Source organism: Nitrospina sp. P1_D6, from assembly GCF_052156615.1.
Classification (GTDB): Bacteria; Nitrospinota; Nitrospinia; order Nitrospinales; family Nitrospinaceae; genus Nitrospina.
Genome location: NZ_JBQKUN010000004.1, coordinates 227,064 through 283,091, shown reverse-complemented (window position 1 = coordinate 283,091; position 56,028 = coordinate 227,064). Strand labels below are relative to the sequence as shown.

Here is a 56,028-nt window from a genome sequence, read left to right as displayed (position 1 = left end):
AGAACCTTAAAGAATGCCGAAACATGAAGGGCTGGTCGGTGGACGAATGCGCCGCGCGCATCGGCATTCCGGGCCACGTGCTCGACCACTACGAAAGGGGAAAGGTAACCTTGTCATTCGACTTCCTGCAGGAGGCCGCGCGCAGGCTGAAGGTCGATTTGCATGCGCTTTTGTCGGAGGACCGGGGTTGGACGGTGCAGGTGCCGGACCTCAAAGTGTTCCAGACGACAAACACGTCTGTTGCGCCGAAAATGGCAAGCGAGGATTACGTTTCCATTCCGCTCACCGGCTCCGCCATTGCCGCAGGGCACCCGATCATTCAGGAAAACAATATCGAGGATTACGTCCTGCTTCACGTTCGTGCGGCGGGCAAACGCACCAACCTGGTGGCCAGCCGGGTCGACGGCGATTCCATGGAACCGATGCTGTCTTCGGGGGACATCGTGGTGATCGACCGCAACGACAGGAAAATCGTGAAAAACAAGATTTACGCCATCTTTTACGATGACGGGTTGACCGCGAAGTACCTCGAACGCAAAACAAACCTGCTCATCCTGCGGCCGATCAATCCCACCGCCGACGTGCAGATCGTCGATCTGCACGAGAACCCCGACCCCATCGTCGGCCGCGTCATCGGCGCGTGGAAGGAGCTTTAGTAGCAGTAATTAAGCTACTCATTCCCTGAAGGAAGACTCGATCGGTCCCTCACCTGAATAAAGCCGTATCCATTTTCAGTTTAAAATTTACAGTTCCGTCGGCCAGGTCACATCCCTTGCCGCATCGAAACCAATCTTTTCGTTGATGGTCAGACGGGGCAGGGTGGCGATTGCAGACTCCGCCGCCCGGCGCACGCTTTCCACCCAGGCGTTGGCCGCCAGCAGGGCATCCAGCTCCGCCTGTTCCCCGGCGGTGAACGACCCGTTGGTGATGCGGTTGAGCAACAACTCATTCGACCGCGCCAGCATGCGGTCTTTCATCGTGCTGTCGTACACCGCACCGACTCTCCGGTCGGCTTCCTGCCGGATCGCGGTTTCCAACTCCGCCACCGAAGGCACATAGGGCACGATGCTGTTCCCCGCGCTCACCCACGCATCCAATGCCTGCCAGTGCCGGTTGGCCGGATCGGAGGAGACGATCATCTCTTTGCCATCCTCCACAACCTCCACACTGCCGTCTTCCAGGAAGCGCGCCGATTCGATCTCCGCCCACGCTTTAACCGGAATCAAAACCAAAAACAGAATCAATCCCAGGGTGCGCATGAAGTATTCCTTTCTTTTAATCATTACAGTTCCGCGTCGCAGGTGAACAGGCCGTCTTCTTTTGCCACCGCCGGGTTGCCCGCCGTGGCGCCGCTGAAGCCGTTGAGTTTCACCCACACGCCTTTGCTGGAAATACTGGACGCGGCGATGGCGGAACCCGATCCGGTTTTGTCGCCCACCGACACCTCGTTCACCACCGGGGTCGTGTCGTTCAACGCCAACGTGCACGCCGCGCGCATCGGCGGCACCAGTTTCAATCCCAGCGTCACCTCGCCCGCCCCGTGCCAGCCGCCGGTCATGCCGAATCCGAACAGGCGGTAATACCGTTCCGCCAGTTGCCGTTCCACGTCCGGCGCGCGTTTTTCAAACGCCGTGCCGATGCTTCCCGCTTCCAACTGTACACGGGCGATGTCGATGACGCCGTCGGCATTCGACGGCCAGCCAAATGCGATCTGCAAATGATCGTCACCGTTGGTGCCGAGGGTCTTTCCCGACAACCCGCCGAGCGTCCACGTGGCGGTGCACTTCTGCCAGGCGGTGGTCAAATTGCAGGTGAGGGTAGCCCCGAACCTGGGCCCGGAAGGCGTGCCCCCGTTTCCGAAGATCTGGTCGAGCCGCGCGTTGAAGCCGCGGGCGGAATCGGCCTTGGCGTAATAGGTCAGGGTGACGGTTTGCCCGGCGAAAGTACGCACACTTTCGATTAGGTGACGCAACTCAGGCGGCGCTCCATTCCCTCCAGCCTTTTCCATTGAGAGAAAATACTGCGGCTCGCCGGGAACATCGGTTTGACCCAACGTAAATATTTGTCGAGAATACACCGTGGTGTTGCCGACGCCGCCAAACAGTTTCCATCGGTCGGGACCGTACCCGCCGTTGGGGTTGGCAAAGCTGGTCCCCCGTTGCCACAGGCGAAAATCCCCATTGATAACCACATTTTTCCACTCTCCCGAAATAACAGGGTTTTGGATTCCGAAAGAATCCAGAGCCATCAGGTTACCATCGGTTTGAAAATACAGCTTGCGTTTGCCGGAGGGCGGATTGGAAGGGGGAGTGGCCTGTTCTGAAAACATCACACTTTCATCCGCTTCCAGGTCACCCTTGTAAGTGATGGCAGCGGCCAGCCCGGCCCACGCCAGCACCATCGCGATGCTGCCAACAATCAAAAAACGTTTCATGATGAGATCACTCCTTTAAGGAAGGGGTTGAGGGGAGTAGTGAATGGTGAGGGAGATTTCTGAACCCGCCACCGTAGATCCCACACCTTTCACTTTAAGACCGAAGTCTTCCAGCGTGGAAAAGTTGAGCCCGGTGACTGCCGCAGCGCCCCTTTGGTTTCCGGCCGAAAGGGAGGCAACCTTGTTCTGCTCGACACCGTTTTTAAGCACATCGATGGAAAACGCCGCGCCTTGTGGAGCCTGACGGGCAAACAGGGATATCTTGTTGATGGTTACGGCGACTTCGAAACGGAGCCCGTCATACACGACTTCCTGGTCGATGGCCGCGCCGCCCAGATGCACGCTCAGGGTCTGCGCCGCCGTTTCGTCCAGTTTGTCAGCCCAACTGGCCACGTCCGAAGACCACGAAATACTCCCGGTATCGGGTTGGGTGAGATTCAATCGGGGGGTTTGTGTCGGCATGATTACTGTCTCGCGAAAGTGTGTTCGATGGTGATCTCCAGCGAATCGCCCGCGCCCTTGTTCTTTACTGGAAAGGTGATGCGGGAAAGCAGACTGCCGCCCGAGACGGCGTTCAGCAGGCCGACCTCCTTCAGCGCACCCGTACCAACGCCGGGACCGAAGTCGGCGACGTACACGACCTTTTTGGCCGAACGCGTTTTGGAAGTGAAGGGGACGCGCGCTAGTTCGGTTTCAAGCGAGGTATCTCCCGGCGACTCAGCGGTCTCACCCGTCCCCACCGCCATGTGGCTCATCGTCGCCTCGGCCTGTTCCGCAAGCTGGTCGGCGATGTGTTGCAGTCCGGAATCTACAATCATGGGTGTGTCTCCTTTCTATAATGGTTAGCCGTTCCTTCACCGAGCCGTCGGGCGCGGTGAGGGTGAAGGTCACACGTTCTTCTTCAATCAACCCGCCGTTCACAGCGCCACCTTGCCACCCCAGCCGGTATCACCCCAGCTCTGCACACCCCAGCCGTCGGCATCGTTGGTGAATGCGCCATCGGCAACTGCCAGGGTCTCTGTAAAAGAGGGAGCATACTGCGCGAGGGAGGACCACGTTTCGCCAGCAAAGGCGGTATCGTTAAAGTCTGAGCGGGTGGATTCAGCCGGGAACAACCGCAGAGTGATCAGCAGGGTGTGCAGGCGCCCTTCCCTGCCGGAGGCCAGCCGTTGCGAGCCTGGCAGGACCTGTCCCAGCATCCACGCACTTCCCAGGTCCGATTGAAACTCGACGATATCGCCCGGTTCCAGCTCCAGGTGATTCGGGAAGACTTCGATTTCAACCAGGGTGTTGGGCCCTGTGGACTCGCCCAGGTAAAACCGGGCGAGGTCATCCGCCTGCTCCGCTGCCTGGGTCCAGTCAAAATCGAATTCACCGGGATGCTCCTGCTGTCCGTAAAGCGAAATGGAGGCGGCATTGGATACGGAGGTCCAGCCCCGCCGCACACCCTCCACCCAGTCGCGGTGGTAACGCAGTTCGATGTGGTTGGCGATATCGTCGAACGGTGTACGCTGAAACCGCATGCGCGGCAGGCCCGTTTTAGGATCGCGGACCACATCGTTGTCAGATAGCGTTTTCACATGCAGACCGACCACGGCGTCGAATTCGTTGAGCGGACGAAATTTCAACCGTACTCTGCCTTCCGCATCCCAGGAAAGGACGCACCGGCTCTCTCTCATCCATTGCCGCCACAAATCACGAAGCGGCTTCTTCTTGTCAACAATGCCGGCCAGTTGGTATCCACCGGACACCGCAGCAGCCAGGGCAGTCCCCCCGCTGTTGAAGGACGCGTCGTCTAAATCCAATGCATCCAGTGAAGCCGGGTTCAGCAAGGACCAGCGGAACAGGTGATCGGGACGTTCGAGGACGGCGTTGGGGGTCCCGGTGATGGTGCCCGTCGCGTCGTCCTTCACGCCATCGACCTCGGCGCTCACCGCATCGGTGGTCACCAAGCGGCGGCGTGCGAATTCGATTTCAAACGCGGCGTGGATGATGAACGCGGTGCGTCCGTCCTGCGTGCCGGTGTACTCGATCTCCACCACCCGGTTGGTGAACCAGCTCCAGTCGCGATCGACCAGGCCGGTGATATCGAAGAAATTGATGACCGTCTGCGTGGTCTTGTCGGTGACCGCCGCCACCACCGGACTCGATCCATGTTGAGTGACGGTCCCACCCTTTACTGTATCGAGGCTGTTGCCCTGCGTCGCCGGATTGGGCGGGTAGAACAGCGTGCGTTCGACCGACAGGATTTCGAACCACATGGAGCCGTTGTTCAGTTTGAAATTCCAGGTGTCGCCGCCGGCTCCGCCGCTGACCGTGAAGGTTTGCGTGTAATCGAAATCGCCACGGCTGGGATTGAACGTGCCGACGGTGCGCACGTCCGCGCCATCGACGAAGGTCGCCACCGGATTGGTGCCGGTAAAGGTGATGGTTTTGAAGCGCCAGTTGACGCGGAACTCGGCGCTCAACACGCCCCCCGCAGGCGGCGCGGGAAAGGTGATCGGGATGGAAAACGGGCCGACGTCAGCCGGACCCGTCACCTTATGATCGCCGCCGGGTCCACTGCTCGCCCCCTGCACGATGATGTGGTCGGCTTCCGACGTCGCGCCGTGCAGGTGGTCGGGGTTGTTGACCGGAAAGCCCAACGTATCAAGATGCGTGTGGGTGATGTCCGTCGAGCCCGAAGTCAACGCCCCTTCGTCCGCAGACGGAGGCGACAACACTCCCACCTGGCCCAGGCCTTCAAAGCGGGCGACCACGCTATCGTTCGGCAGTTTTTCCTCGACGAAATGCTCAACCCGCAGGAAAACCTTATTGATCTCGCCGATCGAAGGCATGGCGTCGGTCTGTTGCAATTTCAATAAAGGTTGAAACTGATTGATCCGCGCGTACTGCGTTTTCCCGCCGGGATCCATGGCCTTGATGGCGTCCACCGCCGTGTTGCCTCCCGCCACCGTATCGAATTGCGCCTGCAGAAACCGTGTGTCGATGGATTGCGTCCGGCACGGCTTTTCAGTGAACACCACCTCTCCCTTACTGACATCGATGCTGTAGCTGGCCGGATCAGCGGGCACACCCGCGACCTGCACGTTGCGGATATCCTTAATGGGGTAAGCCGGGTCGGAGAACAGGTAGCGGTGATCGGTCACCCACTCCAGCACTTCATCGCCGGCGTAATGATAATCGTTGACGCCGCTGCACCCGGTGAACGCGGTGGGGGTGGTGCCGGTGTAGCCGATGAGGTCGTCGTTGACCACCAGGGTACCGGATTCGGTAAAGCCGGTGGTATCGGCGACGTCCAGCGTGGTGGCTCCCGGTGTGGCGACCGAGGTCATGCGTGTGGTTCGGGTTTTCCTCACCAGCACACCGGGAGCCCGGTCCACCCGGCCGAACACGATGGGACACATCCGCCCCAGGTTCTTCTCCGGTGCCTGAGGGTAATCGGTTAAATTGATGGCACGCCCGAAATGAATGCGTCCGAAATACTCATGCAAATTTACCAGGCGAAGGCGGCAAAATGCGGGGTCGTACTCGATGGGATCCACCAGCCGCCCGGTGAGAAGCGGCACCAGGTCGTTCTCATCCAGACCCGCCTCCTCGAACCAGTGATAGAGGGTCACCGTCGCTGCTTCCGGCGGATAGATTTCAAACAGGTCGGAGAAACGCTCCGCTTTTTCCGCGAACACCGCCGGTGCGTTGATCAGCGTGAGGTGCACGTCCGGATGCGATTCCGGAGTCGGTCCGCCGGTCCTGCGGTTGTCGAGTTCGCCCCAGTCGGCCACCAGCGCCAGCCAGGTTTCCTGACCGGTGGACATTGACCGGTCGGCCAGCCGCACCGTCAGCGGTGGGTAGCCGTTGACGGCGGACCAGTCGATTTTAAGCAAATGCACCGACTGTTGTGCGGTCTGGTTTTTGGCCGTATCGAATGTGGGAGGGAAGGTACGCATGAAGAAAGATGAATCGGGTTATTCAAGGGAATGGTTGCCGCTGTTCATCAAACGAAGGCGGTCGTGAATGGAAACGCTGTCCTGTTTCTTGCGGCGGTGGCATTCTTCACGAACACGCGCCTGTATGATCTGCATCAAAGCGGCCTCCCAGTCAGGCGTCTTCTTGAGTTCGCGGTAGAAGTCGGTGCGCAACGAAACCGGTTGGGTGAACGCGGGAGTCCCGTCTTTCAACTTCACCATCACCGGAAACACAAACGTGTGCCCTACTTCCTGAATGCCTTCCACCTGCACGTCGAACGTCAGGTCTTCCAATCGGGTGTTCTGCCAGTCGATCATGAGATCATTCCTTTCTAAGAACGATGCTTCCGGAAAAGCGTTCCGGCACGGTTTCTTCAAACTCGAATTCATTCATCCAGCGTACGAGGTGCACCGGCCCCTGGGGGTCGACGTACTCGAACGTGTGAAAGGACTTCCGCACGGCCTGGAAAAAGGTTTTGAGCGCTTCATGATCAGCGGGGGTGATGCGTTCGAACACCAACTCCCACTGCTCGCGCAGGCTTCCGGTGTCCTGTACGTGCAGAACGCCGCCTGCCGTTTCGCCCGTTACCTGCGAGGGATATTTCGCAGTCTTCTTCAATGGAAAGCGCGGTGCCTTGCCGGGAATCCATTGCGCCATGGGCTCGGCCTGGGTCGGGTAATAAAACGCGAGGCTCATCGTATTCCTTTCAATCCGAACAGGCGAAACGGTTGCCACAACGCTTCCACCTGCGCGGGCATATGGTCGCGGTTCATGGCAGAGAGGCCCGTCACCTCCTCACCGGATTCAAACAGCCACTTCTGGTTGGCATAAAGCAGTTGCGCCCAGACAAGGATGCCCTGCTTGATCGATTCCGGCACCGCTGCGGCTGCGCCGTACCCGGCGACAAATTCGATTTCCACCGCGTTGGCCGGGCGCAGACCGGATGGCCAGGACGCACCCTGGTTGAGCACGAGCCGTCCCGGTTGGGAGGCCGTGTCCACGAAATACTTCGTGCTGTCGAACGTCGCCGGTTGGTTGTCCGCATCGTAGGTTTTGAGGAAGCTCACCGACTGCAGGGGCGGCAGGGGCAGGTTAATGACGGGGGAGGCGGCATCGAAAGAATCAACAGGCAGGTCGAAGTGTCCGGAAGAAGGCGTGTTTTTCCAGTTGGTGCGGGGGAATCCGTCGAGCCACAGCGTCCAAGTCTGGGTGACGAGCGCCCGGCCGGTCCACGCTTCGCAGGCGCGGCGCACGCCGGCGAGGATCCGCGTGATAAGCACGTCGTCATCGGATGACGTCACCTTCAGGTACGCCTTGACCTCGGAAAGGGAAAGCGGTTCTTCTGCGGGTGCGGTTTTGAGGGTTCGGGCCATGGAAAAGGATTCCTATATATAAGGAAAGGTTGTTATCGGGAAACCGCCCCTTTCCCTTCCTTTATAAGGAAGGGAAAGGGAGTCAGGAGGGGATTGCCCAATCACGCTATCGGGGCCTGGGCGGGGTGGCCGCGCAGGACGGTTCCTGCGGCCTGTATCGAAGGCGTGGTGCCGGTGATGGTGAATACCGCACGGATGTAGCGCTTGCTTCCTTTATAGCCGACGCCCTGGATGCTGTTGGCCGACAGGTCGGCGAGCGCGCCTTCCAGGTCGCCCGCCGCGACGGCGGTGTAGGTGACATCGTCATCCGACTCTTCCACTTTCGGCGTGTAAACCTCGTCGGTGTCGGTGGTGTCGGCGGCACCGGCACTGAACACGACCATGGCGGCGTCGTAACCTTGCAGGTCCACGCCGGAGCCGTTGCTGCTGGCGGTGTAGGCGGCGGGAGCAAGAGAGTTCACCGCGTCCACATTGCTTTTCATGTCTCGCATGTTGTCCTCCTGGGTTGGGAGATTTAAGAGTGAAAAGAAGAGATAATCATCGTTCACCCTCACCCCAGCCCGTCACTCAAAGAGTGCTCCCATCAAGGGAGAAGGGGTTTTAAAAGTTCCTTCTCCCCTTGCGGGAGAAGGCCAGGATGAGGGGTATAAATAATCCCTTCCCTGCCTACGCGGCGATTTTCTGGATGACCAGGGCTTCGAAGTTGGTGACGTCGCCGCCGGTGCGCTTGGTCGTGTAGAACAGCACAAAGGGTTTGGCGCTGAACGGATCGCGCAGCACACGCACGCCGGAACGGTCGACAATCGTGTACGCCTGCTTCCAGTCGCCGAACGCAATCGGCAAAGCGTTGGCGGAAACCGACGGCATGTCCTCCATGCGCTCGATCGGGTGACCCAGCAGCATCTGCGGTTCGCCTTCCTTCAAACCCGGTTCCCAAAGGTAACTGCCGCCGCCGTCTTTCAGCTTGGAGATGACCTCGATGGTGGAACGCGACATGATCCAGCGTGCGTTGCGGATGTAAGGCGTCTTGAGAGCATAGAACGCGGCGCGCAGCCCATCGGCGGTGATCTGGCTGGCGTGGCCGGAGTTCACCTGCCGCATCTGGCCGGGATTCGTCGTGCCCGCGGGGTAGGTCAACAGGCCGCGCGGTTTGTCGATGCCGTCGCCGTTGATGAACGCGGCATTCTCGACGTACGACATCTTCGCCGCGATCTTGTGGCTGAGCCACTCCTCGACGTTGACGCGCGCGTCGTCGAGCAGTTTCTGCGTCGCCTTGGGCATGGCGTAGAGCTCGTGCACCGGAATGCGGCGCACGCCGATGGTGGGCGTGTCGGTTTCACTGCGCACGCCGGTCTCGGAAGTCCAGCCGACTTCGCTGTCGCTCAGGTCTTCCGGAATCTCCAGCGCGTCGCTGGAGATGGTCTCGACCGCCGCCAGGTGACGCAGCGGCGAGCTTTCGGTGATCTGCGTGATGACACGTTGCGAAATTTCCGACGTCACCCAGTAACCGCCCTGCGGATCGCTGTCCACCGAGAGCAGTTTGACCTCGTGCGGAGAAAGCGCGCCTTCGCCTTTGCGCAGGTAGGTGTGGATGGCCTGCTTGCGTTCGGGATCGACGCCATGCTGTTTGGGGAAGCCGTCGTCAAAGATCGGGCGGTTGAGTTGCGTTTCGATGCGCTCCATGCGGCTTTTGATTTCGCTCAGGTCCTGCACCTCGTACGCGAGGCGGTCGACCTGGTTTCCGAGAAGCGGATCCTGCCGGCCCTTTTCCAGTTCGCTGAGACGCTGGTCGTTGCGCGTCTTGAATTCCTGGAAGGAACGATTGATGTCGTGTACCAGTTGTTTGATGTCCTGCATGGGTGGGTCTCCTTGTGGATGGGAAATATGAAACTTCATTTAGTGAAAGAGGAAGGAATGCGTTTCAGGCCCGCAACGTGCTGAGCAACGATTGAAGCGAGTCGGCAAGCGCCAGGGGGCCGTGTGTCTTGACCCGCGTCACGCCCGCTTCCGGGTTCATGGGAAATGTGACGAGGCTGTACTCGAGCAGGCGGATTTCTTTCAGATGGCGCACGCGGAAGTCGTTGGCGTCGGTTTCCTCGCGCACCGTCTGGAATCCGATAGAGAGTCCGGTGTGACCGCCGATCTGCGCCGCCATCTTCATGAGGGAGTGACGCTCCCGCGCCGCCTGCACGTTGAGGTCGAGCTGGCCGCGCACGAACAGGCCGTGGTCGTCTTCGCGCGCTTCCAGGTTCCAGCCCACCTGGCGGGCGGGGTCGTGGTGGTCGAGGATCGGCACGCGGCCATGCGTCTCCAACAGCGAGTGAAGGAACGCGCCTTTGTGCACGACGTCGAGGCCGAGATCGACGTTGCCGAAGGTGGCGGCGTAACCTTGAAAGCGGCCCGTGTCCGACACGTCGTCGAGTTTGAATGCGAAGGATTTGTACTCCATATAAGAACACTCCAAAAGTGGCACGCCAGGCGTGAGCGGTTACAGGGGTGCAGAAGCAGAAACTATCTAATGAAGAGTGGGAGAGTCCGAATTGGGATAGGACACTGGTTTTTGGCCAAGCGGGGTGAGGTTTTGCGGCAGGAAGAGGCGGTTGCCATCGGGCACGGCGGCGTAGCCCACCATCTCGCGCTTCTCGTTGAGGGTGAGGAAATGCGACTGCACGGCGCGCCGCCATAACGAGTCGCGGTCTTCAGACAGGGCGTCGATGCGGTCGGCGTCGTAATCGAGAAACAGTGCGTCGCCGAACCGCGGCAAAAGCCAGTTGTTGAGCGCGTCGCGCAGTCGCGTGAGCAGGGGCAGGACCACTTCCGTGTACAACGCCTTGCGCGCTTCTTTGCGGTTCTGGTAGGTGGCGGGTTGCAGCCCGATGAGCTCCGGCGGCACATTGTAGATCTGCGCGATCTGCAAGGCGCTGAAACGCAGGCCGTCGATCCAGTCCATGTCGCGCGGCGAAAGGCCGATCTCTTTCCACTCGATGTCCTCTTCCAGCAACAAAGGCGCGCGTGCGTTGGCAATGCCCTGCACCTGGTCACGCATCTCGTCCTTGAGGCGAGAATACTGCTCGTCGGTGAGACGCTTCTTCGACACCAGCGCGCCGGAAGGCACGGCGGAGTTTTGCAACAAGGCCGCGTTCCATTTGTCGGACGCATTCATCTTGTCCACCGAGAGCGCCGCCACCTGCACCGGCGACAGGCCGTACCAGTCGTCGAGCGGATGAAACAGTTTGAGATGCAGCACCTGCTCCGGCGCAAAGCGCACCGTCTGCCCGCCGACCGTGTACTCGTAGCCGCGGATGAAGCGGGTGGGATCGGGCAGGATGGTGATGCGGTCCGGGCGCAGGGCGTAGAGTTCCGTCGGCGGGGTTTTGGCGTGCGCGGCGCGGTCGGGTCCGACCGCTTCCACATAGGCGTTGCCGGAGAGGTAGAGGTGCGCGACACAACGCTCGATCAACTCGAATTTGCCCTGGAAGGGGTTGGGCCGGTCGAGCAGTTGCAGGAGCGGGTGGTTGGAGACCTCTTCCAGGTTGCCGTCGGGTTTGCGGTGGTAGAGCGACCACGGCACGCCGGCGGCGGCTTCGGCGATTTCTTTCACGCAGGCGTGGACGACGCTGTTCTGCATGTAGCCCTCGCGCGCCAGCGATTCGTAGCTGCCGCGGAGACCCGAGCCGGGACGCAGCGGCATGAGCAGGGTGAGCGCGCGCGTGGTGGCGCTGACTTTGCGTTGAAACCAGTCGGTGATGTTCATAAGAGAGGCGTTTCCGTCGAAGGAAGGTTGGAAAGTGAAACGGCAGGGAAGGGAGCAGAAAACCCTCAACCCGTCCTGCATACAGCAGACAGGACAAGGGGAATTTTGGCTAAACGGTTATGTAAAAGAGGGTTTGCGGATTTAAAAAGGAGGGTTCGGATAATGACTGGTTTCAAACTTTTGAAACCATTCCTTTTTAAAAAACCTGTTCCAATCACAAAAACCTCACCCTTGGGCCGGAGTGGTGCGCCTGGGTGATGAGGGAGAAGGTCATTTCGAGGGCGTCGGGGCCGTCGTCGTGGTCGGCTTTGGGGAAGTAACGGAGCTGGTCCAGGAGCTGGGTCTGGTGGCGGCGGAAGCGGATGACGCCGTTCTTGATCTGCGGCTGAATCTTGGTGATCCTCAGCACTTTGTCGGTATTCGGCCTGAGACCCTCGACGGGCAGATACAACCTCCGTTTCGCGCTCTCCTTAATAACGAGGTCTTTGAACAGCTCCTGGAACTGAATCTCCTCGATGCCCAGCACGGCGAGTCCGTACCGTTGATGGCAGGCGAACAGGTCTTCCATGATGGCATCCGGGTGCCGCTTCTGAATGTCCGCTTCCAGCACGTCGATGCAGCCCTCCGCGTCCACGCCGGCGATGACGATGGCCGAGGGATCCGCTTTCTGCGACTGCTTGCCGAGTGACGGATCGACGGCGCCGTAAATTTCCATATAAGCCCCCTCCGCCAGTTTGCGCGCCACATCGTCTTCTTCCACGTAACGAAACCAGCCCTCCTGGAACAGGCAGTCATCGGGATTGATCGGCTGGTTCTGCTTTTCCGAATCGAAGTACGCCGGGCCGTCGCTCACCCGCATCTTCATCAAATAGTAATAGTCCTCGACCTTCGGCCACAGCACCTCGGTGCCGGCCAACATCTTCTTTTTATGCTGGGAAAAAAACCGGTCCGCCTCCTTTTCCTTGCGCGCGGCGAACAGGTGTTCCCATTCCACCCACAACGGCGACGCCGACCACGCCATCACGGCGCGCCAGGTGTCGGCCTGCCAGCCGGGCCGCTTCAAGAGGTGCGCCAGGAGCGAATCGTAATGCAACAGCGTGCCGACGACGAGGTACACGGAGTAGCGTCCGCCGATCTTCATCAGCGCTTTGAAAAACCATTCGCGGTCTTTGGCGCGTTGCTCGGGCGAATCGATGTTCTCGTCGCTTTCCAGATCGTCACATATAATGAGGTCTGGCCTTCGATGACCATGCCGGGCGCCGCGCATGGCCTTACGTTTGCCCCAGCATTTGAGTTTGACGCCGTTGGCGGTGATGACCTGTCCCGATTTCCACGTCCTGCCTTCGCCGCAGGCCTGCGGAAAATCTTCGCGTAGCCTCTCGTTGACTTCCAGCTCCGCCTTGATGAATTCGAGGAAGTCCGCCGCCTGTTCGGTGGTGTCCGACACCAGGCCGATGAACTTGCGTTTCTCTGTCGCGATGCACCACAACGGCAGGATCAGGGAGGTGATCGTCGATTTGGCGTGACCGCGCGGCGCCGCCTGGGCGATGCGGGAGGGGAACGATCCCTTGCCGCGTTGTTTCGGCGACTGGGCGCGGTCGATCGCCTGCTGGAACCGCCGGTAGAAGTGGCGGTGCATCTTCGACGGTTTTTCCGTCAGGTAATGGGGAAAGTAGGTTTCCGCGAAAAACTTCAGGTCCCGGCACGCCCGTTGCCGCCGTTCCTCTTTATGCCCGGCGCTGGTGCGTCCGAAAGGGGTGATGGCGCGGGCGAGGGTGCGGCGGATGTCCGCGTAGCCGTTTGCCAGCCTGGAAATGTTTTTGAATCCTGCCACGTCTCTTTCACCTTTTCACCGATGGCTTCCAGATGGTCGCCGACGAACTGCGCCATCCCCTCTTCCCCGCGTTCCAGCAGAAACCGCACCACGGCGCGGAGCGCGTCGATCAGCAACGCCTCCTTGTCCGCCGCCTGTTCCTGCAGAAGCGTTTTGCGGATGTCGAGGATGTGGCCGACGTACATGCCGTGGATGCGGTGCAGCTGCACCTCTTCCGGCGCGTGGTGCAAAATCTCCTGGATCGATTGCCGAAGCGCGGTCACCTCTTCCAGCAGAACTACGAGAGTGGGATCAGGCGGGGTGTCAGTCATGGTTGTTTTCCGCGGCGCCGATGTTGCGGTTCACCACACGGTTGAGTTCGTTGAGCTGTTTGAAGATCCTGCCGATGGCGCTTTCGGTGCGGCCGACGGTACGGTGAAAGCCGTCCTTGTGCACGAACTGCTCGTACAGGTATTTGTGATCAGCCAGACGCGAACGTTCCAGCAGTTCCAGGTCGCGCTCCAGTTTGTCGATGCGTTTTTCCAGCACGCCGCCCCGTTCGTCGATCTTCGCCTTCAGTTCGGTTTTGACTTCGAGGAAGTGGCGGTCGTTCTCCGCGATGAGTTTTTTCATCAGCCAACCCACCACCCAGATGCCCGCGGTGAGCAGGAGCGTGATGTAGGGCGTGAGGATTTGCAGGAACGAAAGGGTCATGGCTTCGGATTTGGGGGGTGGAATGATGGAAGAATGCTCGCGATCCTGCGGCGTGGCCGACACAGGAAGGAAGAAAAGAACAAACCCGGCCGGGAAAATTCGTATTCAATTTTTTTTTATCGAAACAGGTTTTTGGAAACGCCGGCACGCAAAGTGCCGAGACCGATGCCTTCCAGCAGGGTGTTGAAGTGCGGACTCGAGACCAGTTCGGTCAGCGACGCGTCACCCGTCATGAGATTGATAATCGAAATGGCGACCATCATCGCCGCGACCAGGTAGGTTTTTTTTCCTCGCAACCAGTTCATGATGTCTCCCTTAAATGATAAAAACCAAAAACAAATTGAAAGAGGCGGGAGGAACGGACCGGACGTTCCGGTCCGTTCCATATACAGGCAGGGGTCGTCTTGTGCGCGGCAAGACGGGTGAGGTGAAGAACCGGCAAACGGCCCGGGCTGTCGACGGGATCCCCGTGATCGCGCGTCCGCCTGCGTTCAGCCGTTGGCGACCGGTTTCTACCAACAGCGCACGGCCCAGGGTATAAAGCCTGTAACCTTATATTTTTGAATGTGTTCTGATACCAAAAAAGGAGGGGCGGGTTTTCCACAAATTGAACACCTGTGGAAAATATGTGAGTAACAAATTTTTAATCAGGCAATTAACCTGTTATTGCACGACTTATTTTTGAAAGAACTTTCTGCCCGTTTTTTGTGGTTGAATTGGTTCAGACCGTTTTATATATTCAACGCGTTCTCTCCTCACATTTATATTTCGTCCACACGATTTTTCTCAAGTAGAAGGGGCTGGGTTTATGGACGCTCTATGGAAGAATTGTCTCGATCACATCGAACAGAAAATTCTTCCTGAAAACTTCAACACATGGTTCACCCCGCTTTATCCCTGCGCCAAAAACGAAAACACACTCACCCTGGTGGTTCCCAACCGTTTCTTTGAACGGTGTCTTAGGGAAAACTATTTGGAGTTGATTCAAGAGACGCTGGAAAATATCGCGAACAAGAAACTGGAAGTGTGTTTTCAGGTAAACGGTGTTTCAACCCCGTCCAACAGCAATGGAAATGGAAATGGCAACGGGCATCACCCCGTTTCGGCCCCGTCTGAAGCGGGAATGGAGACCCCTCCCCCTTCTTCACCACACGTGGAAGTGGGTGAATCTCCGCGCGCGGAAAGTTTCCTGAACCCGAAGTACACGTTCGACCGTTTTGTCATCGGGCCCAACAACCAGTTCGCCCACGCGGCGTGCCAGGCCGTGGCGCAGAAACCGGCGTACACCTACAATCCGTTGTTCCTGTACGGTGCGGTGGGTCTGGGAAAAACGCATCTGCTGCACGCCATCGGCAACCAGATTTCAAATCAGAACCCCAACCTGCGCGTCCGTTACATTTCCGCGGAACGCTTCACCGTCGACCTGATTGAATCGATCAAACGGGACAAGATGGCCGCGTTCCGGGAAAGGTACCGTCCTCTGGACGTGCTTCTCGTTGACGACATTCAGTTCATTGCAGGAAAAGAACGCACGCAGGAAGAGTTTTTCTACACGTTCAATTCGCTGTACGAGTACCACAAGCAGATCGTCGTTTCGAGCGACCGGTACCCCAAGGACATGAAGAACATCGAGGAGCGTCTGCGTTCGCGGTTCGAAAGCGGACTTATCGCCGACATCATGCCGCCGGACCTCGAAACCAAAATGGCGATTCTTTACAAAAAGTCGGATATCCATGAAAAGGAAATTTCGCAGGACGTCGCCATGTTCCTCGCCAACAACATCAAGTCGAACATCCGCGAGCTGGAGGGCATTCTCCTGCGCGTGATCGCCTACTCTTCTTTCACGCGGCGCGACATCGACCTGGAGCTCGCCAAGGAAGTGTTGAAGGATTTCACGGTGGACAAGAACAAGAACTTCTCCATCGCCAACATCCAGAAAACCGTGGCGCAGTACTTCAGCATCCGGGTGTCCGACCTCAAGTCCAAGAAGCGGTCCCGGGACATCTCCATCCCCCGCCAGATCGCCATGTACATCTGCCGGGAATACACCCAGGCGTCGCTTCCGGAGATCGGCAGGCAATTCGGTGGAAAAGACCACACCACGGTCATTTTCTCCCACCGCAAGATTTCCTCGCTGGTCAAGGAAAACAACGAGATGACCGGGTCCATCCAGCAGATTCTGAACATCCTCGAAAGCTGAGCCATTCCTTAAAAATTTGTGGAAAACCTGGGCAAAATTTGTGTCCTAAAGGGGCCCTATTCGGGTATAATTATATAAGGTACGAATCTGTCCCCACCCGCAATGCGTTCGAGGCGTTCGGCCACATGAGTTGTTAAATCAATTATTCCTTTAAATTCATTAATTTAGACTGATTTTCCACATTCCCACAGCGCCTTCTACAACAACTATCTTGTTATTTATTATTTCTCTCTGATCTGGAACTGATGGAAACACCGCAAAAGGCTGTTTACGACTCGTCCAATATCAAGGTCCTGGAAGGTCTGGAAGCTGTCCGCAAGCGACCCGCTATGTACATTGGGGGTACAGGCCAGGACGGGCTCCACCACCTGATTTACGAGCTGGTGGACAACAGCGTGGATGAGGCCATCGCCGGATACTGCACCGAGGTTGAAGTCCAGTTGCACGTCGACAGCAGTGTGACCGTATCGGACAACGGCCGCGGCATCCCCGTGGACCACCACAAGGGCAAGAACATGTCTGCCGCGGAAGTGGTGATGACCACCCTGCATGCCGGCGGCAAGTTCGACAAGGACACGTACAAGGTGTCGGCGGGCCTGCACGGCGTCGGTGTTTCGGTCGTCAACGCGCTGGCGGAGACGCTGGAACTGGAGATCAAGCGCGATAACCGGATCTACCAGCAGAAATACGAGCGCGGCAAACCGGTCACGTCCCTGGAAGAAGTGGGGCAAACCACCACCACCGGCACCAAGATCGACTTCCGGCCGGATCCCGAAATCTTTCCCGACACCAATTTCAGTTTCGACATCCTGTCGAACCGCCTGCGGGAGTTGTCGTATTTGAACAAGGGCCTGCGCATCAAGATTCACGATGAGCGGGACGGGCGCAGCCACGATTTCTTTTTCGAGGGCGGTATCCAGTCGTTCATCGACCACCTGAATAAAAACAAAAAGACCCTGCATCCCAAGCCGATCTACATCGAGCGCGAACGCGACAACATGTTCCTGGAGTTGTCGATGCAGTACAACGACAGTTATGCCGAAGAAATCTTCACCTTCGTCAACAACGTCAATACCAGGGACGGCGGCACGCACCTGAGCGGGTTCCGCTCCGCCCTCACCCGCACCATCAACAGTTACGCCACACAGAACAACCTGCTCAAAACCGCCGGCGTCAGCCTGACGGGCGAGGATGTGCGCGAAGGGCTGGTGGCGGTGATCAGCGTCAAGATCCCGGATCCGCAGTTCGAGGGCCAGACCAAGGGCCGCCTGGGCAACAGTGACGTCAAGGGCCAGGTGGAGCAGATCGTCAACGAAAAGCTGGGCCAGGTCTTCGAGGAAGAGCCCGCGGTGGCCCGGTCCATCGTCGGAAAGGCCATCAGCGCCGCTCAGGCACGCGAGGCGGCCAAGAAAGCCAAAGACCTGGTTCGGCGTAAGAGTGCGCTGGAAATCAGTTCCCTGCCCGGAAAACTCGCCGATTGCGCGGAAAAAGATCCGGCCGAGTCCGAACTGTATATCGTTGAGGGTGATTCCGCCGGCGGTTCCGCCAAACAGGGCCGCAACCGCAAGTTCCAGGCCATCCTGCCTCTCAAGGGAAAGATTCTGAACGTTGAAAAAGCGCGCTACGACAAAATGATCAGCAGCGACGAAATCCGCGCCCTCATCACGGCGCTCGGCACGGGCATCGGCAAGGACGATTTCAACGTCGACAAGATCCGTTACCACAAGATCATCATCATGACCGACGCCGACGTGGATGGTTCGCACATCCGCACGCTCCTGCTCACCTTTTTCTTCCGGCAGATGCAGGAGGTGATCGAACGCGGATACCTGTATATCGCCCAGCCGCCCCTGTTCAAGATCAAACGCGGCAAGTCGGAAACGTACATCAAGGACGAAAAAATCCTGTCGCAGTACCTGGTCGAGCAGGGCAGCGAGAACCAGGAACTCCACATCGCCGACAACGGCAACGCCTACGCCGGACCCGAACTGGTCAAAATCGTCAACCAGTTGATCCAGTACCGCGATTGCACGGACATGATTTCCAAAAACAACATTCCGGCAGAGGTTCTGGACGCTCTGGTGAGCCAGACCATGGATGAGAACACCTTCCGCACGCTGGGCACCATGCTGAAAACCATCGAGGACATCATGGACCAGTTGATCGATGCCGATTGCCGGGAACGGTTCGAACTCGGAGAGGGTCTCAAAAACGTGCCCATTGTCCTCAAAAACGGCGAGACGCTGGGCGAGGATGAAGTGGCGGAGTTCGGCAAATTCGGCATCGAGTTCGACGATCCGGAGGGCAACACCTACCGCTCGAAAACCGAGCACGGCCAGAAATGGATCCAGGTGACGACGTCGATCAAGGATTTTTACATCACCATCGACTACGATCCGGAAAAGAATTTTTACCAGTTCCTGTTTTCCGGCCGTCGCTGGGGCCGCGAGTTCGGTGTCCAGTTCAACGCGGAGTTCGTGAAATCCCCGCTCATCAAGAAACTGTATTCGTATTACGAGCCGATCCGGGGGCTCGACCGGCCTCCGTTCACCCTGAATTACAAGAACGAGTCGCGCCAGCTTCCCAACAAGAACGAACTTCTGGACGCCATCATGGAATCCGGCAAGGGCGGCATGTACATCCAGCGTTATAAAGGCCTGGGCGAGATGAACCCGGACCAGTTGTGGGAAACCACCATGAACCCGGAGTCGCGGGTGCTGCTGCAGGTCCGCGCCGACGACATCGTCGAGCTGGAGGAACTGTTCTCGACGTTGATGGGCGACGCCGTGGAGCCGCGCCGCGAATTCATACACAAACACGCCATGGATGCCAAGAACCTGGATATCTGAGCCGGCCACCGCGCAAAACACACAACGACCTTAACCAAAGACACGACCCATGGGCCAGACCGTAGAGCTGATCAATATCGAAGACGAGATGCGGAGCGCGTATCTCGATTACGCGATGAGCGTCATCATCGGGCGCGCGCTTCCGGACATCCGCGACGGACTGAAACCGGTGCACCGGCGTTCCCTGTACGCCATGCACGACCAGGGCAACGTGTTCAACCGGCCCTACCGCAAGTCGGCGCGCATCGTCGGCGATGTCATCGGTAAATACCATCCCCACGGCGAGATGGCGGTGTACGACACCATCGTGCGCATGGCGCAGCCGTTCGCCCTGCGTTACCCGCTGGTGGACGGACAGGGCAACTTCGGGTCGGTGGACGGAGACTCCGCGGCCGCGATGCGCTACACGGAAATCCGCATGCGCGAGATCACGCAGGAGCTGCTCAACGATCTCGAAAAAGACACCGTTCAGTTCATTGCCAACTACGACGAATCGACGACGGAACCCACGGTGCTTCCGGCGGCGTTTCCGCATCTTCTGGTCAACGGCTCGTCGGGCATTGCCGTCGGCATGGCGACCAACATTCCGCCGCACAACCTGACGGAAATCGTCAATGCGGCCATCCACCTCATCGAAAACCCGGGGTGCAGTATCGACGACCTCATCAAAATCGTGCCCGGGCCGGATTTCCCGACGGCGGGGCTGATTTACGGCACCGCCGGCATCCGCGCGGCTTACCATACCGGACGCGGGCAGATCAAGGTGCGCGGCCGGGTGGAGATCGAGGAAAGCCCGAAAGGCGACCGCGAATGGATCATCATCCGCGAGTTGCCGTTCCAGGTGAACAAGGCGCGCCTCGTGGAAAAGATCGCGCAACTGGTGCGCGACAAGAAACTCGAAGGCATCAGCGACCTGCGCGACGAATCCGACCGCGAGGGCATCCGTGTGGTGATTGAACTCAAAAAGGGCGCCAACAGCCAGGTCATCCTGAACACCCTGTACAAGAACACGCAGCTGCAGGAAACCTTCGGCATCAACCTGCTGGCGCTGGTGGGACGCGAACCGCGTCTCCTGGACCTCAAGGACGCGCTCGAGCAGTTCGTGCTGTTCCGCCGCGAGGTCATCACCCGCCGGACGGAATACGATCTCAAAAAAGCACGCGAGCGCGAACACATCCTGGAAGGCCTCAAGATCGCCCTCGACCACCTCGATGAAGTGGTGCAGTTGATCCGCCAGGCCGCCGATCCCGCCAGCGCGCGTGACGGGTTGATGACGCAGTTCGGTCTGTCGGAAGCGCAGGCCAAGGCCATCCTCGAGATGCGCCTGCAACGCCTCACCGGGCTCGAGCGGCAGAAGATCGTGGACGACCTGGAAGCAGTGCGCAAGGAAATCGCCGAATACGAAAACATCCTCGCCCACGAGGACGTGAAGCTCGAAATCATCAAGAAAGAACTGGTCCGCATCCGAGACAAGTACGGCGACGAGCGCCGCACCGAGATCGTGGTGACGGACGAGGCGGAGATCGACATCGAGGACCTCATCGCCGACGAGGACGTCGTGGTCACCTACTCCCGCGGCGGCTACATCAAGCGCCAGTTGATCGACAACTACCGCGCACAGAAACGCGGCGGCAAGGGCATCAAGGGCATGGCGGTCAACGAGGAAGACGTGGTGCACCAGGTGTTCGTGGCGTCGAACCTCGACTACCTGCTGGTGTTCACCAACCTTGGCCGCGTGCACTGGCTCAAGGTGTATCACATTCCGGAAGCGAGCCGCATCGCCAAGGGGAAGTCCATCGCCAACCTCATACAGTTGCAACCGGACGAGAAAATTGCCAGCATCCTCACCGTGGACACGTTCGAAGCCGACAAGTTCATCACCTGCGTCACCGAGAGCGGCATCGTGAAGAAGACGTCGATGCAAGCCTACAGCCGGCCCCGCCAGGGCGGCATCATCGGCCTCACGCTGGACGAGGGCGACCGCGTCATCACCGCGCTCATCAGCGACGGCAAACAGCACATCCTGATGGCCACCCGCTCCGGCATGGCCATCCGCTTTGACGAGCAGGACGTGCGCCCCATCGGCCGCACCGGACGCGGCGTGACGGGCATCCGTTTCAAGGACGGCGACCGGGTGGTGGGCGCGGAAATCGTGGAACCGGGCAAACACCTGCTGGCGGTGGCGGAAAACGGGCTGGGCAAGCGCACGCCCATCGACGACTACCCCGTGCAGGGCCGCGGCGGCCGCGGCGTCATCACCCTCCGCTGCAACGAAAAAACCGGCCACCTCGTCGGCGTCGAGCAGGTGCAGGACGACGACGAACTGCTGGTGGTCACCTCGCGCGGCAACATCGTCCGCATGGAAGTCAGTGAAATTTCCGTCATGGGCCGCAACACGCAGGGCGTGCGCCTGGTCCGCATGGAAGAAGGCACGCAGATCGTCGGATTTGAAAAACTCGAAGACTGATCCCTGCCCGGTCACCAAACCCCATTAAGGCGGATCGTGTTGGATTCTCGAATCGCATTCCAGTTCCAGTTTCTGATTTGGATTGTGGCGCTCGTGTTCATCGGCGCCTGCCAGCCGGACTCCGAACCGCGCCGGTTACTGGAAAAGGCGCACGACCGGTGGATCGACGGCCACAGCCACAGCGCCGTCGAACTGTTCCGCGCCGTCATCGAAATCTCGCCGAAAGGCCCCATCGCGCAGGAAGCCCTGTTCCGCCTGGGTGAAATCCATTACTTCGACCTCGACGACTACGAAAAGGCCCTCGGTTTTTTTCAGGACGTGGCAAAACGCAACCCCAAGGGACCCTTCGCCTACGATTCGCGCAAGTACATCGCCGAAATCGTGGAGCTCAACATCAAGGACCTCGACCAGGCGATCATCGAGTACCAGAACCTGATCAACCTCAACGAGCGTCCGGATGAAAACGCCGAGCACCAGTTCCGTATTGCGTCGATCTTTTTTAAAAAACACAACTACGACCAGGCGTTGATGGAACTCGAGATCCTGCTCGAGAATTACCCGAAATCCGACTGGGCGGAACGTGCGTATTTCCGTATGATGGAAATCCTGTTCTCTCTCAAGAAATGTGAAGAAGCGCGCGCCCGTTACACCGCGTTTCAAAATGCGTATCCACGCAGCGATTTCGAAGGCGACATGGAATTCATCATGGCCTCTTGCCTGGAGGAAGAGGGTCAACTGGACCAGGCGTACGAACGGTTTCAGGGACTGGATGGCAATTACCGTTACCCGGCGCTCATCAAAATGAAACTGGAAGGGCTGGAACAGCGCATCAAAAAGGGTGGCCGCTCGAAGCGGAAAATCCACCGAAGCCGCAGAAAAGATTAGGAACACTCATGCTCGATATCAAACTCATCCGCGAAGACACCGCAGGCCTGCGCGCCCGGCTGGCCCAGCGCGGAAACGCGTATGCCGACGGACTCGACCGCCTCGCCGGGCTCGATGCCGAACGGCGCGACGCGCAACGCGAGGCCGATTCGCTCAAGAACAAAAAGAAAACCCTGTCGAACGAGGTGGGCCAGCTCAAGAAAAAAGGCGAGGACGCCACCGTGCTCATGGACGAGGTGAAACAGATCAACGTGCGCATCAAGGAACTCGACGATGCGGCGGAAGACCTGGAACGGCAGGTGAGGGACACGCTGCTGGCCATCCCCAACGCGCCCAGCGACACCACCCCGGAGGGCAGGGACGAGACACAGAATGAATTCGTGCGCGAGTGGGGCACGAAGCCGCAGTTCGATTTCAAACCGAAAACCCACCTGGAGGTGGGCGAGGCGCTGGGCCTGCTCGATGTCAAACGCGCCGCCAAAATTTCCGGCGCGCGTTTCGCCGTGTTCCGCGGTCAGGGCGCGCAGCTCCTGCGTGCGCTCATCAACTTCATGCTCGACGTGCAGACCCGCGAGAACGGCTACACGGAGTTATACCCGCCGGTGCTGGTCAACGAGGAAAGCCTGGAAGGCACCGGGCAGCTGCCCAAGTTCAAGGAAGACCTGTTCCGGCTGGAAGACGATTATTACCTGATCCCGACCGCCGAGGTGCCGGTCACCAACTACCACCGCGACGAGATCCTGAAAGAGGACGACCTGCCGGTCAAGTACACCGCCTACACCCTGTGTTTCCGGCGTGAGGCGGGATCGTACGGCAAGGACACGCACGGTATCATCCGCCAGCACCAGTTCGACAAGGTGGAGCTGGTGCAGTTCGCGCACCCGGACCGCTCTTGGGACGAGCTGGAAAAACTGCTCTCGCACGCGGAATCGATCCTGCAAAAACTCGGCCTGCACTACCGCGTGATGAACCTGTGCACCGGCGACCTCGGCTTCTCCGCGGCGAAGACGTACGATCTGGAAGTGTGGTTGCCAACCCAGGACACGTTCCGCGAAATTTCGTCGTGCAGTAATTTCACCGACTACCAGGCCCGGCGGGCGAAGATCCGTTTCAAAAGCAGGGATGACGGCAACCAGCTGGTGCACACGCTGAACGGCTCCGGCGTGGCGGCGGGACGCCTGTTCGTCGCCGTCCTCGAAAACTACCAGCAGGCCGACGGCACCGTGGTCGTGCCGGAGGCGCTCCGTCCCTACATGCACGGTCTGGAAGTGATTGGCAAACCCGGCTGAATCTGGTACGGTTTCGCAGTTTGCGGAGCCGGGCGCGGGCCGGACGGGCCCCAAAGCCATGACTTCTTGCAGTTTGGGCCGGACTTGGGTACATTGAGGTCACCGAGGGCGATACCGAATGAATGGAGGGATGGCCGAGTGGTTTAAGGCGGCGGTCTTGAAAACCGTTGACCGAAAGGTCCGTGGGTTCGAATCCTACTCCCTCCGCCAGATACAGCGGGCGGGCGGCCCGTTTTAAAAAAGAAAGAAGGGGAACCCCGGCTGGAGCGGTGCCGGGACGTCTCGAAAAAGAAAACGAATACAAGGAGAGGTGGCCGAGCTGGCTGAAGGCGCACGCCTGCTAAGTGTGTGTAGGGCTTAAACCTTACCGAGGGTTCGAATCCCTCCCTCTCCGCCAGTCATTCCAAAAAAGAGGGTTGAGCCCATCGACAGGCTTCAACCCTCTTCTGGTTTTTAGAACAGGAGTTGTGACTCATGAAAGCCTACCTGGTGCATGAATACGGCGAGTCCGCGAAGTTTGTCGAGGGCGAAGCCGCCAAACCCGCCGTCCAGCCCGGCCATGTGCTGATCGAAACCCGGGCCACCAGCCTCAACCCGGTCGACCACAAAATCCTGACCGCCGACCTGGGTATCAATCCGGACCTGCCCGCCATCCTGCACATGGATGTCGCGGGCGTCGTCGCCGAAGTCGGTGCCGGGGTCAGCGATTTTCAAGTGGGCGACGAAGTGTACGGGTGCGCCGGAGGGCTGAAGGGTCAGGCCGGAAACCTGAACGGGGCACTCGCCGATTTCATGCTGGCGGACGCCAACCTGATCGCCAAAAAACCCACCACCCTGGGCTTTGCGGAATCCGCCGCCCTGCCCCTGGTCAGCATCACCGCGTGGGAAGGCCTGTTCGACCGGGCCAAAATCGCGCAGGACGACACCCTGCTGGTGCACGCGGGAGTGGGCGGGGTCGGGCACATCGCCATTCAACTGGCCAAAACACGCGGACTGCGCGTGGCCACCACCGTCTCCACCCAGGACAAGGCCGACCTCGCCAAAAGCCTCGGCGCGGACGATATCATTTTCTACCGCGATGAAAGCGTGGCGGATTACGTGAAGCGCCTGACCGGCGGCAAGGGGTTCGATGTGATCTACGACACGGTCGGGGGAGCCACCCTCGACAAATCTTTGGAGGCCGCCGCGCCGTGGGGCCGCGTGGTGTCGATCATCGGCCAGAACACGCACGACCTGACGAACATGCATATCAAGGGATTGTCCCTGCACCTGGTCTTCATGCTGTTGCCGATGATCACGGGCGAGAAGCGCGCCGATCACGGTCATATCCTGAGCGTCGTGGCCCGGCTGGCCGATTCGGGAAAACTGAAACCGCTCATCCACGAGAAACGGTTTCGCTATGCCGAGGCGAACGAAGCGCACGCCCTGTTCGCCAGCAACAAGCACACCGGGAAAATCGTGCTGGAGAATTCATGAGTAGCGCCTCTAGTCAGAACTAGACACCAAATCCATAAAGTAGTTTTAAGCAATTTTTTATAGGAATATAAATGGATAAATAGTATTTGGGATTTAATGGGAGGGGCCAATGTTTTGGGAATCGGTGTTTGGAGGACTAAAAATTTTAACTTATTGGGAAACTTACGTAGCTGGTTTGGAATACTTATTAATTATTTTTCTCCCATTGTTGTTAGTTACGCTAATCATGGAAAAAAATGAAGGCGTTGGAGGTGCAATTGGCTGCCTCACGATGATTTTTTTACCGATTTTGCAGGTCTTTGCAGTTGCTGTGTTTATTTTAACTTTGGCGCCAATTATTTTTGGATTTAGCGATGATGTTATTTGGAGCTTCCCCTGGAAAGTAATTAATCTTGCCACTTGGCCTTTTATTAAATTCATTGGGATTTTAATTATTGTGTCAATTGTTTTTGCAATGATCCCGTTGATTGGCAGAATACAATCCCTTCATACGCTCGTTATAGGAGGCGTTGCATTAATATATGTTTTGGGTTTGTACCAAAATATTTATCCTAGCTTAGTCAATGGCCCACTTGTTTTCTTCCCAGGAATTTGGTTTCTCATTGGCCTTCTTGTGCTAGGTGTTATTTTAGGGTGGGTTGGGATAATGGTTGTGGCCGCTCTGGTAATGGTTGTTATGAAGGGTGAAGAAAACGGAATGGAAATCGTCATGTTCCCAATAGGTGCAATTTTTGGTTTCATTCCTGTTTTTATTTATGGGGCATGGTTGGGAGCCCAAGTAAAAGGCCTTTTAAATTAAGATGCGAAGAAAGCTTCTTTTTATTCAACCACTTGAGATTTGTGGACGGGGGCTTGCCGTTTCTGGTAAAGTGGCTCTACCAAATCGTTTTATTGAATAAGAAATTCCGTTGCCACCGGGTTCCAGCCGGGGCGGGAAGGTTATTTGTGAAAACTTCAATGAAATCATTGTTTCGGACCGCGGTCCTTGCTATGGTAATCGCTTTTCTCGGCGCGGCCTGCTCCATGGGCGACTCCGACGGCAAGGACACCGCAGGCGCGGTGGACGTCGCGGCGCTCAACGAAAAACCGCAGGACGTGGAAGGCTCGTTCTCGCGTGAGGCCCCGCCTCTGACCGACCAGCAGATGGCCGAGGGCTCCGCCACCGAAGTGGAGGGACACCCGGACCTCGAGCAGGCGGAAAAGGTGAACCGCAAGCTGGTGGTGCCGAAAACAGTTGAAGGAAAATGGAAAGCGGTTAAAATACTGGTCCGCGACAAGACCGACGACGAGAAAAGTGAAACGAAAACGGTGACCCTCGGGGACAGTTTCCCCTTGGGCACGAGCGGCATCACGGTCACGACGGGCGCGTTTCTGCCCAACTTCGTGCTGACCGGATCCGAGATCACGTCGAAGGGCAACGAGTTGCAGAACCCGGCGGTCCGGCTGGTCATCACCGACAGCGGCAACCTGATTTTCGACGGATGGGCGTTTGCCATGTACCCGGCGATGTACGCGTTCGAGCATCCGCGCTACAGTTTGCAGTTGATGGATTTCATTCCGGAATCCGTAGGTTGACCGCGCCAGGCATGGCGGCGGAAGCCAATTAACACGACATTCGAATTTTAAAAGATCATGCGCCCATAGCTCAGCTGGATAGAGCGACGGTTTGCGGAACCGTAGGTCGGAGGTTCGAGTCCTCTTGGGCGTACTTATTTTTTCCTTGGGAGAGGTGGCCGAGTGGTCGAAGGCGGTTGACTCGAAATCAGCTGTACCCTCCGGGTACCGTGGGTTCGAATCCCACCCTCTCCGTTCCTATACAGGGAACGGGTAACGGGGTAATGCCCGGTGGGCGCATCGATGGTCCCCCAGCCCAATCTTAATGACAACCCGTTTCCTCTAAATTCCGAAACAAGGAGAGGTGGCCGAGCGGTTGAAGGCGCACGCTTGGAAAGCGTGTGTAGGTGACCCCTACCGAGGGTTCGAATCCCTCCCTCTCCGCTCTCCTCTACGAGAAGGGGAAGTTGGCGACTTCTCCGCAATCCCTGCGATGGCCGGTGGACGCAAGTCGATGGGTACCCCCCTTTACCATGGGGACTGAAAGCCCGGTGAGAGGTGAGAAACGACGGGATTTAAAAGCCTTTTTGAATTCAGGCCGTTGCTCCCGGGTTCTGCCGGATTAAGGTTGGAATCGGGTGCCGTTTTGGCATAAGATGGTCGAAAGAATTTGGCAGTTTTGTTGGGCCTCACGCAACGAGGTCTTGTAAACCCCGCCAGGTCCGGAAGGAAGCAACGGTAGCAAGTTTCCTTGGGTGCTGTGAGTTCCCCAACAATTCTGCCTTGAATTTTCCCCAGCGTCCGCTGGTCCCCTCCGCAGGTCGTCACGCATGGATTACCAGGTCTCGGCGCGCAAATGGCGTCCGCAGAAATTTTCGGAGCTGATCGGGCAGGAGCATATTGTCCGCACCCTGAAAAACGCCATCGAGCTGGACCGCATCGCGCACGCCTACCTGTTTTCCGGCACGCGCGGCGTCGGCAAAACCACCACCGCACGCCTGCTGGCGAAAGCGCTCAACTGCGAACAGGGTCCGACGCCCGAACCCTGCGACACCTGCACCCACTGCATCGAAATCCGCGAAGGCAACAGCCTCGACGTGCTGGAGATCGACGGCGCGTCGAACAACGGCGTCGCCGAAGTGCGCGACCTCATCGAGAACGTGCAGTACAGCACGTCGTCGTGCCGCTTCAAGGTGTACATCATCGACGAAGTGCACATGCTGAGCCGCAGCGCTTTCAACGCGCTTTTGAAAACGCTGGAGGAACCGCCGCCGCAGGTGGTGTTCCTGTTCGCGACGACGGAACTCATCAAGATTCCGGAAACCATCCTGTCCCGGTGCCAGTGTTTCGAGTTCAAGCCGCTCAACCATGCGCAGATCTGCGCCCAGCTCGAACTCATCTGCAAAAAAGACAACATCGCCATCGACCAGAAAAGCCTGGAAGAAATCGCCACCAACGGCGCCGGGAGCATGCGCGACGCACAGAGCCTGCTCGACCAGGTGATCGCCTTCGCCGGGCGCGAGGTGGACCACGCGTCGGTGGAGTCGGTGTTGGGCATCGTCGGCCAGGGCATCCTCGAACAGTTCATGGACCGCGTCATCGCAGGCGATGCCGCGGCGCTGCTGGGTCTGGTGCAGGAAGTCGCCGACCGCGGCAAGGACCTGAGCCTGTTCTGCCGCGACCTCATCGAATACGTGCGCAACCTGATGTTCGTCAAGGTTTCGGCCAAACCCGAAACGCTGGTCAGCACCCGCACCTGCGACATCGAAACGCTGAAGAAACAGGCGGGCCCCCTGGAGACGGACCAACTGCAGCAAATGTTCACCGTGCTGTCGCGTGCGGAGATGGACATGAAACGCGGTTCCCTGCCGCGCCTGATTTTCGAGATGGCGGTGTTGCGTCTCACCGACGTCCGTCCGTACCAGGAGATCGACCAGTTGATCCAGAAGATCAACGCCGCAGGTGGCGCCGCACCCGTTCCGTCCTCGGCCGGAGCCGCGGTGGTGACGCCGCAGGCTGCGCCTGTTTCGACCCAACCGGCCTCCGTTTCCGTGCCGGTGCCGGCCAGTGAACCTGCGCCCTCCGCCCCGCCCGTGGCCATGGCACCCAGCGCCCCGGCAGGATCGCAGTGGGAGCAGATTCGCGCATTGGCCAGCGAGAAGAAACGGTCGCTCGGCACCTTCCTCGACAACTGCACGGTGGTGGCACTGGGCGAAGACGGTTTGCACCTCAGTTTCCCCGATCCGTACACCCGCGACCTGGTGGGCAAAGAGGAAAACCTGGAAGTGATCCGCGACGCGGCGCAGGCGGTGTGCGGGCGCGCGGGCATCCCGATCCAGCTCGACATCGCCAACGGCAACGACGGCAACGGTGCGGACGAAAGCGACGCACCTGCAGCATCGGTCGCGGCAGCGGCACCCAGCGCGGCACCCAGCGCGGCACCCGAGGGCACGGCTCAAAAAAAAACGGCAAAACGTTACGATAAAAAAGGCAGTCCGTCGGAAGAGGAAATCCTGAAAGACGCCCTCGACATTTTCGGCGGCATCGTCATTCGTTAAACGCAAAAGGAACTCATCATGTTCGGTAAATTCGGCGACCTCATGAAAAACGCGCAGGCCATCCAGGAAAAGATGGCCGAGATGCAGAGCGAGCTCGCAGGCAAGACCGTCGAGGCCTCCGCCGGCGGCGGCATGGTGAAGATCACCGCCAACGGCCTCAACGAAATCCTGTCGGTGCACATCGACGAAGAATTGATCAACATGCAGGACCGCGCCATCCTGGAAGACCTCGTCACCGGCGCCATCAACGAAGTCCACCGCAAGGTGCAGGCCCTGTCACAGGAAGAGATGGGCAAGATCACCGGCGGCCTGAACATCCCCGGCCTGTTTCCGCCCCCGCAAGCATGAAGCGTCCCGCACCCGTCACGGAACTCATCGAAGAGCTCAAGCGCCTGCCCGGCATCGGGCAGAAGACCGCCGAACGCCTGTCGTTCTACCTCATGCGCGGGCCGAAAGAGCAGGCGGAGAAACTGTCGCGCGCCGTCGTCAACATAAAAGAGAAGATCGTGCTGTGCAAAAACTGCCACGGCATCAGCGACAAGGAACTGTGCGACATCTGCTCCGACACCCGCCGCGACCACGGCGTCATCTGCGTCGTCGAGGAACCGTACGACGTGTACGTGATGGAGAACGTCGGCGACTTCAAAGGCGAGTACCACGTGCTGATGGGCGTAATCTCGCCGCTCGACGGCATCGGCCCGGCGGACCTCACCATCGGCGAGTTGAAGGCCAAGACCGAGACGCGCGAGATCAAGGAAATCATCCTCGCCACCAACCCGGACATGGAAGGTGAGAGCACCGCCGTGTTCATCGCGCGCATGATGAAGGGATACAACGTGCGCGTCACCCGCATCGCGCGCGGCCTGCCGGTGGGCGGCGACATCGAATACGCCGACCCCGTGACCCTGTCGAAATCGCTGGAAGGGCGCACCGAGATGAAGTTTTCCGACTAGCGGGCGTGGTCCACAGCGAATGGGCGAATGCGGGGTGCCGCGAACGAGAGTCCGCGAGCGCAATGCTAGATCGATCCCGCCGCCTCCGGGTGCAACCCGGTTCCCCCTTGTGAGGGGGGCCAGGGGGGTTTTCCCTGTCAGTTGTCATTCTGGGCGTCAGCGAAGAATCCATGGGTTGAATTGCACCCACCGATCATCGTTCGACCTGCACGCAAAGCGGTCCAAACCTTTGTCAAAGGGCCTCCGTGGCCTTTTCCCCGACCATCGTTCGCCCAATATGCATGGCCGATTATCTGATTTTGAATGGGAAGGTCTGCTTCCCCCGCAGGGGGTGGTTTTGACTTGACCGGTCGGGTATAATTGCGTAAATTATGGGGTTTTCAGAAGCACCCGATCCCGAAACTACCATTCCGGAGTGGCGCAATGGTAGCGCAAGCGGCTGTTAACCGCTGTGTTACAGGTTCGAGTCCTGTCTCCGGAGCCAGATACAGAAAAGCCGTCCCCGCACCCCATCGCGGCGGACGGCTTTTTGCTTTTCGGCGTTCCCCCTGTCAATCAAGCTTTCAATTCCCGTTTGGCTTCCGCGAAGCGGATGAGGTGGTACACCTGCGTGTTGTGGGGGACCGGGACGCCGTGCTTCTCGCCCAGCTTCATCACCGCGCCGTTCAGCGCATCGATCTCGGTGCGCTTGCCGGCGCGCAGGTCCTGCAGCATGGAAGGGATGTGACGGTAGGTTGCGGGCAGTTGCTTTTTGTAAAAGGTGTCGAGGTAGCCGTCCGCCGACTCCCAGTGCGTGCGGTACCCCGCCGCCAGCATGACGGCGAACACCTCGCGCGCGAGGGCGTCCATCAGCCGCCGCGTGTCTGGCGATTCGCCGAGCAGTCCGTACGGCACGTCGAACAGCGTGCTCAATCCGTTCAGCATGCAGTTGTACAACATCTTCGCCCACAGGTCGCGTCCCACCGTCTTCGTCACCGCCGACGGCAGACCGCCGCCGTCAATTGCCACACTCAACGGTTTCAAATCGCTCACTTCGTCCTGGAACAACGACCCCACATGGACGGTATCGGCGTGCACGGTGACATCGACGTGATGCGGTTCCGGACGGGTGAAGCCGGTGATGACGCGCGCGCTCTTCACTCGCTTGTTCGGAAAGTGTTGCGCGAAGACCTCCGCATTGCCCCAGCCGTTCTGGCACAGCACAAACGGAGTGCGGGCATCTTTTATGAACGGAACCGATGCCAGGTCTTTTGCCGCCGATGCGGTGTCGAACGACTTGGTGCAGACGAGGATGAAGTCGTAAGCGGTGTTCTCGAGTTCGGCTACCGACTGCACCGCGCCGAACGCGGCCGGCGGCGCGTGGACCTCGCCGAACAGTCCCGTGCGAGTGAGGCCATGCTGGCGCAGCGCCTCCACCGTTTGCGCGCGGCCGACCACATCGACCCGATGCCCCGTCTTCACCAGGCAGGACGCGATCCCGAGTCCCACCGCCCCGGCTCCGTAAATCAAAATTTTCATGTCCGCATTGTATCACCCCACTGCGTGGGGAGGAAAATGGGTACTGCCTGATGGTTTCTGCGATGATCGCCGGGCCCGTTTCGAAGTTTTTCTTGATTGCCGCGGGCCCCGCCCGCCCATTGCATGGGAGGCGGATGGGTCCTTCTTCGGTTCCTTTGCGCCGGGGCGTTGTCCGAAAAAAGCGCACGCTCAATTCAGGTTGGATAAGCGAAGCCGGTGATTTAAAATTTGTCCACCAATTGATAACCCCATAGCAAGGTTCCATTCAAGCGCCATGTCCGATCCCGCCTCCAACGGCCAGACCGATTACGTCGTCGACAAAGCCGAAAGCCGGTGGAGCGACCTGTGGAAGACCGAGGACTGCTGGGCCATCTGGCTCGGACTGTTCCTGCTGTTCGTCGGGCTTGTCGTGTACCTGCCGAATCCTCCCGCCGGACTCGACTCCAAAATCGCGGAAGCCAGCGCCGTTCTGGAAAAGGAGTCGAAGCGCGCGCCGTTCCGCACGCTCGCCTGGTTTGAAGCGGATGACGCGAAATCGGCGTTGAAAGCCACCGGCGAACCGTACGCCAAAACCATCAAGCAGTGGACCGGCAAACCGCACAAGTGGTCGGGCAATCCTCTGGATGCGTTTTTTCTCTCCGAAGAACGTGCAAAGGCCAAAGCCGCTCTGGGGAAGAAAAAGTACGAAGCATTGAAAGCCGAATCGGAAACGTTGAAGGCCGCCGCGCAGCGGGCCGAACAGCGCGCCGGGTCGGCGGGTTTCAACGACGCGGCGCTCAACGCTCAGGCGAAAGACGCGATTCAAAAATACCGCGATCACCTGCGCAACGTGGCCGCCGCCAAAAAGAAAACCAAAGCGAAGGCGTACAACCAGATTCCATACCTCCTCGCTACCGGACTCGCCATCGCGCTTCTGTTTGCGCTCGGCATGCAGGTGATGAACGGCAACGGCCTGGCATTTCTGAAAGGCTTCGCTTTCATTTTCATGCTGGCGGTGCTGGCGTTTTTCTTTGCGGCGCAGGCGGACATCAAGTCGCTCGGCATCGGTTACGCGGCGTGGGCGATCCTGCTGGGCCTGCTCATCAGCAACACACTCGGGACGCCGGAGTGGGTGAAGCCCGCGGTGCAGGTGGAGTATTTCATCAAAACCGGACTGGTCCTGCTCGGTGCGGAGATTCTGTTCAGCAAGGTGTTGACCATCGGCCTGCCGGGCCTGTTCGTCGCGTGGGTGGTGACGCCGGTTGTCTTGATCACCACCTACTGGTTCGGTCAGCGCGTGTTGAAGATCGAATCGAAGACCCTCAACATGACGATCAGCGCGGACATGTCGGTGTGCGGCGTTTCGGCGGCCATCGCCACCGCCGCCGCGTGCCGCGCGAAGAAGGAAGAGCTGACCCTCGCCGTTGGCCTGTCGCTGGTGTTCACTTCAGTCATGATGGTGGTGATGCCGAACCTCATCCTCGCGCTCGGAATGGACCACGTGCTGGGCGGAGCGTGGATGGGCGGCACGATCGACGCCACCGGCGCCGTGGCCGCGGCCGGGGCGTTCCTGAGCGACCGTGCGTTGTACGTCGCCGCCACGGTGAAGATGATCCAGAACATCCTCATCGGCGTCATCGCCTTCTGCGTCGCGCTGTACTGGGTGACGAAGGTGGAACGCGATCCCGCGCGGCCGCGTCCCGGCCTCATTGAAATCTGGCATCGTTTTCCCAAGTTCGTCATCGGCTTCGTGTTTGCCTCGATCCTGGTGTCGTCGATTTACAGCGGACTCGGACCCGGCGTGGGGGAGGCGATGATCACCGACGGCGTCATCAAGGGCTGGACGAAGATCGGCCGCGGCTGGTTTTTCTGTCTCGCGTTTGTCAGCATCGGGCTCGCCACCGACTTCCGCGAGCTCGGACATTACTTTCACAAAGGCAAACCGCTCATCCTGTACCTGTGCGGGCAGACGTTGAACCTGATCCTGACTTTGGCCATGGCGTACCTGATGTTCTTCGTTGTCTTTCCGGAGATCACGGCGCAGATATGAAAACGGAAATCAACCAAACCCTTCCGGGCAGCGTCCGCAATTTTCTATTGGGGGTGGGGTTGCTGTTGGTATTCGCATTCGGCTTGCTGCCGTGGGTGGCGGATCACCTGCCCTGGGCGGAGAATGTGGCGGCCTCGGTGAAAGCCAACGGACTCAACGCCTCCGGCCTGTTCTACACCGATGTGGATTATTGAAACTGCGTGAAAGTGGAATCCGCTAGCAGATGCGCGGCAGCTGGTCGCCGCTCAGCATGTCGAGCAGGCGCGTGGTGCCGAAGGCACTGTGCAGGGTGACGCGTCCGCGCGCTTCCTCCTTTTCCACGGTGCCGATGCGTAGGGCGTGGCGTCCGGTTTCGTGCCGGCGCATGATCCGAACTGCCGGTTCCGCCTGCTCTTCCGGAACGAACGCCACGCACCGTCCCTCGTTGGCGACGTAAAGCGGATCGAATCCCAAAAGCTCGCACGCGCCGCGCACCGCGTCGGTCACAGCGATCTGGGTTTCCTCCAGCGCGAAAGACAAAGAAGAAGCCCTTGCGATTTCCACCAGCGCCGTGGCCAGTCCGCCGCGCGTCAGGTCGCGCAGGCAATGCACGTCGATGCCGCCTTCGATCAGGTCGCGCACCATGCCATGCAAGGGCGCGCAATCGCTTTCGATCGCCGACTCGAACCGCAGGCCTTCCCGCACCTGCACGAGTGCCATGCCGTGGCGTCCGACATCGCCGTTAAGAAGAATCGCGTCGCCCGCCTGAACGCGGCCGGGAGCAACAGGTTGCGGTGCGATCACCCGCCCCACCCCGGCGGTGTTGATGAACATCCCGTCGCCCTTGCCGCGCTCGACCACCTTGGTGTCGCCGGTGACGATGCGCACCCCGGCTCTCTCCGCGGCGCGCTGCATCGACTGCACCACCTGCCACAGCGTTTCCATCGAAAGTCCTTCTTCGAGGATGAAGCCCGCGCTCAGGGAATCCGGCACCGCACCGCACATGGCCAGGTCGTTCACCGTTCCCCACACCGCGAGCCGGCCGATATCGCCACCGGGAAAGAACAGCGGATGCACGACGTAGGAATCGGTGGTGAACGCGAGTTCGCCCTCGTTCACCGGAAACACCGCGCCGTCGTGCTGCGTCGCCTGCGTGCCGAAAGCGGCGGCGAATATCGTGTCGATGAGCTGGTGCATCAGGCGTCCGCCGCCTCCATGCGCCAGCAGGACCTGCGGAGTGTCGTTCAACGGAACGGGGCATTGCAGTCCATCGGCAAAAGTACGGTGTTCCGGTTTGTCCACGGTGCGCTCCTTATGAAGGGCGGTAACGGTAATAGGCCGCGCAGGCGCCTTCGGTGCTGACCATGGTCGCGCCCAGCGGTTTTTCCGGTGTGCAGCGCGTGCCGAACGCCGGGCAGTCCGAGGGCTTGTCCAGTCCCAGAAGAATGCGCCCGCTGATGCACTCCGTGTTTTCTTCCACGCGAGGTGAAGCGATGCCGAAACGCCGTTCCGCATCAAACGCTTCATATTCCGGGGTCAGGCCCAGGCCGCTGGCCGGGATTTCGCCGATGCCCCGCCAGGCGCGCGGCACCACGCGAAACACTTTCTGGATCAGCTCCTGCGCGGGACGGTTGCCGGCGCGCGTCACCGAACGCGTGTACTGGTTTTCCACCTCGGCGCGGCCGCTTTCCAGTTGGCGCACGCACAGGTACAGACCGTGCAGGATGTCCACCGGCTCGAACCCCGTCACCACCAGCGGCACCCGGTAGCGTTCGGCGATCGGTTCGTATTCGGTGAAACCCATCACCGTGCACACGTGGCCCGCCAGCAGAAACCCGTCGATGCGGTGTTGTTCCGATTGCAGGATCGATTCCACCGCCGGCGGCACCAGCACCTGCGAGACCAGCATGGAAAAATTTGTGAGCCCGCGTCGCTTTGCCTGGTGCACCGCCATGGCGTTGGCGGGAGCGGTGGTTTCGAATCCCACAGCGAAAAAAACCACCTGCCGTGCGGGCTGTTCTTCCGCCAGCTGGACCGCATCCATCGGCGAGTACACCATGCGCACATCGCCGCCTGCCGCTTTCACCGACAGCAGGTCGCGGCCGGTTCCCGGCACCCGCATCATGTCGCCGAACGAGCAGAGTGTCACCCCCGGTTGCTGAGCGATGTCGATGGCGCGGTCGATCAACTCCACAGGCGTCACGCACACCGGACAGCCGGGTCCGTGCACGAGCGTGATGGGTTCGGGCAGCAGCTGGTCGATGCCGTGCTTGACGATGCTGTGCGTCTGCCCGCCGCAGACTTCCATGATGCGCCACGGTCGGGTGACGGTTTTGTGTAAAGCGTCGGCGAGGCGCCGCGCGGCTTCCGGATCGCGGAATTCGTCGAGGAATTTCATAATGGGGTCACTCCTCCTCCGGCGGCGGGGAATCGAGCCGGCCCATTTCTTCCAGGTACTTCAGGGCGCGGTGCGCCTCGGCTTCATCGACGCGGCTGATGGCGAACCCGGCATGCACGATCACGTAATCGCCCACCTCCGCCTCCGGCACGTAGGACAGCCAGGCTTCTTTCACGATGCCGCCGAAGTCGATGCGGCCTTTGCGCGTCAACGGATCGCCTTCTTCGATGCTTTCGATTTTTCCCGGTATGGCCAGGCACATAGTAAAAACCAACTTCCCTCTTTCGTTCCCTCTGCTCCGGGACGATGTTCGCGTGGCAATTTTAAAAACCCACAGATGCTTGGCTGGCGCTCAGAATGGCAAATCAGGCCCCAGCGTGTCATTCCGAAGAACCGCAGGCGACGAAGAATCCATGTTTTCTTTCACATTATCGTTTTCGGCGCTTCTTTTTGCAGGGCGGCGAGGATTTGCCCCACCGCCACGCCGCCGTCGTTGGGCGGGATGCGCTGGTGCCAGGACGGCTGGAATCCCGCTTCGCGAAGCGCCGTCACCGTCATCTCCGTCAGCACCCGGTTCTGAAAACAGCCGCCGCTCAGCACCACGCGCGGCTCCCCAACCAGTTGCGCCATGCCCACCACGATGTCCGCCAGCGTATGATGAAACGTGGTGGCGATTTCATTCACCGCGCGGTGCCGGGCGAGGTCGCTTAAAATCTCCTCGATCATCGGTTGCCAGTCCACCACGTAAGTGTACCGGTGCACGGCTTCCGCCGGAGACTTCCCCGACCCCACTTCCAGGATTTTGAATGTGTAGCGTTCGTCGGACCACGGAATGCCGATGGAGGATGGACCTCCCGAGTTGCGGGGCGAGCCGACGATTTCCTCTTCGCTGATCCACGGTTCGCGGGCGGGGGACCTGACCGGGCCCGCTTTGCTTTCCGCCGGTGACAGAAAAATTCCCGTGGCGAATTCAAGCCGCATGGCCCCCTGTCCTTCGTAACGGTTGTGCAGGCCGAGTCCCAGCAGGGCCGACACCGCATCGAACAGGCGTCCGGCGCTGGAAGTGCGGGGCGCGTTCATTTGTTTTTCCAGCATGCCGCAAAGCACGTCGCGTTCGGGAGGACTCCATCGCAATGAATTCATGAGGTCGTTGCGTTCGAACACCTCCACTCCCAGCATTTCATAAAGCAGACCCAGCGCCGCGCGGCGCGGCTCGCGCACCGCCTGTTCCCCGCCGGGAAGCATGAAGGAACGGAAATGCCCTTCGCGTGAGAACCCTTCTTCCGAAACCAGCAGAAACTCGCCGCCCCACACCGTGCGGTCGAGTCCGTACCCCGTGCCGTCCCAGCTGACACCGAGCGCCGGAGGCGGTACCTCGTTGTCCACCATGCACGCCAGCACGTGCGCGAAATGATGTTGCACTGCATCGCGCGGCAGGTCCCGGTCTTCCGCATAGCGCGTCGATGCGTAGTCGGGATGAAAGTCGTGCACCACCAGTTCCGGCTGGATCCCGTAAAACCGCGTCAGCGTATCGATCGTTTTTTTGAAAGTGGTCACCGAATGCGGCGATACGAGGTCACCGATGTGCTGGCTGAGCGCAATCTCTCCGTTTTTGTACAGGGCGACGGTGTTTTTCATGTGCGGTCCCACGGCCAGCACCTGCAGGTCCACACTGCCGAACCCCCAGTGCCGCGTGATGGGAAACGTGGAGGGTGCGAAGCCGCGCCCCCGGCGCAGTACCATCTCCCGGCCCAGCACCACCCGCACAATGGAATCATCCACATGGTTGACGATGTCGCGGTCGTGAACAAGAAAGCCATCGGCCATCTTGTTCAACCGTTGCAGAGCCTCGTCGTTTTGCGTGCACAGGGTTTCCTCAGAAAGGTTGCCGCTGGTGGCGATGACCGGGCGACCGAGTTCGCGTGCGATCAAATGATGCAGGGCGGTCATTGGAAGCAGGACGCCGAGGTACGGGTTGTCCGGTGCGATGTTGTCGGGAAGCGAGTTGTTTTTGCGGTGGAGCAGAACGATGGGTGTTTCCGGTGACAATAGCGCCCGCCGTTCCATCGGGGACACGTCGCATACTTGCTGGACCGATTCCAGATCCGGGAACAGGACGGCCAGCGGCTTTTCTTCGCGCTGCTTGCTTTTTCTAAGTTGGCCGATGGCCTCCTCGCTGCTGGCGTCGGCCATCAGGTGGAATCCACCGAGACCCTTGACTGCAACGATGCATCCGTCACGCAAGGCCTCCACCGCGCGCATCAAAGCGTCGTCCCCAGCGGCCAGTTCGGTTCCGGCGGGGTCGAGGTAAGAGAGCCGTGGGCCGCACTGGGGGCAGGCGTTCGGCTGGGCGTGGAAGCGGCGGTTCTGCGGGTCCTCGTATTCGGCGAGGCAGGCCTCGCACATTTCAAATACACGCATGGATGTATTGGGCCGGTCGTAGGGAAGGGCGGTCATGATGCTGAACCGCGGGCCGCATCGCGTGCAGTTGGTGAAGGGATACCGGTGACGCCGGTTTTGCGGATCGAACACTTCCTCCAGGCAGTCGCCGCAGGTGGCGATATCCGGAAGCACCCAGAACGACTTTGCAGTTCCGTCGGAGCTTTCGCGGATTTCAAAAATTTCATAACCCTCCGGGTCGAGATACGTGTGTTCCAGACCCTGGATGTGAGCGAGCGGGGGTTTTTCCTCATCGATGCGATAAAGGAAGGCGTCGAGATTGGACAACGGGCCTTCCGCATCGATCACCACCCCCTGTCCCGTGTTGGCGACCCAGCCCGTGAGGTTGAGGTCCGTGGCCAGGTTGTAGATGAACGGACGGAAGCCCACGCCCTGCACCTTGCCGCGCAGGGTGATGCGGATGCGCGTTGTGATGTCACCGGTTTCCATGTCCCGACGAATCCTCCGAGAGATCTTCCAGTTCCACGCTTTCGATCCAGATCTCCTGCGCCTGCGGGTCGGTGGTGTCGGTGCCGACCTCGATGTTCACCCGCGCGCCTTCGGCCACGGTCCCGACCGCGGCATCCTGGAAATGTTCCATGAAGTGTTCCGGCGAGATGTGCGCCAGAGCCCCGAGCTTCACGTTCAACCCCACCACCCGCGCGTTCTGGTGGTTCAGGGAAACCGACAGGATTTTGCGCATCAGGTCGTTCATCAGCGATTGTTCATGCATGCCGGGTTTCCTTCATGAGAGTGTGAACCTGGTCGAGCACTTGGGCGGCGAGTTCATCCAGCGAAGCTTCCACTTCCGGGGACATCCCCTGCCCCGGCGAGAACGCTTTGCCCTCGATGCCGAACACGACCACGCGCGGTGGCAGTTTGCCAAGCGCGCGCGCCATCTCCACTGCGTCGTGCACGCTGAAATTGTGGGTCGAACAACGCAGGAAGCGGGCGTTCATGCTTTCGGCGCTCACGTCCCAGCGGTGCACCGTGCCGGGGGTCGCGCCCGATTCCACCGCGTCGATCAGGACGGCGGCGTCGGGTGATTCCAGCGCCTCCATCACCGCCGCGCCCTCGCCCTCCACTTCCCGCACCGTAACGGCAGGCGAGGAAATTTGTTTCGCCAGCCGCTGTGCCGCGTGGCGGCCAGCCGCATCGTCACCGCGCCACAGGTTGCCGATGCCGAGAACGAGAATAGGGGGCGAATCTGTCATGGAGAGTCCTTTCAGCAACGGTCCACTTCCATTTTCAGGAAGTGCGTGGCGCAGGAGATGCACGGATCGTAATTGCGGATCGCCTGCTCGCACTGCCATTGCAGTTTGTCGTCGGGAAGATCCATATACTGGGGAACGAACTGCCGCAGGTCTTCCTCAATGGTCTTCTGGTTCTGCGACGTGGGCGGCACGATCTTCGCGTCCTGGATGAGGCCCGCGTCGTCGATGCGGTAGCGGTGGTACAGGATGCCGCGCGGCGCTTCCGTACAGGCGTATCCGGTGCCCGCTTTCGGTTCGATGTCGAGCGCCGGCCGATCCGGCATCTCGTAATGGCGGATCAGGCGCAACGCCTCGTCCACCGCGAACAGCGCCTCCACGCAACGCACGATGATGCTCTTGAACGGATTGCGGCAGGGCGCCTTGAGTTTCGCCGCACGCGCCGCCTGCCTGGCGACGGGCGGAAGCTGGTGGTGATTCAGGTTGAATCGCGCCAGCGGCCCCACGAAATAATTGCCGCGTGCTTTCAATACCGAATGTAACGCGTTGGACCGCTCGACGTGCTGTTCCTCAAAATGATCGTCGTACTCGCGGGCGGCGATGTCGAGTCCGCGGCTGGACACGATGCGGCCTTCGTTGAACGGGTATTCCTCCGGGTGGTGGAGGGCGACGAATTCGTAGTCCACTTCGAAATCGGGAAACGGCAGTTTCGCGACGAACTCAACCGCCTGCAGCGCGAAGTCGCGGCACCACTTCAGATTTTCCTCCAGCTTTTTGAAATCGGTTTTGCGCGGCACCTTGTAAAATCCGCCGACCTTCACGTTGATGGGATGAATCTCGCGTCCGCCGAGGAAAGCGACGATCTCGTTGCCGTGTTTTTTGAAACGCAGAACGTTTTCGATCAGCTGTTTGTGGTCTTTCGCGATCTGGATGGCGTCGTGGTACCCCAGGAAATCCGGCGCGTGCAGCATGAAGGCGTGCAGGATGTGGCTTTCGATCCATTCGCCGCAGTAAATGAGGCGGCGCAGGGCGCGGAGTGGCGGGGTCATGGTCACCCCCAGCGCGTCCTCCATGGCGTGCACCGCGCTCATCTGGTAGGCAATGGGGCAGATACCGCAGATGCGCGCCGTGATGTCCGGCGCTTCGGTGAACTGGCGGCCGCGCAGGAACGCTTCGAAAAAACGCGGAGGCTCGAAGATTTTGAGTTGCACGTCCTTCAATGCGCCGTCCTGTATTTTAAGATACAGCGCGCCCTCGCCTTCCACCCGCGCCAGGTAATCGACTTTAATGGTCCGGGTTTTTTTCATACGCTTCGCTTTCCCTGCGGAACTTTTTGGTCCAGCCGTAAACCCCGCGGAACACGCGGCGCACGCTGTCCTCGTCGATACCCATGTCCAGGAATGCGCGGCTCATCGCATTCGTGTTGGCTTTTTCCTTGGGACCGAAGCAGGCGTAACAGCCGCGGTTGTAACTGGGGCACAGCGCGCCGCACCCGGCGTGGGTGATGGGACCCATGCACGGCGTGCCGTGGGCCACCATCACGCACACGTTGCCCGCGCGTTTGCATTCCAGGCACACGCTGTGCGGGGGCGTGTTCGGTTTGCGTTCATTTAGAAACGCGTTGATCACCTCGAGCAACTGGTGCTTGTTGATGGGACACCCCTGCAATTGAAAATCGACGGCCACGTGTTCTTCGATGGCGGTCGATTTTTTCAGGCTGTCGATGTAATCCGGCGTGGCGTACACGATGGAGATGAATTCGTTGACGTCCTTGAAGTTGCGGAGCGACTGGATGCCCCCGGCGGTGGCGCAGGCGCCGATGGTGATCAGTGTCTTGGAAATGCGCCGGATCTGGTGAATGCGCTCGGCGTCGTGCGGGGTGGTGATCGATCCCTCCACCAGCGACACATCATAGGGCCCTTTCAGAATGCGGCTCGACGCTTCCGGGAAATTGGCGATGGTGATGTGCTCGGCCACGGTGAGCAGTTCGTCCTCGCAGTCGAGCAGGCTCAACTGGCATCCGTCGCAGGACGCGAACTTCCACACTGCGAGTTTCGGTTTGCGGTGCGACGGTTTGCGTTTGGCCGTGGGTTTCTTACTCGCCATGTCAGATCTCCCGCTTGCCGAACAGGCGGCGGATGCGCTGGTACGGAAACACCGGGCCGTCCAGGCACACGAAGTCCGGTCCGTACTGGCAATGTCCGCAGAACCCGATGGCGCACTTCATGTTGCGCTCCATGGTCAGGTGAATGTCGTCGCCGCTCAGTCCCTCATCCATCAGCTCGTTGACCGTGAACCGCATCATCACCTCCGGCCCGCAGATCATGGCGACGGTCTGGTGCGCGTCGAACTTCGCTTTCTTCACGATCTGCGTCACCACGCCGACGTTGCCCAGCCAGCCACGCTGGGCCGTGTCCACCGTCGCGTCCACTTCCAGGTCGAATCGGCCGCGCCACGCCTCCAGCTCCTTGCGGAAGATCATGTCAGCGGGCGTGCGGGCCCCGTACAGGATGAACACGTCGCCGTACTTTTCCCGCCGCGCCAGTACCTGGTAGATGGCGGGACGCAACGGTGCGAGCCCGATGCCCCCGGCGATGAACACGACGTCGTTTCCTTCCGCCGCCGCCACCGGCCAGTGCGACCCGAACGGGCCGCGGATGCCGATGACGTCGCCCTTCTGCAGTTTTTTCAGGTGGCGCGTCACCGTGCCGACAGAGCGGATGGTATGGAGCAGGGTTTCCGGTTTCTGCGGATCGCCACTGATGGAAATCGGCACCTCGCCCACACCGAACACGTAAAGCATGTTGAACTGACCCGGTTTGAAATCGAACCGCCTGGCTCCTTTCACCGGCTGGGTCTCCAGGGTGAAGCTGTCGCGGGTTTCCTTCTGCACGCGCAGGATGCGGTGCGGTTCCGGGATCATGGGTTGAGCCATCGGTTGCGCGGCGGCGAACATCAGACCGTGCTCCCGTACACGTCCATCAACTGAATGCGCGTGTGTTGCAGGCGTTCGGCGGCGATGATGAAGAACCGCCGGAACAGTTCATAACCCAGTTCGTGATCGGCCTCTATTTTTTTGCGCAGGCAGGCGGCATCCAGCGCGATGGCCCGCACGAGGGTCATTGCATGCGCATCGAAATGCCACAGGTGAGGCGGCGCCAGCCACGACCAGCCGAGCACCTGCCCGCCTTCGACGGTGTCCACGATCATCGGCGGCTTGTTGGGCGGCGCCATCTCCAGCGCCACGCGTCCGTGCCGGATGATGTAAAAATGATCCGCCGCCGCCCCTTCGCGAAACAGGAACTCCCCCGACTCGAACCGCACGTTCGATGCGCAGCCGATGACCAGCTTCATGTATTTGTCCTGCAATCCTGCGAAGAACGGATGTTCGGCGAGAATGGATTCCAGGGTTTTCAAGTTGGTTTCCTGCGCGTTCATGGCGGAGACTCCTCGTCCTCGTGGTTGACGGAAGGGGGCGGCGGGATGCGGATGGCGGCCACTTCTTCCGTGATGTCGATGCCCACCGGGCACCAGGTGATGCACCGCCCGCACCCGACGCATCCGCTGGATTCGAACTGGTCATGCCAGGTGGACAGTTTGTGCGTCATCCATTGGCGGTAGCGCGACAGGGTGGAGTGGCGCACGTTGCCGCCGTGGATGTATGAAAAATCCAGGGTGAAACACGAATCCCAGCTGCGCCAGCGCTCGGCGTGGTCGCCGGAAAGGTCGGTGACGTCTTCAACGGTGGAGCAAAAGCAGGTGGGGCACGCCATGGTGCAATTGGCGCAGGCGAGGCAACGTTGGGCGACCTGTTCCCAGCGCGGGTGTTCGTAATTGTTCTGCAGGAGTTCCTGGAGGTCGTCGCTTTTCATACTGCGGCCCATCTGCTGGACGGCGTTGTCCCGGGCCTGTGCGGCTTTTTCGGTGTCGGCGGCTTTCGCCTTTTTAACCGGGACCCTGGAGAGCAGGCGCGCGCCGGCGTCACTGCCCACCTCGACCACGAAGTGGGAAGTGGTTTTCTGCACGATCTCGGTGAGCGCCAGGTCGAATCCCGATTCCGCTTTCGGGCCGGAGTTCATCGACACGCAAAAGCAGGTGTTGCCTGCCTGCGTGCATTGCACGGCGATGATGAACGCACGTTCGCGGTGCGCCTTGTAGATGGGATCGACGTACGGGCCTTCCAGGAACACCTTGTCCTGAATGCGGATGGCGTGCAGTTCGCAGGCACGCACTCCCAGTAATGCATAGCGCGGCGCGTCTTCTTCGTTGGGTGTGATGGCCATGCCACGGCCCTTGCGGTCGGCTTCCCACAATTTCTGGCGCGGGGGAAACAGGAACTGTTTCCAGGAATGGGGACTGATGATGTACCCGAACAGCGCGGCGTCCTCGCGTTTTTTCAAACGGTAGATGCCGCCTTCCTGTTCGTCGGTCCAGCCTTCGGGGAGGTCCTTGATCGACCGCACTTCATCGTACACCACCGCCTGGTCACGGAGGGTGGGTCCCACCACCCGGTAGCGGGCACGGCGCAGAGCCTGCAGAAGGGCGTCGAGTCCCTTGCGGTCCAGCAAAACCTGTTCGCCAACCTGCAACTCCGCCATAACCCGTACCTTTCGAATGGTGGGTCGGATACCTGTAGTTTACTCCCTTTGCGGGAAAGGTCCAATAAGTCTCTCCAGAATGGGGATGTCGCGTTGCATGGCGGGGTCGAGGTGGTCCCGCAGCACGCCCTTCGGCCTGGCGTGTTTGTTTTTACATTCAATGGATTGCGTTGGCGTGAGGATCCAGTCGAGCGGAATGTCGTAAGGCATGACCTCCCATTCCGCATCCACCAGCTGCAGGTCGTGCACGGTGGTGACGATGACGGTCTTTTTCGTGATGAGTTTGAGGTCCGTGGCGATGCCGAACTCGAGGTCCGAGTAGCCCCCGCCCTTGCCGATGCGCGTGCCGTTTCTGCGCACCGCCACCGACCCCGCGCTGATGAGGTCGATCGCCGGCATCTCCTGCGGCGTGACGGGCACGCCGAACTGTTCCGATCCCGATATGCTCGCCGCTTTTTTGAAGTTGCGCGGATCGATCTTTGCGGGATCGAGTTTCAGAAAACATTTTTCTTTTCTCAGGCGCGGCACCGCCATGAACACGGTTTTGCCGTCCTCAAGCGCCGCCTGGCGCAGGAACCGCTGGGGAGAATCGGGATTGCACTTGAGGGTTTTCGCCTTTTGATAGCAGGGCAGTGTGCGCAGGCGTTCGACCGCGGCTTCGGCACCTTTGAAGTTCGGGATGCGGCCCTTGATGGGAAACGGAAAGCGCGCGACCTTCTCACTCTTCATTTCCGACCACACCTCCTGCCGTACCGACTGTTTGGTTTTGCGCTTCATGGTTGTTTAAATCGATTCCTCTGTAATCGCATTCAATAGAACCACTTTATTGGCGTGGGACCCAGGAATTTCCCCGTCTGTCCGATATAATAAGGTATGCATTTCCTAAAACTCGCGGTGGGGGTGGCGTTGCTGACGGCGGCGCTGGGCTCGCCGGAAAAAATCCTGGTCGGGCATGCGGTAGAGATCCTCTCCGGCGACGCCTTTGCGCTCGAGGTCGAGAATAAACGATACAAGGTGCGATTGGAAGAAGTGGACGCACCGGAGCCGGGCCAGCCGTTCGGCAGGCAGGCGTTCGATTACCTGGACGAATTGATCCGGCACCGCGCCATCCGCGTCGACGTCTCCTTCGTGGACAAGGACGGCTGGCACGTGGGCCGCGCTGTGCTGGCGGGAGGCCGGGTGGTGAACGACGAGGTCATCGCCCAGGGCTACGGCTGGCATTACCGCGCCACACCCGATCCCGACGAGCGCCTGACCACGCTGGAGCACCACGCCTTCGCCCACAGCCTGGGGTTGTGGATGCAGGTGGAACCCGTCCCGCCGTGGGAACACCGCCGCGAGAAGGTCATTCCCGCCGCGCCTTGGAGCCAGGCGGAGATGGATTACGACCGCGTCCTGCATTACGGGATCATAGGCGATCCCCGGAGCCGCACCTACCAGTGGCCTGCCTGCCGGGGGTATTCGCGCGCCGTGCGGATCAGGAAACCCGTCATTTTCCAGACCCGGAAACAGGCCCAGGAGCTGGGCTACCGGCCCGCCCGCCATTGCCCGTCCTGAAGCCAATCCAACCACCGATACACACAGATGAACACAGAGTTCCCTGGGAGGGAGATCAAGGGAGGGATCATCGGTAACCTCCCCTCAATCCCCTCCTTGCGAAGGAGGGGGAGTGTCCAAGAAGAAAGCACCGATAAAGAAGAAGGAAAAAGCCCCCCAGCCCCCTTCGGAGAAGGGGGGCCGGTTATCCCCCATTTCTTAATAAAAAGTCCGGCCAGAGCAACTTCTTGCATGAAAAACAGTTGTTGGACTTTCGCGGAAGCGTTCCTTTATATATAATCAACCATCATGAACAACGCCGACGACAAACAGACTGTGGCCGGGAACGGTTCCGTTTCCTCCTCCGGTACGCGAGTGCCGGAATTGCTGGCCCCTGCGGGCAGCCCGGAGAAGCTCGATTACGCGCTGGCCTACGGCGCCGATGCGGTCTATGCGGGCATTCCGCGGTTCTCGCTGCGAGCGCGCGAAAATCCGTTCAAGGACGCGACGCTGAAAGAGGCCATCGAGCGCACGCACCGGATGGGGCGGAAGATTTACATCACCGCCAACATCCTGCCGCCCAACCGCAAGATCGATTCGTTCAAGCAGTCGCTGGCGTTTTATGCGGATGCGCAACCCGACGCGTTCATCATGGCAGATCCGGGGATGATCCGCTTCGCCCGCCGCGAGTTCCCGCACGTGCCGGTGCATTTGTCGGTGCAGACCAACACCATCAATTACGAGTCGGTGCAGTTCTGGTACGACGAAGGCGTGAGCCGCATCATCCTGTCACGCGAGTTGTCTTTGCCGGAGATCGCCGAGATCCACGAGAAGGTGCCGGGGATGGAGCTGGAGTCGTTCGTGCACGGCGCAATTTGTATTGCCTATTCGGGCCGGTGCCTGCTGTCGAATTATTTCAACCACCGCGACGCCAACCAGGGCACCTGCACCAACAGTTGCCGCTGGGAGTACAACGTGCACCAGCAGCCGCACGAGTCGGCGCCCGTGCAGAGCACGCACCAGCCGGAAATCCTGAATGGCGAGTATTTCCTGGAAGAGCGCGAACGGCCGGGCGAGCTGATGCCCATTGACGAAGACGAGCACGGCACTTACATCATGAACTCGAAAGACCTGCGCGCCATCGAGTACCTGAAACCGATTCATGACGCGGGCGTGTGTTCGTTCAAAATTGAAGGCCGCACCAAGACCATCTACTATCTGTCGATGGTGGTGCGCAGTTACCGCCGCGCCATCGACGACCTCGCGCGCGGCAAGGGATTCGATCCCAAACTCATCGACGAGATCAACAAGACCGCCAACCGTGGCTTCACCTCGGCGTTTTTGGTGCCGCGGTCGGATCACCAGACCGAACGGTTCGATTCGGCGCAGGAAACCGACCTGCCGCAGGTGTTCGCCGGACAGGTGGTGGATGCGCGTCCCGGCTGGATGGAAGTGGAAGTGAAGAACCGGATTGAAGTGGGTGACCGCGTCGAGTACATCTCCCCCGCGCGGCAGAGTTACTTCCACATCGCCGCCATCGAAAATGCGAAAGGCGAAGCGGTGAACGTCGCGCACGGCGGCGCGGGAAAGGTGTGGATCGCCACCGACCAGACCGTCGAGCCCTACGCTCTGCTCAGCCGTGTTGTCACCCAGCAGGCGGCGGACGCTTTCTCCCTGCACACGCAATAATCACCCCACGCCGAGGTTGCAGCCGGTTTTCTGTAAGGGAAACGGTTGGGTTGCGACTCCCCCTCACCCAGTACGCGGGAAAACGGGTGCGGGATCAGTTTCCGTTGCCCGGTTTGTTGGGGCGCTGGGAGGTTTCGGCGAACCAGAGGACGATGAAAATGACGACCGTCAGCCCCGCCGCCAGCCAGAAATCGAAGCTCTTGTTCTCCAGGTCGAAGAAGTCGTAAGTCATTGTTCCATCAATGATTAGGATGATGACGGCAATGCTGAGAAGGGCGGCGACTTTTCTCAAAACGGGGTCCTCGACATTCGGAAGAAGCGGGCCCGGCGGTGTGCGGTCCGCCGCCCTGTTGGGGCGGGGGTCCCGGAGCGGGTTGCCTGGATTAGAATGAGGCCTTCGGCCAAATTATTTTTGAAACCGGGAGCGGCTTGCTTATATAATATGGGTCGCCTCAATTGTTATTTGAATTTTAACAAGTTACAGGCCGAGCGCAAGCCGGATTCCGGTCTCCCCACAATTTTCAACCGGACGGCCCATCCTGCGTGATTCTCAACCGCATTTATAAAGAGTGGACATTAATATATGGCGATTCCAATTCGACAGGCGATGAAAGTTGGGTTTTATCTGTTCAAGCAAAAACTCCTCGGTAAAAAAAAGTATCCGCTGGTGTTGATGCTCGAACCCCTTTACCGTTGCAACCTCGAGTGCACGGGCTGTGGAAAAATTCAGAAACCCAACGATATTCTCAAACAGTATCTGAGCGTGGAGCAGTGCCTGAAAGCCGCGAAGGAATGCGGCGCGCCGATCGTCTCCATCGCCGGCGGCGAACCGCTGATCCATCCGCACATCGTGGAGATCATCGAAGGTCTGGTCAAGCAGGGCCGCTACGTGTACCTGTGCACCAACGCCATCCTGCTTGAGAAGTACCTCGACCAGCTGCCGAAATCGCCGTTGCTCACGCTGTCGATTCACCTGGACGGCATGAAGGAACACCACGACCATATCTGTATGGAAGAGGGCGTGTACGACAAGGCAATCGATGCCATCCGCGCCGCCAAGAAAAAAGGCTTTCGCGTCACCACCAACACCACGTTCTTCGATGGTGTTTCCGTTGAATACGCGGAGCAGTTTCTCGACCACATCCGGCCGCTGGGCGTGGACGGCATGACGGTGTCTTCCGCCTTCCAGTATCCGGATGCGCCGGACCAGGAACATTTCCCCGGCCGCGCGAAGACGATGGAATTTTTCGGCGACCTGTTGAACCGCAACAAAGACGGGCGGTGGAACTTCAACCACTCGCCGTTCTACCTCGACTTTTTGCAGGGCAAGCGCGATTACGACTGCACGCCGTGGGGCAATCCGTGCTACTCCGTTCTCGGCTGGCAGAAGCCGTGTTACCTGCTCGACGAGGGCTACGCCAAGAGCTTCCGTGACCTGATGAAGACCACCGACTGGGACAGTTACGGTCACCGCAACCACGACAAGTGCCGCGACTGCACGGCGCATTGCGGCTACGAGGCCACGGCGGTGGAGGACTCGACGCGCGGCCTGCGCAACATGGTGTACTCGGCCAAAGCCGTCTTCCAATAGTCCACCACGTACGTGGACAGGCAGATGGGTACTGCCCGGTGGCCCCGTTCCGAAAGTTTACCGGTAATTGCAACCCTCCCCTGATTCAGGGGAGGGTTTTTTATTCCCGTCTTTTTTAAATCCATTGCGTGACCCGCAAAATCCCTGAAAAACGGGATTTCAGGTCCGTCCGCTTCCCTTGTTGTGCAACGCCCCGCCTTTTGCTATAATTTACTAATTCTAAAAAATTCAACCATTTACCCATAGAAAATCATGACAGATTCAGTTCCGGTTCCTCGGTCAAGGGCGGGTTGGTTTGGAGTGCTTGCGCTGGTTTTTATAATCGGGTTTGCCGGATGCGCCTCCTCGATCACGCCACGGGAAAAACTGGATGCCCGCAAACGCTACAACGACGCGCAGAAATACAACACCCTCAACATGCGGGACAAGTATTATCAGGAACTGGTCGAGATCATCAAGGAGGTTCCCGACGATCCGTTTTACCGCGTTGCCCTGGGTGCGGCGTACTTCAAGGACCGGCAGTATCCACGCGCCGAAAAATCCTTCCTGCGAGCCATCCGGCTGGATTCCGAATACATGCAGGCGTACCAGTATTTGGGGCGGTTGTACATGGAAACGGAGAGATGGGATCGTGCCATTGTGCACCTTAAAAAATCACTGGACGCGAAGAAGGTGCTGAACCCGCAACAGCTCTACAACTGGCTGGCTTTCAGCTATTACAAAAACGGGCAGTACAATGAGGCGGAACGCGCCTGGCAAATGGCGCTGGACATCAAGGACAGTGACCAGATTCGCATCAACCTGGCTCTTGCCTACAAAAAGGCGGAGCAGTACGAGCTGGCCTACAAAAGTTTTCAGAAGGCGGTGGAATTGAATCCGGAATCCGCCCGCGCGCACTTTGAACTGGGTCAGCTGTTGTTTGACGAAGGGGATTACCTGCGCGCCCGTCCCCACCTTCAGGAGGCGATCAATCTCCAGCCGTTGAGTGAGAACGCCCGCACTGCCAAATCCATGTTGAACCGCATGAAGGTTTCGCCCAAGAAATAGTATGGAAGACAGTTTCGGCCAATATCTGAAACACCAGCGGGAGTTGCGGAGCGTCACCCTGGACGACATCGCCAACTCCACCCGCATTCCCACGCGCCACCTGGAAGCCCTGGAAGAAGACCGTTACGACGACCTTCCGGCGGAGGTGTTCATCAAGGGGTACATCCGCGGTTATGGGGAAGCGCTGGGTGTGGATGCCAACGAGCTGTTGACCGCCTATGACGAACGCATCGGCAAGGACCGGCGCGAAGTACGCGAACAGTCGCTGAAGGAAGTCGTCCAGCGTGAGCAGAAAAAATCTTTCTGGCAGACGCAGATGAAGCTGGTTGGGTTTGTGGTTGGACTGGTCCTGGTGGGCTGGCTGGTGTGGGTGACTTTCCAGTCTTCCCCGCCCTCCGTGCCGGAAGCGACCGTCCCCCCACCTGAAATGAAACAGGAAACGACCCCTCCGGTCCACACGGAATCCGAACCGACCATGGGCTCGGGTCCGCAGCCCGGTCCGCCTCCCCAGGGAGGGGAAGCCCCTCCGCCACCCGGCTCGGGAATGGAGACCACCGAGGCAAAAACCACCTCCATGACCGGTCCCAAGAACGACCTGGATGCCGCCGCCGGGGAAAATAAGATTTCGGAATCGGAAAATGGTGGTATAATAAACGACCTGCAAGATCAATTAGTTCCGACAGACCGAAGCTCATTGAACACACCGGGTTCAAGCCATTCCGGCGCTTTTTCTCTGGAAATCCGCGCCAGCGAAAAAGCCTGGTTCCACATGATCGTGGATGAGGGAAAGGAAAAAGATTTCACTCTGCAACCCGGCGAGCGTATCGTATTGCAAGCGGAGAACCAGATCCTGGCGGATATCGGAAACCGGAATGGGTCGGAATTTTTTTTGAACGGGAACAAGTTTGAACTGCCGGGGACGCAGAACGTGGTCCTCGACTTCGTATTCAAAGCCGAACTGGTAGAGTGACCTATGGCCAAAATCGATGCTTTCTTCAAACTGATGAACGAGCAGGGAGCTTCCGACCTGCACCTGGTGGCCGGGTCCCAGCCGGTCCTGCGTATTCATGGCGACATGGAACGCGTGAAGTACAAGGTTCTTGAAAACGATGAACTGAAAGCCATCCTCTACGAAATCGCCCCTGAAGACAAGATCAAGGTATTCGAAGAAACCGGCGACATCGACTTCGCCTATGAAGTTCCCGGCCTGGCCCGTTACCGCGCCAACTACTTCCAGCAGAAATGGGGCGTCGGCGCCGTCTTTCGCGAGATTCCCAGTGAAATTCTGACCGCGGAACAGCTGGGCCTTCCGCCGGTGCTCACCAAGCTGGCCATGCTGCACAAGGGCATGGTGCTGGTGACCGGCCCCACCGGTTCCGGCAAGTCCACCACCCTTGCGGCGATGATGGACTACGTCAACAAGAACAAGAAAGCGCACATCATCACGGTCGAAGACCCCGTCGAGTTCGTGCACAAAAGCGCGAGCTGTGTGGTGAACCACCGCGAGGTGGGCGTGCACACGAAAAGTTTTAAAGCCGCCTTGAAGGGTGCGCTGCGCGAAGACCCGGACATCATTCTCGTGGGTGAGATGCGGGACCTGGAAACCATCGAGCTGGCGCTGGAAGCCGCTTCCACCGGTCATCTCGTGTTCGGTACCCTGCATACCCAGAGCGCGGCGAAGACGGTCGACCGCGTCATCGACGTGTTTCCCGCCAACCAGCAGGCGCAGATCCGCACCACACTTTCCGAAAGTTTGAAAGGCGTCATCGCGCAGAACCTGTTCAAGCGCGTGGACAAGAAAGGCCGTCTGGCGGTGCTGGAAGTGCTGGTGGTGACGCCCGCGACCTCGAACCTGATTCGTGAAGGCAAGACGTTCCAGATTCCCTCCGTCATCCAGACCGGGAAAAAATACGGCATGCAGTCGCTGGACGACGCCATTCTGGAAGCGTTGCAGGCAAAGAAAATCAGCCCGGAAGACGCGTACGACAAATCGATTGTCAAAGAGCGGTTCGTTCAGTACCTGAAGACACCACCGGAATTCATTTAAAGTCCGTTGCAGGGGTGCAACCATGAGAAAAGCCGAAATCGACCACATTCTGACAACGATGCTGGAGTCGTTCGGAAACATCTCCGACCTCAACATCACCGTGGGCAAACCGTTCCAGGTGGAAAACTCGGGCCAGTTGACGGAAGTGCCCATGCACCCGCCGATCCCGAAGATCACGGCGTTCCAGGCTGAAATCTTCGCGCTGAACCTCATCGGCGCCGACCGGCGGCTGAACGAAATCCTTCTCCGCGAGGGCTCCTGCGACTGTTCGTATTACATTCCCGGCAAGGCGCGGTTCCGCGTCAACATTTTCTCCCAGCGCGGCAACTACAGCATCGTCCTGCGTAAACTGGAAACGCGGATTCCGTCGATCGAGGATTTGAAACTGCCGCCGCAGTTTGCCAAGGCGGCGGAGGAGAAAAACGGCATGGTGCTGGTCACCGGGGCCACCGGTTCCGGTAAATCGACCACCCTCGCGGCGCTGCTCAACAAGATCAATCACGACAAATCAGTGCACATCATCACGCTGGAGGATCCGGTGGAATTCGTGCACCCGCATTTGCAATCCACTTTCAACCAGCGGGAGCTGGGCGGCGACTTCAACAACTTCGCCACGGGCCTGCGTGCCGCCCTGCGTCAGGCGCCGAAGGTCATCCTGGTGGGTGAGATGCGCGACCGCGAAACCGTGGAGATCGGCATGAGCGCCGCGGAGACGGGTCATCTTGTCATGAGCACCCTGCATACGGTCGACGCGGGGCAGACCATCAACCGCATCGTCGGCATGTTTTCGCAGGAAGAGGAACAGCAGATCCGCATCCGTCTCGCGGATACCGTGCGCTGGGTCATCAGTCAGCGCCTGGTGCCGAAAGCGGGCGGCGGACGGATTGCGCTTCTCGAAATCATGAACAACAACATGCGCATCAAGGACACCATCCTGAATGGGGAGGAAGAGGGAAAGACCTATTACGACATCATCCGCGAGGGTGACGCCTACGGTATGTGGACATTCGACCAGCACATCATCAAGCTGTATCGCGAAGAACTCATCACCCAGGAAACCGCTCTCGCGTATGCGTCACGGCGCAACGTCGTGGCGCGCGGCATCGACGCCATCAAGTCCGAAAGGGGCGAGGCGACGACGGACATCGAGGAGCTGGCCCTGGACGATTCTTACGATCAGGAAACCGGGTTTGCCAAAAAGAAAAAAATGCGAAGGTGACGCGGCAATGCGTCCGAGGAGAGTCTGAATGCAGGTTACATGCAGTCAGTGCAGCAAGACGATCAACATTCCGGATGAAAAGGTCCCCAAAGACAAGGCGTTCAACCTCACCTGCCCGGCGTGCAAAACGAAGAACCGCGTCGATCAGCACCTGAAGCAGGAGGATGAGGAAGAAGAGGGCATGGAAGCCATGATGCTGGTGACCGACGAAGCCTTCGAAGAGGATGAGGCCCCTCCCATTTATGAAGAGGGTGACAAGGTCGCGCTCATCATGGACCCGATGAATTACGATGCTTTCGCCGACGTGCTCACCGAACTGGGTTACAAACTGGAAACGGCCAAGTCACCGGAGCACGGCGCGCACAAACTGAAGTTCTTTCACTATCATGTGGTCGTGTTTCACGAAAAGTTTGGAGGGGAAAGTCTGGAAGAAAGTGCCCTTTACAAGTATGTATTGAACATGCCCATGAGCCTGCGGCGGAAAACCTTCATCTCTTTGGTCGGGAAGGAATTCAAGTCCACGGACAACATGGAAGCCTTCGCCTACAGCGTCAACCAGGTGATCAACGAAAAGGATCTGGACAGGCTGGACGTGGTATTGAGGAAAGGCATATCAGACAACGAAATCTTCTATAGGATCTATCGCGAGACTATGGACGTTCTTGGAAAAGTGTGATTATGAGTCTCAAGGATACTCCGACAATTCAGCGGTATGCAGATGGAGACATCATCGTTTCGGAAGGAATTGTCAGCAACAACGCATTCATCATCATAGAGGGCAAGGTCAACGTCACCAAGAAGGTGGACAAGAAAAGCGTGTTGATCAACACCCTCAAGGCAGGGGACGTGTTCGGCGAAATGGGTTTGATTTCTCAGACCGTCCGGAGCGCCAGCGTGGTGGCGGTGGGCAATGTGACAATCGGGGTGATCGAAAAGGAACAGTTCAATCACCTTGTGGAAAAGTTGCCGGACGATGTGCGGCTTGTGGTCAAAGCGCTTGTGGACCGCCTGCGGTTTACCAGCGAACAATTGTCGCGCATCGGACTGGAGCTGGAAAAAACGCGCAGCGTCATCTCCTCCTTTTCGATTAATCAATAAGGGGACGGAATAAAGCCATGCCAACTTTTACTTACAAAACGACGGTAAAAGGGAAAACGCAGACCGGCGAAATTGAAGCCGATAACGAGCAGGGCGCCCGGGCCAAGCTGAAGCAGAAAAACATCCGAGTGGACAGCCTCAAAGCCAAATCCTCGTTTTTTTCATTGGAGATTGGTGGGGGAGGCAAGAAGAAACAGAAAATCACCGAACGCGACGTCGTTATCTTCACCCGCCAGTTTTCGACGATGGTGGATGCGGGTCTGCCTCTGGTGCAGTGCCTGGAAATTCTCGGCAAGCAGTCGGACAACAAGACCTTTGGCGACATCATCATGGATGTCAAGAACGGCATCGAGCAGGGCGCCAACCTGTCCGACTCCATGCGCCGGCATCCCAAGGTGTGGGATGCCTTGTACTGCAACCTGGTGGAAGCGGGCGAGGCCGGTGGTATTCTGGACACCATCCTGTCGCGTCTGGCCGCGTACATCGAAAAATCCCTCGCGCTCAAGAAAAAAGTGAAAGCCGCGATGGTGTATCCCGGCGCCATCGTCACCGTCGCATTTGTGGTCGTGGCTTTCCTCATGATCTTCGTCATCCCCGCTTTCGCCACCATGTTCGAGGGCAGCGGTGGCGAGCTTCCGGGTCCGACCGCCATCGTCATGATGGTCAGTAACTTTTTCCAGAACCAGTGGTACGTGATCATCGGCGGACCGATCCTGTTCTTCATGATCTTCAAACGGGTGTACGCCACCGAAAAGGGGAAGGTGGAAATCGACCGGTTCGCCCTCAAACTGCCTGTGTTCGGCATGCTCATCCGCAAGGTTTCCGTGGCCAAGTTCACCCGCACCCTCGGTACCCTGCTTTCCAGCGGTGTGCCCCTGATCGACGCGATGGATATCTGCGCCCGCACCTCCGGCAACAAGATCGTCGAGCGGGCGATTCTCAACACCATCGAATCCATCAAGGAAGGTGAAACCATCGCCGCACCCCTGTCGCGCGAAGATGTGTTCCCGCCCATGGTCATACAGATGATCGACGTCGGTGAATCCGCCGGTGCGCTGGACGGCATGCTGATCAAGATCGCAGACTTTTACGATGAAGAAGTGGATACGGCGGTGGAGGGCCTGACGGCACTGCTCGAGCCGATGCTCATGGTGTTTCTCGGTTCCGTGGTCGGTTTCATTGTTGTCGCCATGTACCTGCCCATATTCAAGATGGGCGAAAACTTCTAATCGGTGTCCGGTGCACTCCCGTGCACCCGCACAGGTCGACTGAAGGGGCAAACCGGGTTCGCTCTTGCCGGGGCCCGACGACATTGAGGAGACCATGTTTAAGACCCAGGATTAT

General features: G+C 59.1%; 55 protein-coding genes, 6 tRNA genes and 1 other RNA gene (2 of these 62 running past the window's edge). 32 read left to right on the top strand and 30 right to left on the bottom strand.

Going from position 1 to position 56,028, the window contains the following annotated elements; all coding sequences use genetic code 11:
• A protein-coding gene (locus ACTRXA_RS09400; protein ID WP_442426939.1) for an XRE family transcriptional regulator crosses the window boundary here: on the top strand, window positions 1-656 show its 3' portion. Its footprint begins 226 nt before the window's first position; only the last 656 of its 882 coding nucleotides appear in the window; its start codon lies beyond the left edge, outside the window; it ends in the stop codon at window positions 654-656.
• 87 nt (window positions 657-743) lie between these two features.
• On the opposite strand, the gene ACTRXA_RS09395 is transcribed toward ACTRXA_RS09400, so the two are convergent.
• The 16 genes from ACTRXA_RS09395 to ACTRXA_RS09320 all read right to left on the bottom strand — a co-directional run bounded on the left by ACTRXA_RS09395 (window position 744) and on the right by ACTRXA_RS09320 (window position 14,359).
• Window positions 744-1,283, bottom strand: a complete 540-nt coding sequence (locus ACTRXA_RS09395) for a hypothetical protein (protein WP_442426938.1) — start codon at window positions 1,281-1,283, stop codon at window positions 744-746.
• The gene (locus ACTRXA_RS09390) at window positions 1,283-2,434 is read right to left on the bottom strand and encodes a hypothetical protein (protein ID WP_442426937.1); all 1,152 of its coding nucleotides are present in this window, start codon (window positions 2,432-2,434) and stop codon (window positions 1,283-1,285) included. The genes ACTRXA_RS09395 and ACTRXA_RS09390 overlap by 1 nt, the downstream gene beginning before the upstream one ends.
• A 15-nt stretch (window positions 2,435-2,449) precedes the next feature.
• A complete protein-coding gene (locus ACTRXA_RS09385; protein ID WP_442426936.1) occupies window positions 2,450-2,896 on the bottom strand; it encodes a hypothetical protein in 447 nt (148 codons plus the stop codon).
• Window positions 2,897-2,898: 2 nt separating this feature from the next.
• The gene (locus ACTRXA_RS09380) at window positions 2,899-3,252 is read right to left on the bottom strand and encodes a hypothetical protein (protein WP_442426935.1); all 354 of its coding nucleotides are present in this window, start codon (window positions 3,250-3,252) and stop codon (window positions 2,899-2,901) included.
• Window positions 3,253-3,351: 99 nt separating this feature from the next.
• Window positions 3,352-6,381 carry a hypothetical protein gene (locus ACTRXA_RS09375; protein ID WP_442426934.1) on the bottom strand — a complete coding sequence of 1,010 codons (3,030 nt, stop codon included), beginning with the start codon at window positions 6,379-6,381 and terminating at the stop codon, window positions 3,352-3,354.
• 18 nt (window positions 6,382-6,399) lie between these two features.
• Window positions 6,400-6,717 (bottom strand): hypothetical protein, encoded by a 318-nt coding sequence (locus tag ACTRXA_RS09370; RefSeq protein WP_442426933.1) that lies wholly within the window; start codon window positions 6,715-6,717, stop codon window positions 6,400-6,402.
• Between the two features lie 4 nt (window positions 6,718-6,721).
• Window positions 6,722-7,096: a hypothetical protein gene (locus tag ACTRXA_RS09365; protein WP_442426932.1), complete on the bottom strand. Its 375-nt coding sequence runs from the start codon at window positions 7,094-7,096 to the stop codon at window positions 6,722-6,724.
• Window positions 7,093-7,773 (bottom strand): head-tail connector protein, encoded by a 681-nt coding sequence (locus ACTRXA_RS09360; RefSeq protein ID WP_442426931.1) that lies wholly within the window; start codon window positions 7,771-7,773, stop codon window positions 7,093-7,095. Before ACTRXA_RS09360 ends, ACTRXA_RS09365 begins: the two co-directional genes overlap by 4 nt.
• Before the next feature lie 101 nt (window positions 7,774-7,874).
• Window positions 7,875-8,264 carry a hypothetical protein gene (locus ACTRXA_RS09355; protein ID WP_442426930.1) on the bottom strand — a complete coding sequence of 130 codons (390 nt, stop codon included), beginning with the start codon at window positions 8,262-8,264 and terminating at the stop codon, window positions 7,875-7,877.
• 175 nt (window positions 8,265-8,439) lie between these two features.
• Window positions 8,440-9,630, bottom strand: a complete 1,191-nt coding sequence (locus ACTRXA_RS09350) for a phage major capsid protein (protein WP_442426929.1) — start codon at window positions 9,628-9,630, stop codon at window positions 8,440-8,442.
• A gap of 64 nt (window positions 9,631-9,694) precedes the next feature.
• Window positions 9,695-10,222: an HK97 family phage prohead protease gene (locus ACTRXA_RS09345; protein ID WP_442426928.1), complete on the bottom strand. Its 528-nt coding sequence runs from the start codon at window positions 10,220-10,222 to the stop codon at window positions 9,695-9,697.
• 66 nt (window positions 10,223-10,288) lie between these two features.
• Window positions 10,289-11,527, bottom strand: coding sequence for a phage portal protein (locus ACTRXA_RS09340; RefSeq protein ID WP_442426927.1), 1,239 nt, complete (start codon window positions 11,525-11,527; stop codon window positions 10,289-10,291).
• A 214-nt stretch (window positions 11,528-11,741) separates the two neighbouring features.
• Window positions 11,742-12,242 (bottom strand): phage terminase large subunit, encoded by a 501-nt coding sequence (terL, locus tag ACTRXA_RS09335; protein WP_442426975.1) that lies wholly within the window; start codon window positions 12,240-12,242, stop codon window positions 11,742-11,744.
• 977 nt (window positions 12,243-13,219) lie between these two features.
• Entirely contained in the window at window positions 13,220-13,672 is a 453-nt protein-coding gene (locus tag ACTRXA_RS09330) for a hypothetical protein (protein WP_442426926.1), read from the bottom strand.
• Window positions 13,665-14,054 (bottom strand): hypothetical protein, encoded by a 390-nt coding sequence (locus tag ACTRXA_RS09325; protein WP_442426925.1) that lies wholly within the window; start codon window positions 14,052-14,054, stop codon window positions 13,665-13,667. The genes ACTRXA_RS09330 and ACTRXA_RS09325 overlap by 8 nt, the downstream gene beginning before the upstream one ends.
• Window positions 14,055-14,170: 116 nt before the next feature.
• Window positions 14,171-14,359 (bottom strand): hypothetical protein, encoded by a 189-nt coding sequence (locus ACTRXA_RS09320; protein WP_442426924.1) that lies wholly within the window; start codon window positions 14,357-14,359, stop codon window positions 14,171-14,173.
• Between the two features lie 503 nt (window positions 14,360-14,862).
• On the opposite strand from ACTRXA_RS09320, the gene dnaA reads away from it, so the two are divergent.
• From dnaA to ACTRXA_RS09230, 18 genes are all read left to right on the top strand, one after another.
• Window positions 14,863-16,254: a chromosomal replication initiator protein DnaA gene (dnaA, locus tag ACTRXA_RS09315; protein ID WP_442426923.1), complete on the top strand. Its 1,392-nt coding sequence runs from the start codon at window positions 14,863-14,865 to the stop codon at window positions 16,252-16,254.
• A gap of 245 nt (window positions 16,255-16,499) precedes the next feature.
• A complete protein-coding gene (gene gyrB, locus ACTRXA_RS09310) occupies window positions 16,500-19,103 on the top strand; it encodes a DNA topoisomerase (ATP-hydrolyzing) subunit B (protein WP_442426922.1) in 2,604 nt (867 codons plus the stop codon).
• 49 nt (window positions 19,104-19,152) lie between these two features.
• Window positions 19,153-21,570, top strand: a complete 2,418-nt coding sequence (gyrA, locus tag ACTRXA_RS09305; RefSeq protein WP_442426921.1) for a DNA gyrase subunit A — start codon at window positions 19,153-19,155, stop codon at window positions 21,568-21,570.
• A 36-nt stretch (window positions 21,571-21,606) separates the two neighbouring features.
• Complete coding sequence (locus ACTRXA_RS09300; protein WP_442426920.1) at window positions 21,607-22,455, top strand: outer membrane protein assembly factor BamD; 849 nt, start codon at window positions 21,607-21,609, stop codon at window positions 22,453-22,455.
• Between the two features lie 8 nt (window positions 22,456-22,463).
• Window positions 22,464-23,744: a serine--tRNA ligase gene (serS, locus tag ACTRXA_RS09295; RefSeq protein ID WP_442426919.1), complete on the top strand. Its 1,281-nt coding sequence runs from the start codon at window positions 22,464-22,466 to the stop codon at window positions 23,742-23,744.
• 124 nt (window positions 23,745-23,868) lie between these two features.
• A tRNA-Ser gene (locus ACTRXA_RS09290) sits at window positions 23,869-23,954 on the top strand.
• A 94-nt stretch (window positions 23,955-24,048) separates the two neighbouring features.
• Window positions 24,049-24,141 (top strand) — tRNA-Ser (locus tag ACTRXA_RS09285).
• Between the two features lie 77 nt (window positions 24,142-24,218).
• The gene (locus ACTRXA_RS09280) at window positions 24,219-25,220 is read left to right on the top strand and encodes a zinc-dependent alcohol dehydrogenase family protein (protein ID WP_442426918.1); all 1,002 of its coding nucleotides are present in this window, start codon (window positions 24,219-24,221) and stop codon (window positions 25,218-25,220) included.
• 109 nt (window positions 25,221-25,329) lie between these two features.
• Complete coding sequence (locus tag ACTRXA_RS09275) at window positions 25,330-26,019, top strand: hypothetical protein (RefSeq protein ID WP_442426917.1); 690 nt, start codon at window positions 25,330-25,332, stop codon at window positions 26,017-26,019.
• A 191-nt stretch (window positions 26,020-26,210) separates the two neighbouring features.
• On the top strand, window positions 26,211-26,795 hold the full coding sequence (locus tag ACTRXA_RS09270; RefSeq protein WP_442426916.1) for a DUF2155 domain-containing protein: 585 nt from the start codon (window positions 26,211-26,213) through the stop codon (window positions 26,793-26,795).
• Between the two features lie 59 nt (window positions 26,796-26,854).
• Window positions 26,855-26,928, top strand: a tRNA-Arg gene (locus ACTRXA_RS09265).
• A gap of 15 nt (window positions 26,929-26,943) precedes the next feature.
• Window positions 26,944-27,029: transfer RNA gene (locus ACTRXA_RS09260), tRNA-Ser, on the top strand.
• 103 nt (window positions 27,030-27,132) lie between these two features.
• Window positions 27,133-27,218 (top strand) — tRNA-Ser (locus ACTRXA_RS09255).
• 236 nt (window positions 27,219-27,454) lie between these two features.
• An RNA gene (ffs, locus tag ACTRXA_RS09250) (signal recognition particle sRNA small type) lies at window positions 27,455-27,552 on the top strand.
• Window positions 27,553-27,604: 52 nt separating this feature from the next.
• Window positions 27,605-29,332 (top strand): DNA polymerase III subunit gamma/tau, encoded by a 1,728-nt coding sequence (dnaX, locus tag ACTRXA_RS09245; RefSeq protein WP_442426915.1) that lies wholly within the window; start codon window positions 27,605-27,607, stop codon window positions 29,330-29,332.
• 18 nt (window positions 29,333-29,350) lie between these two features.
• Window positions 29,351-29,680 carry a YbaB/EbfC family nucleoid-associated protein gene (locus ACTRXA_RS09240; protein ID WP_442426914.1) on the top strand — a complete coding sequence of 110 codons (330 nt, stop codon included), beginning with the start codon at window positions 29,351-29,353 and terminating at the stop codon, window positions 29,678-29,680.
• A complete protein-coding gene (gene recR / locus ACTRXA_RS09235) occupies window positions 29,677-30,285 on the top strand; it encodes a recombination mediator RecR (protein WP_442426913.1) in 609 nt (202 codons plus the stop codon). Before ACTRXA_RS09240 ends, recR begins: the two co-directional genes overlap by 4 nt.
• Before the next feature lie 409 nt (window positions 30,286-30,694).
• A tRNA-Asn gene (locus ACTRXA_RS09230) sits at window positions 30,695-30,769 on the top strand.
• Between the two features lie 71 nt (window positions 30,770-30,840).
• On the opposite strand, the gene ACTRXA_RS09225 is transcribed toward ACTRXA_RS09230, so the two are convergent.
• Window positions 30,841-31,803 carry a ketopantoate reductase family protein gene (locus ACTRXA_RS09225; RefSeq protein WP_442426912.1) on the bottom strand — a complete coding sequence of 321 codons (963 nt, stop codon included), beginning with the start codon at window positions 31,801-31,803 and terminating at the stop codon, window positions 30,841-30,843.
• Between the two features lie 274 nt (window positions 31,804-32,077).
• Here ACTRXA_RS09225 and ACTRXA_RS09220 point away from each other — a divergent pair, with 274 nt between their 5' ends.
• Both ACTRXA_RS09220 and ACTRXA_RS09215 read left to right on the top strand, forming a co-directional pair.
• Entirely contained in the window at window positions 32,078-33,832 is a 1,755-nt protein-coding gene (locus ACTRXA_RS09220; RefSeq protein WP_442426911.1) for a YeiH family protein, read from the top strand.
• Window positions 33,829-34,026, top strand: a complete 198-nt coding sequence (locus ACTRXA_RS09215; protein WP_442426910.1) for a hypothetical protein — start codon at window positions 33,829-33,831, stop codon at window positions 34,024-34,026. Before ACTRXA_RS09220 ends, ACTRXA_RS09215 begins: the two co-directional genes overlap by 4 nt.
• A gap of 22 nt (window positions 34,027-34,048) precedes the next feature.
• On the opposite strand, the gene hypE is transcribed toward ACTRXA_RS09215, so the two are convergent.
• The 12 genes from hypE to ACTRXA_RS09155 form a co-directional block, all read right to left on the bottom strand.
• Window positions 34,049-35,113, bottom strand: a complete 1,065-nt coding sequence (gene hypE / locus ACTRXA_RS09210; RefSeq protein ID WP_442426909.1) for a hydrogenase expression/formation protein HypE — start codon at window positions 35,111-35,113, stop codon at window positions 34,049-34,051.
• Between the two features lie 10 nt (window positions 35,114-35,123).
• Window positions 35,124-36,209 carry a hydrogenase formation protein HypD gene (gene hypD, locus ACTRXA_RS09205; protein WP_442426908.1) on the bottom strand — a complete coding sequence of 362 codons (1,086 nt, stop codon included), beginning with the start codon at window positions 36,207-36,209 and terminating at the stop codon, window positions 35,124-35,126.
• 7 nt (window positions 36,210-36,216) lie between these two features.
• Entirely contained in the window at window positions 36,217-36,471 is a 255-nt protein-coding gene (locus ACTRXA_RS09200; protein ID WP_442426907.1) for a HypC/HybG/HupF family hydrogenase formation chaperone, read from the bottom strand.
• 161 nt (window positions 36,472-36,632) lie between these two features.
• Window positions 36,633-39,098 (bottom strand): carbamoyltransferase HypF, encoded by a 2,466-nt coding sequence (gene hypF / locus ACTRXA_RS09195; RefSeq protein WP_442426906.1) that lies wholly within the window; start codon window positions 39,096-39,098, stop codon window positions 36,633-36,635.
• On the bottom strand, window positions 39,085-39,381 hold the full coding sequence (locus ACTRXA_RS09190) for a hydrogenase/urease maturation nickel metallochaperone HypA (protein ID WP_442426905.1): 297 nt from the start codon (window positions 39,379-39,381) through the stop codon (window positions 39,085-39,087). Before ACTRXA_RS09190 ends, hypF begins: the two co-directional genes overlap by 14 nt.
• On the bottom strand, window positions 39,374-39,862 hold the full coding sequence (locus ACTRXA_RS09185; RefSeq protein ID WP_442426904.1) for a hydrogenase maturation protease: 489 nt from the start codon (window positions 39,860-39,862) through the stop codon (window positions 39,374-39,376). Before ACTRXA_RS09185 ends, ACTRXA_RS09190 begins: the two co-directional genes overlap by 8 nt.
• A gap of 11 nt (window positions 39,863-39,873) precedes the next feature.
• Window positions 39,874-41,166 (bottom strand): Ni/Fe hydrogenase subunit alpha, encoded by a 1,293-nt coding sequence (locus ACTRXA_RS09180; protein WP_442426903.1) that lies wholly within the window; start codon window positions 41,164-41,166, stop codon window positions 39,874-39,876.
• Window positions 41,144-41,965: an oxidoreductase gene (locus ACTRXA_RS09175; protein WP_442426902.1), complete on the bottom strand. Its 822-nt coding sequence runs from the start codon at window positions 41,963-41,965 to the stop codon at window positions 41,144-41,146. Before ACTRXA_RS09175 ends, ACTRXA_RS09180 begins: the two co-directional genes overlap by 23 nt.
• A 1-nt stretch (window position 41,966) precedes the next feature.
• Window positions 41,967-42,815, bottom strand: coding sequence for an FAD/NAD(P)-binding protein (locus tag ACTRXA_RS09170; protein ID WP_442426901.1), 849 nt, complete (start codon window positions 42,813-42,815; stop codon window positions 41,967-41,969).
• The gene (locus tag ACTRXA_RS09165) at window positions 42,815-43,297 is read right to left on the bottom strand and encodes a cyclic nucleotide-binding domain-containing protein (protein WP_442426900.1); all 483 of its coding nucleotides are present in this window, start codon (window positions 43,295-43,297) and stop codon (window positions 42,815-42,817) included. The genes ACTRXA_RS09170 and ACTRXA_RS09165 overlap by 1 nt, the downstream gene beginning before the upstream one ends.
• Window positions 43,294-44,457: a 4Fe-4S dicluster domain-containing protein gene (locus ACTRXA_RS09160; protein WP_442426899.1), complete on the bottom strand. Its 1,164-nt coding sequence runs from the start codon at window positions 44,455-44,457 to the stop codon at window positions 43,294-43,296. The genes ACTRXA_RS09165 and ACTRXA_RS09160 overlap by 4 nt, the downstream gene beginning before the upstream one ends.
• Before the next feature lie 39 nt (window positions 44,458-44,496).
• A complete protein-coding gene (locus tag ACTRXA_RS09155; RefSeq protein ID WP_442426898.1) occupies window positions 44,497-45,234 on the bottom strand; it encodes a 5-formyltetrahydrofolate cyclo-ligase in 738 nt (245 codons plus the stop codon).
• 96 nt (window positions 45,235-45,330) lie between these two features.
• Here ACTRXA_RS09155 and ACTRXA_RS09150 point away from each other — a divergent pair, with 96 nt between their 5' ends.
• Together ACTRXA_RS09150 and trhP are read left to right on the top strand one after the other, a co-directional pair.
• On the top strand, window positions 45,331-46,014 hold the full coding sequence (locus ACTRXA_RS09150) for a thermonuclease family protein (protein ID WP_442426897.1): 684 nt from the start codon (window positions 45,331-45,333) through the stop codon (window positions 46,012-46,014).
• Window positions 46,015-46,302: 288 nt separating this feature from the next.
• Window positions 46,303-47,682: a prephenate-dependent tRNA uridine(34) hydroxylase TrhP gene (gene trhP / locus ACTRXA_RS09145; protein WP_442426896.1), complete on the top strand. Its 1,380-nt coding sequence runs from the start codon at window positions 46,303-46,305 to the stop codon at window positions 47,680-47,682.
• Between the two features lie 94 nt (window positions 47,683-47,776).
• Here the strand turns inward: trhP and ACTRXA_RS09140 are convergent, their stop codons facing one another.
• The gene (locus ACTRXA_RS09140) at window positions 47,777-47,974 is read right to left on the bottom strand and encodes a hypothetical protein (protein WP_442426895.1); all 198 of its coding nucleotides are present in this window, start codon (window positions 47,972-47,974) and stop codon (window positions 47,777-47,779) included.
• Window positions 47,975-48,265: 291 nt separating this feature from the next.
• Here ACTRXA_RS09140 and hpnH point away from each other — a divergent pair, with 291 nt between their 5' ends.
• The 9 genes from hpnH to ACTRXA_RS09095 all read left to right on the top strand — a co-directional run.
• The gene (gene hpnH, locus ACTRXA_RS09135) at window positions 48,266-49,273 is read left to right on the top strand and encodes an adenosyl-hopene transferase HpnH (RefSeq protein ID WP_442426894.1); all 1,008 of its coding nucleotides are present in this window, start codon (window positions 48,266-48,268) and stop codon (window positions 49,271-49,273) included.
• Between the two features lie 300 nt (window positions 49,274-49,573).
• Window positions 49,574-50,320, top strand: a complete 747-nt coding sequence (locus tag ACTRXA_RS09130) for a tetratricopeptide repeat protein (protein WP_442426893.1) — start codon at window positions 49,574-49,576, stop codon at window positions 50,318-50,320.
• 1 nt (window position 50,321) lies between these two features.
• Entirely contained in the window at window positions 50,322-51,290 is a 969-nt protein-coding gene (locus ACTRXA_RS09125; RefSeq protein ID WP_442426892.1) for a RodZ domain-containing protein, read from the top strand.
• A 3-nt stretch (window positions 51,291-51,293) separates the two neighbouring features.
• Entirely contained in the window at window positions 51,294-52,367 is a 1,074-nt protein-coding gene (locus ACTRXA_RS09120; protein WP_442426891.1) for a type IV pilus twitching motility protein PilT, read from the top strand.
• Between the two features lie 22 nt (window positions 52,368-52,389).
• The gene (locus ACTRXA_RS09115) at window positions 52,390-53,586 is read left to right on the top strand and encodes a type IV pilus twitching motility protein PilT (RefSeq protein ID WP_442426890.1); all 1,197 of its coding nucleotides are present in this window, start codon (window positions 52,390-52,392) and stop codon (window positions 53,584-53,586) included.
• A gap of 28 nt (window positions 53,587-53,614) precedes the next feature.
• Window positions 53,615-54,262 (top strand): zinc-ribbon domain-containing protein, encoded by a 648-nt coding sequence (locus ACTRXA_RS09110; RefSeq protein WP_442426889.1) that lies wholly within the window; start codon window positions 53,615-53,617, stop codon window positions 54,260-54,262.
• A gap of 2 nt (window positions 54,263-54,264) precedes the next feature.
• Window positions 54,265-54,684, top strand: a complete 420-nt coding sequence (locus ACTRXA_RS09105; protein ID WP_442426888.1) for a Crp/Fnr family transcriptional regulator — start codon at window positions 54,265-54,267, stop codon at window positions 54,682-54,684.
• A 17-nt stretch (window positions 54,685-54,701) separates the two neighbouring features.
• Window positions 54,702-55,913, top strand: a complete 1,212-nt coding sequence (locus tag ACTRXA_RS09100; RefSeq protein WP_442426887.1) for a type II secretion system F family protein — start codon at window positions 54,702-54,704, stop codon at window positions 55,911-55,913.
• 94 nt (window positions 55,914-56,007) lie between these two features.
• Window positions 56,008-56,028 carry the 5' portion of a two-component system sensor histidine kinase NtrB gene (locus ACTRXA_RS09095; RefSeq protein WP_442426886.1) on the top strand. The gene runs 1,743 nt beyond the window's last position, so only the first 21 of its 1,764 coding nucleotides appear in the window; the start codon lies at window positions 56,008-56,010; its stop codon lies off the right edge, out of view.

Bases quoted from the DNA above. Each gene is read 5' to 3' on its own strand.
- ACTRXA_RS09395 (WP_442426938.1), bottom strand. From the start codon at position 1,283: ATGATTAAAAGAAAGGAATACTTCATGCGCACCCTGGGATTGATTCTG.
- ACTRXA_RS09390 (WP_442426937.1), bottom strand. From the start codon at position 2,434: ATGAAACGTTTTTTGATTGTTGGCAGCATCGCGATGGTGCTGGCGTGG.
- ACTRXA_RS09385 (WP_442426936.1), bottom strand. From the start codon at position 2,896: ATGCCGACACAAACCCCCCGATTGAATCTCACCCAACCCGATACCGGG.
- ACTRXA_RS09380 (WP_442426935.1), bottom strand. From the start codon at position 3,252: ATGATTGTAGATTCCGGACTGCAACACATCGCCGACCAGCTTGCGGAA.
- ACTRXA_RS09375 (WP_442426934.1), bottom strand. From the start codon at position 6,381: ATGCGTACCTTCCCTCCCACATTCGATACGGCCAAAAACCAGACCGCA.
- ACTRXA_RS09370 (WP_442426933.1), bottom strand. From the start codon at position 6,717: ATGATCGACTGGCAGAACACCCGATTGGAAGACCTGACGTTCGACGTG.
- ACTRXA_RS09365 (WP_442426932.1), bottom strand. From the start codon at position 7,096: ATGAGCCTCGCGTTTTATTACCCGACCCAGGCCGAGCCCATGGCGCAA.
- ACTRXA_RS09360 (WP_442426931.1), bottom strand. From the start codon at position 7,773: ATGGCCCGAACCCTCAAAACCGCACCCGCAGAAGAACCGCTTTCCCTT.
- ACTRXA_RS09355 (WP_442426930.1), bottom strand. From the start codon at position 8,264: ATGCGAGACATGAAAAGCAATGTGGACGCGGTGAACTCTCTTGCTCCC.
- ACTRXA_RS09350 (WP_442426929.1), bottom strand. From the start codon at position 9,630: ATGCAGGACATCAAACAACTGGTACACGACATCAATCGTTCCTTCCAG.
- ACTRXA_RS09345 (WP_442426928.1), bottom strand. From the start codon at position 10,222: ATGGAGTACAAATCCTTCGCATTCAAACTCGACGACGTGTCGGACACG.
- ACTRXA_RS09340 (WP_442426927.1), bottom strand. From the start codon at position 11,527: ATGAACATCACCGACTGGTTTCAACGCAAAGTCAGCGCCACCACGCGC.
- terL (WP_442426975.1), bottom strand. From the start codon at position 12,242: ATGGAAATTTACGGCGCCGTCGATCCGTCACTCGGCAAGCAGTCGCAG.
- ACTRXA_RS09330 (WP_442426926.1), bottom strand. From the start codon at position 13,672: ATGACTGACACCCCGCCTGATCCCACTCTCGTAGTTCTGCTGGAAGAG.
- ACTRXA_RS09325 (WP_442426925.1), bottom strand. From the start codon at position 14,054: ATGACCCTTTCGTTCCTGCAAATCCTCACGCCCTACATCACGCTCCTG.
- ACTRXA_RS09320 (WP_442426924.1), bottom strand. From the start codon at position 14,359: ATGAACTGGTTGCGAGGAAAAAAAACCTACCTGGTCGCGGCGATGATG.
- dnaA (WP_442426923.1), top strand. From the start codon at position 14,863: ATGGACGCTCTATGGAAGAATTGTCTCGATCACATCGAACAGAAAATT.
- gyrB (WP_442426922.1), top strand. From the start codon at position 16,500: ATGGAAACACCGCAAAAGGCTGTTTACGACTCGTCCAATATCAAGGTC.
- gyrA (WP_442426921.1), top strand. From the start codon at position 19,153: ATGGGCCAGACCGTAGAGCTGATCAATATCGAAGACGAGATGCGGAGC.
- serS (WP_442426919.1), top strand. From the start codon at position 22,464: ATGCTCGATATCAAACTCATCCGCGAAGACACCGCAGGCCTGCGCGCC.
- ACTRXA_RS09280 (WP_442426918.1), top strand. From the start codon at position 24,219: ATGAAAGCCTACCTGGTGCATGAATACGGCGAGTCCGCGAAGTTTGTC.
- ACTRXA_RS09275 (WP_442426917.1), top strand. From the start codon at position 25,330: ATGTTTTGGGAATCGGTGTTTGGAGGACTAAAAATTTTAACTTATTGG.
- ACTRXA_RS09270 (WP_442426916.1), top strand. From the start codon at position 26,211: ATGGTAATCGCTTTTCTCGGCGCGGCCTGCTCCATGGGCGACTCCGAC.
- dnaX (WP_442426915.1), top strand. From the start codon at position 27,605: ATGGATTACCAGGTCTCGGCGCGCAAATGGCGTCCGCAGAAATTTTCG.
- ACTRXA_RS09240 (WP_442426914.1), top strand. From the start codon at position 29,351: ATGTTCGGTAAATTCGGCGACCTCATGAAAAACGCGCAGGCCATCCAG.
- recR (WP_442426913.1), top strand. From the start codon at position 29,677: ATGAAGCGTCCCGCACCCGTCACGGAACTCATCGAAGAGCTCAAGCGC.
- ACTRXA_RS09225 (WP_442426912.1), bottom strand. From the start codon at position 31,803: ATGAAAATTTTGATTTACGGAGCCGGGGCGGTGGGACTCGGGATCGCG.
- ACTRXA_RS09220 (WP_442426911.1), top strand. From the start codon at position 32,078: ATGTCCGATCCCGCCTCCAACGGCCAGACCGATTACGTCGTCGACAAA.
- ACTRXA_RS09215 (WP_442426910.1), top strand. From the start codon at position 33,829: ATGAAAACGGAAATCAACCAAACCCTTCCGGGCAGCGTCCGCAATTTT.
- hypD (WP_442426908.1), bottom strand. From the start codon at position 36,209: ATGAAATTCCTCGACGAATTCCGCGATCCGGAAGCCGCGCGGCGCCTC.
- ACTRXA_RS09200 (WP_442426907.1), bottom strand. From the start codon at position 36,471: ATGTGCCTGGCCATACCGGGAAAAATCGAAAGCATCGAAGAAGGCGAT.
- hypF (WP_442426906.1), bottom strand. From the start codon at position 39,098: ATGGAAACCGGTGACATCACAACGCGCATCCGCATCACCCTGCGCGGC.
- ACTRXA_RS09190 (WP_442426905.1), bottom strand. From the start codon at position 39,381: ATGCATGAACAATCGCTGATGAACGACCTGATGCGCAAAATCCTGTCG.
- ACTRXA_RS09185 (WP_442426904.1), bottom strand. From the start codon at position 39,862: ATGACAGATTCGCCCCCTATTCTCGTTCTCGGCATCGGCAACCTGTGG.
- ACTRXA_RS09180 (WP_442426903.1), bottom strand. From the start codon at position 41,166: ATGAAAAAAACCCGGACCATTAAAGTCGATTACCTGGCGCGGGTGGAA.
- ACTRXA_RS09175 (WP_442426902.1), bottom strand. From the start codon at position 41,965: ATGGCGAGTAAGAAACCCACGGCCAAACGCAAACCGTCGCACCGCAAA.
- ACTRXA_RS09170 (WP_442426901.1), bottom strand. From the start codon at position 42,815: ATGTTCGCCGCCGCGCAACCGATGGCTCAACCCATGATCCCGGAACCG.
- ACTRXA_RS09165 (WP_442426900.1), bottom strand. From the start codon at position 43,297: ATGAACGCGCAGGAAACCAACTTGAAAACCCTGGAATCCATTCTCGCC.
- ACTRXA_RS09160 (WP_442426899.1), bottom strand. From the start codon at position 44,457: ATGGCGGAGTTGCAGGTTGGCGAACAGGTTTTGCTGGACCGCAAGGGA.
- ACTRXA_RS09155 (WP_442426898.1), bottom strand. From the start codon at position 45,234: ATGAAGCGCAAAACCAAACAGTCGGTACGGCAGGAGGTGTGGTCGGAA.
- ACTRXA_RS09150 (WP_442426897.1), top strand. From the start codon at position 45,331: ATGCATTTCCTAAAACTCGCGGTGGGGGTGGCGTTGCTGACGGCGGCG.
- trhP (WP_442426896.1), top strand. From the start codon at position 46,303: ATGAACAACGCCGACGACAAACAGACTGTGGCCGGGAACGGTTCCGTT.
- hpnH (WP_442426894.1), top strand. From the start codon at position 48,266: ATGGCGATTCCAATTCGACAGGCGATGAAAGTTGGGTTTTATCTGTTC.
- ACTRXA_RS09125 (WP_442426892.1), top strand. From the start codon at position 50,322: ATGGAAGACAGTTTCGGCCAATATCTGAAACACCAGCGGGAGTTGCGG.
- ACTRXA_RS09120 (WP_442426891.1), top strand. From the start codon at position 51,294: ATGGCCAAAATCGATGCTTTCTTCAAACTGATGAACGAGCAGGGAGCT.
- ACTRXA_RS09115 (WP_442426890.1), top strand. From the start codon at position 52,390: ATGAGAAAAGCCGAAATCGACCACATTCTGACAACGATGCTGGAGTCG.
- ACTRXA_RS09110 (WP_442426889.1), top strand. From the start codon at position 53,615: ATGCAGGTTACATGCAGTCAGTGCAGCAAGACGATCAACATTCCGGAT.
- ACTRXA_RS09105 (WP_442426888.1), top strand. From the start codon at position 54,265: ATGAGTCTCAAGGATACTCCGACAATTCAGCGGTATGCAGATGGAGAC.
- ACTRXA_RS09100 (WP_442426887.1), top strand. From the start codon at position 54,702: ATGCCAACTTTTACTTACAAAACGACGGTAAAAGGGAAAACGCAGACC.